The organism is Novosphingobium huizhouense, from assembly GCF_020179475.1.
Classification (GTDB): Bacteria; Pseudomonadota; Alphaproteobacteria; order Sphingomonadales; family Sphingomonadaceae; genus Novosphingobium; species Novosphingobium huizhouense.
The window spans coordinates 671,855-729,525 of sequence record NZ_JAILXZ010000002.1 but is presented as its reverse complement, the minus strand read 5'-3'; the positions used below and the strand labels follow the sequence as shown (position 1 = coordinate 729,525).

The following is a 57,671-nucleotide window of genomic DNA, read 5'->3' as shown; positions in this document are numbered from 1 at the left end:
CGGTCTCGGCGGCGAATGGGGCGGGGCCTCGCTGCTCGCGGTGGAAAACGCGCCCAAGGGCTGGGAAGCGCGCTTCGGCTCGGCGCCGCAACTGGGCGCGCCGCTGGGTTTCCTGTTCGCCAACGGGCTGTTCCTGATCCTGAGCTACACGCTGGACGAGGCCGATTTCGTAGCCTGGGGCTGGCGCATTCCGTTTCTTGCGAGCGCCTTGCTGGTCGGCCTCGGGCTGTGGGTGCGGCTGAAGATCGGCGAGACCGCGGCGTTCAAGGAAGCGCTGGCGCACGAAGCGCCGCCCGCCGTGCCGATCGGCCGGCTGCTGCGCGAACATCCCGGCGCGGTCTTGGCCGGGATCGCGGGCGTGGTCGCGTGCTTTGCGATCTTCTACCTCGCCACGACCTTCGCGCTCTCCTTCGCGACGACCAAGCTGGGTTATGCCAAACAGCAATTCCTCGGCGTCCAGCTTGCCGCCAACACCTTCCTGGCCATCGGCATCCTGATTGCCGGGTACTGGGCGGACAGGACCAGCGCGAAGAACGTGCTGGGCAAAGGGGCGCTGCTGACGGCGGTGGTCGGGCTGCTGTTCGGCTCGGGCCTCGGTTCGGGCTCGCTGCCGGTGGTCTTCGCGACGCTTTCGCTGTCGCTGCTGGTGATGGGGCTGGTCTACGGGCCGCTCGGCGGCTGGCTGCCAACGCTCTATGCCGTGCCGGTGCGCTACACCGGGATCAGCCTTGCCTTCAACATGGGCGGCATCATCGGCGGGGCGCTGGCACCGTTTGCCGCCGCCTTGCTCGCCGCGAAGGGCGGCACGCCTTACGTTGGGCTGTTCCTGACGCTGGCCGGTGCGCTGACGCTCGCGGGCGTGGTCTTCGCCCCGAAAATCAGGACCTGATGTTCAGGACTTGAGGCGCAGCAGCGTCAGCCGCGCCTTGCCGACGGTGCGCTCGCTTTCGATCTCGAGCGACTTGATCTGCGGCACTTCCTTGGCTTCGGTCTCAAGGCTCACCCAGGTGCCTTCGCCGATCCAGCCCAGTCGCACCAGCTTGTCGATCGCCACCGCGCCCGCGCCGGTCTTGTAGGGCGGATCGAGCAGGATCACGTCGAGCGGCTCCTTGACCGGGCCGAGCGAGAGCACCGACGAAGCGCGCACGTCGCATTGCGGGGCGCAGCGCAAGGCGGCGATGTTGGCGCGGATCGCGCGGATCGCGGCCGGGTCCTGTTCGACGAACAGTGCATGCTCCGCTCCGCGCGACAGGGCTTCGAGGCCCAGTGCGCCGGACCCTGCAAACAGGTCGGCCACCTTCAGCCCCTCGAAGCTGCCGAGCCGGCTGGTCAGCATCGAAAACAGCGTTTCGCGGGTACGGTCGGCGGTGGGGCGGGTGGCGTCCCCTTCAGGCGCGGCCAACTTGCGACCGCGCCATTCGCCGGCGATGATCCGCAGCATCAGCCGGGCCTCCGCGGCCCGCGCGGCGGTTTTCCGGTGGGATGCCGCGTGCCGGGGCGGGCGGGCCGGGCCGGGCGCTCGCTGGTCGGTCGCTCGCTGCTCGGACGTTCGCTGGCAGGACGGGCGCTGGCGGGAGCGGAGCGGCGCTTGTCGGCCTGCCCCGTTTTCGTTTGGGCGGCTCTGCGCTCGGCGGTCTTGGCGCCCCAGCCGGTGCGCTGATTGGGCTTGCCGGGCTTGCGGGTATCGAGTTCCTCGCGGACCTCGCGCTGGCGGACCGGCTTTTTCTTCGGGAAAGCCTTGGTGCGCGGCGCTTGCTCGGGCCGGGCCGGTGCCGGTGCAGCTGATGCGACGGGTCTGGGACGGGGCGCGGCGCCGCGGCCGATGACCGGCTTGTCCAGCTTCATCGCCTTCATGAACCGTTCGACAATCGCGGGCGGCACTTCCTCGACCGAGCCGCGCTGAAGCGCGCCCAGATGGAAGGGGCCGTAGGACGTGCGCAGCAGACGCGAAACCTGAAGCCCCAAGTGTTCCAGCACGCGGCGGACTTCGCGGTTCTTGCCTTCGGTCAGGGTCAGTTCCACCCACTGGTTGCGCCCGGTGCGGCGCTCCATGTTGGCGTCGATCGAGCCGTAGCGGATGCCGTCGATCTCGAGCCCCTGGCTCAATTCCTCGAGCTGTTCCTGGCTGATGTCGCCGAAGGTGCGGGCGCGGTAGGTGCGGGGCACGCCGCTCGCCGGCAGTTCGAGTGCGCGCTTGAGCTCGCCGTCGTTGGTCAGCAGCAGCAAGCCCTCGGTGTTGAGGTCGAGCCGGCCGACCGGCATCACCCGGCCCGCGCCATCGGGCAGCGCATTGCGCAGCGCGGTGTAGATCGTCGGACGCCCGGCGGGATCGCGCTCGGCGGTGATCAGCCCGGACGGCTTGTGGAACATGAAGATGCGCGTGGCGGCGGCCGCGCCGACCGGCTTGCCGTCGACGGTGACCCCGGCGAGCGAGGTGAGCACGGTGGCGGGCGTGGCGATGGCGACGCCGTCGAGCTCGACGCGGCCGGCTTCGATCAGACGTTCCACTTCGCGGCGCGAGGCAATGCCGGCGCGCGCGAGCAACTTGGCGATGCGTTCGCCCTCCCTGGGAGCGGCGTCGTTTTCGGATGGGGACATCGCACGGCCCTTACGCGAGACGGGCTTGGACGTCACCCCTCTCGCGCGCTATCGCTGGAGCGAACCGAGGGGACCTTCGAGCAATGGATGCGACCAAACTCGCCGAGACACTGACCGCGCAGAGCCTGTTCGCCGATTGCGAGCCGGACGAGCTGGCCGATATCGTCGCTCGCGGGCAGGTGCGCCAGTTCAAGCCCGGGCAGCCGCTGCTGGCGCAAGGCGACAAGGGCGACACGCTCTACATCGTGCTCAAGGGCCTGGCGCGGGTGAGCATGGTTGCGGCGAACGGGCGCGAGATCGTGCTCGACTATGCCGAGCCGGGGCACGTGCTGGGCGAGATCGCGTTCCTCGACGGCGGCGAGCGCACGGCGAGCGTCGATGCGATCGAGCCGGTCGAGGCGCTGAGCCTGTCGCGCGCGGCGTTCGAGGACATCGTCGACCGGCACAAGGGCCTTGCGCTGCGGCTGCTCAAGGCCATGGCGCGCAGGTTGCGCCAGAACAACGCGGTGATCGAGGCGGACCGGGCCTATACCTCCGGGCCGCGGCTCGCGCGCTTTCTGCTGCGGCTGATGATGGGCGGCGGCGAGGATGTCGGCGGGGAGGCGCGGCTCAAGATCGCGCTGAGCCAGGGGGAGCTGGGCAACTTCGCCGGCATGTCGCGCGAACAGATCAATCGCCAGCTTTCGGCCTGGGCCGACAGCGGGATCGTGGCGCTGAAGACGGGCCGGGTGACGGTGCTCGACCGCGAGGCGCTGGTCGACATCGCCGAGGCGTGGTGAGCGCGGCGCCCGCCTGCTCGATGCGTATACGAATGCCGACTGGCGGCGACGAACCGCGCGGCTAGGGTCCGCGCAGACGCCCGCGACGGATGCGGGGGCTGGGGAGACGGACATGCGGCGGATCGGTATCTTGTCGGGCCTTGCGGCCCTGGCGGTCGGCACGCCGGCGCTCGGCGCGCCGCTGCTGCCGTCGACCGAGGGCGTTTCGCAGGTGCGCCACGTGCCTTGGGCGGCGCGCGCCAACATCTACGAAGTGAATATCCGCCAATACACCCCCGAAGGCACGTTCCGCGCCTTCGAGCAGCACTTGCCGCGGCTGCGCCGGATGGGTGTCGACGTGCTGTGGATCATGCCGGTCAACCCGATTGCGAAGAAGGAGCGCAAGGGCACGCTTGGCAGTTACTACGCGGTGAGCGACTACAAGGCGGTCAATCCCGAGTTCGGCGACATGGCCGACTTCCGCCACCTTGTCGACACGGCGCACGCGCAAGGGTTCAGGGTGATCCTCGACTGGGTCGCCAACCACACCGGCTGGGATCACGTCTGGGTGGAGCAGCACCCCGACTGGTACAAGCGCAACGCGCGCGGGGAGCTGGAAGGCTTCCACTATACCGACCTGTCCGATCATCACGAGGAAGTCTGGGCCGACGTGATCGGGCTGGACTACGGCAAGCAGGCGGTGCGCGACGGCATGATCGATGCGATGCGCTTCTGGCTGAAGGAAGCCGACATCGACGGCTTTCGCTGCGATGTCGCCTGGACGTTGCCGGTGGCGTTCTGGGAGCAGGCGCGGCGCGAACTCGACGCGGTGAAGCCGGTGTTCCTGCTCGCCGAGGCCGATACACCCGAGATGCAGGCACGCGCCTTCGACATGACCTACGACTGGAAGCTCTACCACCTGCTGGTCGACGTGGCGAAGGGCAAGGCGGACGCGCGCGACCTTGCGAGGCTCTACACCGACCCGCCGCGCAAGTACCCGAGCGGGGCCTATCGGATGACCTTCACCAGCAACCACGACGAGAATTCGTGGAACGGCACTGATCGCGAGCTCTACGGCGAGGGCGCCGACGCGATGGCGGTGCTGGCGGCGACGCTGCCGGGCATGCCGCTGGTCTACAGCGGGCAGGAAGACGGCCTCGACAAGCGGCTGAAATTCTTCGAGAAGGACCCGATCGCCTGGGGCGGGTTCGAGCGCGCGCCGCTCTACGCCGGTCTGCTGAGGTTGAAGCACGACCACCCCGCGCTCGAAAGCGGCATGGAGCCGGGCAACCTCCAGCTGATCGAGACGGGCAATCCGAAAGTCTTCGCGTTCCGTCGGGTCAAGGGCGCGGACCGGGTGACGGTCGCGGTAAACCTCGCCGCTGTGCCGGCCACGGTCGTGTTGCCCGGGATCGGCAGGCGGACGCTGAAGGGGTGGGGCTGGTCGATCACGCCCCGGCAGTAGGAGCCGCGGCTTAGTGCGAGGTGACCCAGTCCTTGAGCACCTGGTCGATGCGCGACTGCCAGCCCTTGCCGGTGGCGCGGAAGTGCGCGACGACCTCGGGCGAAAGGCGCAGCGTCGTGGGCACCTTGGTCGGCGCCTTCTGCGGCCCGCGCTTGCCGATGGTGGCGGCAAGGTGCGGGAAGACTTCGGCGAACGGCCGGGCGTTGCGGATGTCTTCCTCGGACAGCTCCGGGTTGTCGGAGACTTCGTCCCAATCGGCCTGGGTGTAGCCGACACGCGTTCCTTCGGTCATGCGAGCAGCCTCCTTTCCCTGCGGTTTGCCGGGCGCGCCGACACGATCGAAATGCCTTCCGTGCCGAGCGCCGCGAAGATCACCACGACGACGCCGCGCAACTCGCCGATCGCGAAGTCGCGGCCCTTCTTATCATCTTTTTGTAGGTACGATTTGCACGAACGTCAAGCCGCACGCAAAAAGGGCGGGCCCTTGCGGACCCGCCCCCGGCTTTCGCGCTCGGCGCAAGATCAGGCGGCGTTGGCGTCGCCCTCGATCACCGAGAGCTGCTTGGGCGCACCGATCAGCACCTTCTTCGGCTTCATCGCCTCGGGCACTTCGCGCAGCAGGTCGATGGTCAGCAGGCCATCGGCGAGGTCGGCGGCTTCGACGCGGACGAAGTCGGCCAGTTCGAAGCGGCGCTCGAAGCCACGGTTGGCGATGCCAACGTGGAGGAACTGCTGCTTGTCGTCGAGATCGGCCTTGCTGCCCTTGACCACCAGCAGGTTCTGCTGCGCGGTGATGTCGAGCTCGTCGGGCTTGAAGCCGGCGACCGCCAGCGTGATGCGATAGCTGTCATCGCCGCGGCGCTCGATGTTGAAGGGGGGATAGTTGTCGCCACCCTGCGCGCGGGCCTGGCGTTCGAGCAGGTCGAACAGGCGGTCGAAGCCGACGGTGGTGCGACGATAAGGGGTGAAATCGAAACGGTTCATGGCAATATCCTCTTGATGAGCAATCTGCGCTTTCCCGCTCCGGACCCATCTGGCATCCGTGCGGGTTTGATGTGACCGGCCCCGCTTGCGGCGACCGGCACGAAGCATCATGTGTGCTTGGGCAAACGGAAATCAAGAGGGTCGAAATGAGCGAGCCGAACACCACGCCGAAGGTCGAGATCTACACCAAGTGGGGCTGCCCCTATTGCGTGCGCGCCAAGGCGCTGCTCGACCAGAAGGCGGTCGCCTACGAGGAACACGACGTGACCATGGGCGGACCGAAGAAGGCCGAGATGATGAGCCGCGCGCCCGGACACAGCACGGTTCCTTCGATCTTCATCGACGGCATGCACATCGGTGGGTCAGACGATCTTGCCGCGCTCAATGCGCAGGGCAAGCTCGACATGTTGCTCGGCAAGGCCTGATCCCGATGCGCGAAGGGGGCGCAGCGGAGGCGGTGAGGGTCGCGCTGCTACAGATGACCAGCGGCATCGATCCCGCGGCCAATGCCGCGACGATGGTCGATGCCGTCGCCCGCGCGGGGAGCGAGGGCGCGGCAATGCTGTTCACGCCCGAGATGTCGGGCCTGATCGACCGCGAGCGCAAGCGTGGCGCCGCGCACGTCGTGCCCGAGGAGCAGAGCCCGGTGCTGGGCGCAGTGCGCGATGCGGCGGCCAGGGCGGGCCTGTGGGTCCACATCGGCTCGCTGGCGGTCAAGGTCGACGGCGACCTGTGGGCGAACCGCGCCTTCGTGATCGACCCCGCGGGCGCGATAGCGGCGCGCTATGACAAGATCCACATGTTCGACGTCGACCTCGCGACCGGCGAAAGCTGGCGCGAAAGCGCTGCCTATCGCCCCGGCGAGCAGGTGGTGACGGTCGATTGCCCGGTCGGCCGGCTGGGCCTTGCGATCTGCTACGACATCCGCTTTCCCGCGCTGTTCGAGGAACTGGGGCGGCAGCGCTGCGACGCGATCGCCATTCCTGCCGCGTTTACCGTTCCCACCGGCAGGGCGCACTGGCACCTGATGCAGCGCGCCCGCGCGGTCGAGGCGAGCGCCTACGTCGTCTCTGCGGCGCAAGTCGGCCGGCACGCGGACGGGCGCGAGACCTATGGCCACAGCCTGGTGATCGATCCCTGGGGCGAGGTCGTGCTCGACATGGGCGGAGAGCGCGCGGGGCTGGGATTTGCTGAGATCGAGCCCGGCCGCATCCGCGAGGTGCGCGGGCAGCTGCCGAGCCTTGCCAACAAGCGGGAAATCCCTAAGTCGCGCGCATCATGATCGTATTCGACCTCGAGTGCCAGGGCACCGGCCATCGCTTCGAAGGGTGGTTCGGTTCCTCCGAAGATTTCGCCGACCAGCAAGCGCGGGGCCTTGTCACCTGCCCGGTGTGCGGCTCGGCCGATGTCGCCAAGGCGGTGATGGCGCCGCGGCTGGCGCGCAAGGGCAACCAGTTGCCTGCTCCTGCGCCCCGGTCGGCGCCCGCGCCCGCAGCGGGGGCGAGCAAGCCGCAGCCGATGGCCCATGCGATGCCGCCCGAAGCCGTGGCGATGATGAAGGCGATCGCGGCAATGCAGGCCGAGGCGCTCAAGACCTCGACGTGGGTCGGCGACCGCTTCGCCGAAGACGCGCGGGCGATGCACTACGGCGAGAAGGACGCAGCCCCGATCCACGGCCAGGCGACCGTCGACGAAGCGCGCGAGCTGTTCGAGGAAGGGGTCGAGATCGCCCCGTTGCTGGTGCCCGTGGTGCCGCCGGGCGAGGCGAACTGAAGGTTTTGCGCTGATAGCCGTTGCCCACGCCGCGCGACGCCCCTAAAGCAGCCGGCGGCGCGCCCGTAGCTCAGCAGGATAGAGCACCAGATTCCTAATCTGGGGGCCATGGGTTCGAATCCCGTCGGGCGCACCAGGCCTTCCCCTCGCTGCCGAGGATCGGTGTAGCGGCGCGCGGACCGCTGGGGTCTTGCGCCAGGGCGCATGGAAAACGAGATCCGTGCGGCGGCGCGCACGATCTGTCGCGCCTCAGCGCAAGTCAGCGGCCTGGAAGCTGCCCGGGCAGGTCTCGCCATCGGCGTTCGAATGGCGGCGCGGATCGCGCCGGAACGTGCCGTCTTCGAGCCGGGTCCACTTGCCGGCCGTATGCTTGCCGCAGACGACGCAGACGGCCCAGCGTTCGGCCTGGGCCTGCATTTCGGTAGTCAGAAAGCGCGGCGTGTTCAAGGCGGCGGATTATCCCTGGAGTTGCGCGGCAACTCGTAGAAACCGGCCACTGGAGCGGCAAGTCGGCCAGAATTAATTGTCTACAAACGCGCTTAACCTCATCCAAAGAAATCTCTTTGGTTAGGTCGATATTAATCACCTTTGAAAATGCGGAAGTAAGGATAAACCCGCAGGCATTGCGTCATGGAGCTGTCACCACACGCAATCCGCACAGGCCGGCGCGCGCTTGTCACGAGCGCCGGGACGGCCTGCCTCGCCTTCTCCAACGCCGCCGCGGCAGCCGCTTCGATGGCCCTCTCCGGGTACGCGGGCAGGCCGGCGGGCGACCTGTCCTGGCCGCTCGCCGCGCTGGGCGGGGCGACGATCGCCACGGTCGCTGCGATCGGCCTGGTGTGCCTCGTCCGGCAACGGTCCGCGTTGCGGCGGGCACTGGCGGAAGCGCAGGCGCTCTATCGCCTGCTCGCGGCGAGCACCAGCGACGTGGTGCTGCGGGTGGGTGCCGACGGGTGCATCGCGTATGCGTCGCCCGCCGCTGCGCGCACCGGGCTGTGGCGCGAAGGCGAATTGCACGGCGCGGCGCTGGCGGCGCTCGCACGGCCCGAGCAGCGCGATGCGCTGGCCGGGCTGATCGAGACCGCGCTCGACGGCGAGGCCCCGCCGGTGTGGCACGAGGTCCATCTCGTCGGGGCAGGCGGCAAGAGCGCCTGGTTCGAGCTCCGTCTCGAGACGTTGGGCGACGATCGCGCCGTGCGGCGCGAGGCGGTCGCGATCCTGCGCTCGATCGCCGAGCGCAAGGCGCTCGAGGACCAGCTTGCCGAAGCCGGGCTGACCGACCCGATGACCGGCCTCAGCAATCGCCGCGCCTTCGTTGCGATGCTCGAGCATCACCTCGCCGAACAGGCGGGCGGGTGCATCGCGCTGTTCGACCTCGACCACTTTCGCGCGCTCAACGACCGCCACGGCCATGCGACCGGCGACAAGGTGCTGGTGATGTTCGCGCAGCTGCTGCGCTCGCTGGTGCGCGGCGGCGATACCGTGGCGCGGCTCGGCGGCGAAACGTTCGGCATCTTGCTGCCCGCCGCCAGCGTCGACCAGGCCGAGGCGGTGGTCCGGCGCGTGCTGACCGCGCTTTCGGGCACCACGCGCGCGGTCGACAGCGTGATCGTCCGCGTCTCGGCCAGTGCGGGTGTGGCGCGCCTCGACGGGTCTGCCGACGATGCGTTGCGCTCGGCCGATCTGGCGGTGCAGATGGCCAAGGCGAAGGGGCGCGACCGGCTCGAGCTGGCGCCGCGACTGCGCATCGAGCGCCATTCACGATGGTAGGAGTCGTATCTGCGACGAATCGCGAGGTTTCCCCGGGATTTCGCCGCAAACCTTGTTGAACCGGGCCAGGTTCTGTGATTCTGTAAAGGAGTGATGCCGCGCCGCCGCTCCCACCTTCGGCTCCCCCGCGAAAGCCTGACCCAGACCCTCGCGCTGGTCGCCTTGCTGCTGCTCGGCGCGGTCGGTATCGCCGGGCCGAGCGGGCTGCTCGCCTGGGGCGAGAATGCGCGACTGCTCGACCAGCGCCAGAAGGAGCTGGTGCAGCTGACGCTCGAGCGCGACCGGCTGAAGAACCGCATCGACCTGCTCGACCCGCGCCACGCCGATCCCGACCTGGTCGGCGAACTGCTGCGCTCCGACCTCAATGTCGCGCACCCCGACGAGCTGGTGATCCCGATCCGTTGACGCGCCGGGGGCGGGAACGCCTGGCCAGCAGCGCCGTTCTGCCCGCGACACGCGCAAGGGGGGCACTGCGATGACCGGAAAGCCATGGACCGGGGCTGGCGCATCCGCCGGCGCGATCGCATAAGCGGCGGCGTGGACAATCCCGGTGGACCCGAGGAGCAGGCGGCCAGCCCGTCGGTGTGGCGCTATGCTCGCGCGTCGCGCGCGCACGTCGTGGTCGATGCGGCGGACTACTTCCACCTGATGCGCGGCGCGATGCTGGCGGCGCGCCAGCGCATCCTGCTGATCGGCTGGGACTTCGATACGCGCATCCTGATCGGCGACGGCCGGCGCTGGTGGAACCTGCCACGCAAGCGCATTGCCCCGGCGCGACTCGGCGCCTTCGTCGTCTGGCTCGCCAACCGGCACAAGCGCGTCGAGATCAAGGTGCTGAAGTGGAACTTCGGCGCGATCAAGGCGGTGTTCCGCGGCTCGATGATCGTGGACCTGCTCCGCTGGTGGAAGCACCCGCGGATCGGCTTCAAGCTCGACAGTGCGCATCCGCTGGGGTGCAGCCACCACCAGAAGATCGTGGTGATCGACGATCGCTTCGCGGTGTGCGGCGGCATCGACATGGCCGGTGACCGCTGGGACACGAGCGAGCACCTCGAGAAGGACCCGCGCCGGCGGCGGCCGGGCGGCCGCACGCTCTACGGCCCCTGGCACGACTGCACCATGCTGCTCGAGGGCGAGGTCGCCCGGGTGCTCGGCGACTATGGCCGCACGCGCTGGGAGCAGGCCGGCGGCAAGCCGATGGCGGCCTGCGCGCCGCAGGACGAGACGCCATGGCCCGAAGGCATCGCGGCCGAGTTCCGCGATGTCGAGGTGGGCATCGCGCGGACCCGCTCGCAGTACGGCAACGCCGCCGAAGTGCGCGAAATCGAGGCGTTGTTCGTCGAGCAGATCGCGCGGGCGAAGCGCTTCATCTATGCCGAGAACCAGTATTTCGCCTCGCGCACCGTGGCCGAGGCGATGGCGCTGCGGCTGTCGCAGCCCGATCCGCCCGAGATCGTGCTGGTCATGCCCCAAAGCAGTGACGGCTGGCTGGAACAGGCGGCAATGGACGGCGCGCGCATCCGCCTGTTCCGCGCGGTGAAGGAAGCCGACAAGGCGGGGCGTTTCAGCATCTGGCACCCCTACAACGCCGCCGGAATGCCGATCTACGTGCATTCCAAGCTGACCATCATCGACGACGAGGTGCTGCGCGTCGGTTCGGCCAACATGAACAACCGCTCGATGGGCCTCGACAGTGAATGCGACGTGTTCATCGACTGCGCGCGGCCGAGCAACGGCCATTGCAGCGCGGCCATAGGGCGCCTGCGGCTGCGGCTGCTCGGCGAACATTGCGGAATGGCGCCAGAGGCGGTAGCGGACCTCGTTCGCGAGCGCGGATCGATGGCTGCGGCGATCGACGCTGCGCCCGCGACAGGCAAGCGCCTGCGCCGCTTCGTCCCGCGCGAGCTGAGCGATGCGGAAAAGGCGCTGGCCGACGCCGAGGTGCTCGATCCCGAGCGCCCCGAGGAAATGCTGGCGTTTTACCGGCGCGGCGGCCTGTTCAAGAGCCGCATCCTGCGCCGGCCGCGCTGAGCGAGCGAGAGGACATGCGAATGGCGCACGATCACCTGCACGACGACGATGACGAGGACCTCGCGCGGGGCAAGGCCCCGGTGCCCGAGGACGTGCAGGAGGCGATCCGCACCCTGATCCGCTGGTCGGGCGACGACCCGGCGCGCGAGGGCCTGCTCGACACGCCCAAGCGCGTGGCGCGCGCCTGGAAGGAATATTGCCAGGGCTATGGCGAGGATCCTTCCGCGCACCTGTCGCGCCAGTTCGAGGAGGTGGGCGGCTACAACGAGCTGGTCCTGCTCAAGGACATCCCGTTCCAGTCGCATTGCGAACACCACATGGCGCCGATCGTGGGCAAGGCGGCGATCGCCTACCTGCCGCGGCACAAGGTGGTCGGAATCTCCAAGCTCGCCCGCGTGCTGCACGCCTATGCCCGCCGCCTGCAGATCCAGGAGCGGCTGACCAGCGAAGTCGCGCAGTGCATCTGGGACGCGCTGAAGCCCCACGGCGTCGCGGTGGTGATCGAGGCGCAGCACGGCTGCATGACCGGGCGCGGCGTGCGCACGCCGGGCGTCGGCATGGTCACCAGCCGGCTGATCGGCACGTTCCTCGAGGACAATCGCAGCCGCAAGGAAGTGCTCAGCCTGATGGGCTATTGAGCGAATGGCCGCGCTTACGCCGGTGATGGAAGTCGAGGCGCTGCAGGCGTTCCTGCTCGGCGCCTTTCCGGCCGAAGTCCGCGATCGCATCGGCCGGGTGAGCGAAATCGCGTCGGGCCGCGTGCGCCTGCGGCTCGATCCGGGGCCGGACGCGCTGCGTCCGGGCAACCTGGTTTCGGGGCCGACGCAGATGGGGCTGGTCGATGTCGCTGCCTATGCCGTCGTGCTGGCGCATATCGGCCCGCAGCCGATGGCGGTGACCAGCAGCCTGACGATGAACTTCCTGCGCGGCGCGCGCCTTGCGCCGCTCTTCGCCGACGCGATGCTGCTCAAGCTCGGGCGCCGGCTGGCGACCGTCGATGTGCGGCTGTGGCAGGACGATGCCGGGACGTTGGTTGCGCAGGCCACCGCGATCTATGCCCTGCCCGCGTGAGCGCTTCTGCAATGAATTGATACGTATCAGGCATTTGCGAGACACTGCTGAGATCCATTCCCTGCTGCGCAGGAGCCGCGAAGACGGTTCCGCCAGCAGAGGAGCAGACGTGATGAAGGCACTTGTCGGGCGTGGCCTGGTCGTTCTTGTCGCAGGTCTCGCATGGCCCATGCCGGCGAGCGCGGCGGCGCGGCTCGCGCACAGCGAGGTAATCGAACATGGCTCGGGTCCGGTGCCGACGAACTGGACCGGAACGCCGCTCGTGACCGCGCGGCAGGTCGGAGCGCCGGGCGCGGCGGGGCGCCCGGCGAGCCTCAGGTGCCTGTGGCGGGTCGACCTCGCCATCCTACGCCGGGCGCAACTGGCCTCGGGCGCGCTGCTCACCGCAACGAGCCGCGAGGACCACGTCTTCGAGCTCGCGCGGCCTGGCTGGTGCGGCAGCGCGATGGCAGCCTTCGCCGGTCGGAAGGGCGAACGCGACAACGCGTTGCGCGCCCGCTTGCGCCTTCACGCCGCACACGACACCAAGGCGGTCATGGCGCAGGCCGATGCGATCGGAGCTGCGGACGCAACAGGATGACCCGATGAAACCGATTTCCCCCGCGATCCTTTTTCTTCTGCCGGTCGCTGCCGGCCTCGCCGCCCCGGCGCGCGCGCAAGTCGCGCTCGACGGCGGGATCGAGGCGGCGAGCGACGAGATCCGCCGCGGCATCGGCTGGAGCGATGGCGAGGTCACCGCCTCGGCCGACGGCAAGGCCGGGCTCAAGGGTTTCGAGGCGGCGGTGCGCGTCGCGGCGTTGCGCGGATCGCAGCGCCACGGGGGGGCCGACGCGGTGGGCGACCTCGAACTGGCCAAGAGCTTCGCCACCGGCGGCCTGACCTGGCGCGGCGCGGTGATCGGCCATGTCTTCACCGGCGCCGATCGCGCCATGGACTATGTCGAGCTGGGACTGGGCACGCGCTACGGCATCGGCCCGGTGGACCTTGGCGCAGGCGCGGTGTTCGCGCCGAGCCAGCGCGCGATCGGCGGGCAGAACCTCTACCTCCATGCCGATGCGCGCGCCGGGTTGCCGGCGTTTCCGGTCAGCCTTTCAGCCGGGGTCGGCTATACGACGGGGAGCGGCAGCTCGCCCCGGGCTGCGCGGTTGCGCCCCGGCGGGGACTATGCCGACTGGCGCGTCGGCCTGGAATTCACGCAGTTCCCGTTCACGCTCGGGGTCGACTACGTCGGCAACGACATCGACCGCGCGAAGGCGCGGAGCGAGCCGTCGCCCTACGCCGATGGCCGCCACGTGGGCGACAAGGTGGTCGCAAGAGTGCGCTTCGGCTTCTGATCGCGCCTGCCGCGCCCGCCCGGGAAAGTGGCCGGACCGGCTGCGAGGCGCGGGCGATCCGCGTCCTCGAGCCGGTCCGAAGTAGCATTGCGCCGGTTCAGCGGCGCGTTGTCGCATCGTACCAGGCGGCGACGTCGTCGTGCATGCGGGTCAGTTCGCGCGGGTTGAGATAGACCATGTGGCCGCTCTCGTAATAGCGGAAGCTGATGTTCTTTCTGAGCTCGGGCGCGAGGCCCATGTGCGCGACGTCGTACTCGGTCGAATAGAACGGCGTCGCTGCATCGAAGTAGCCGTTGAGGAACAGCACCTTGAGATCGGGATCGACGCGCATCGTCGCGGCGAGGTCGACCGCGGTGTTGGGCGCGGGCTGGGGATAGCGATCGCCCGGCGCGCGGTGCTTCCAGTCCCAGTCGAACGAGCCGTCGCGGGCCGAAAGCTTGTAGGGCATATCCGGCTTGTAGCCCAGGACTTGCGCGGCATAGTTGCGAAAGCCTGCGAAGTAGGCGCCGGTGATCGCGGTGCTTGCCGGATCGTCGTCGGGGCTGTCTGCGTTGGCATCGGCGACGTTGAGCAGATAGCGCGTATCGAGCCGCCCGGTGGCGACGCCGCGATCGCGCAGCAGCTCGGTCTGGAAGTGGCCGAGGCTGATCCTCAGATTCGACCTGAGGATGTAGTCTTCCGACAGGCCGGTATAGGCCGCCATCTGCCGGGCGACGGCGCGCTTCTCCTCGTCGGGCACGGCATCGCCCTTGGCCAGCGCCGCGGCGTAGGGACCGGCGACGAAGGCGCGCACTTCGGCGAGGAACGGCTCGAGCGCGGCCGGGCGGTTGGGCACGCGATTGTGATACCATGCGGTAGCGGCATAGGTCGGGAACAGGATCTGGTAGTTCTGGTCGTAGCCCGGCTGGCGCACGCCATAGTTGAGGATGGTCGAGAGCAGAACGATCCCGTCGACGCTCATCCCCCGCTCCTCAAGCAGCGCGGCGACCGCGCCCGAGCGCAGCGTTCCGTAGCTTTCGCCGAACAGGACCTTGGGGCTGCCCCAGCGGTTGGTCTTGTCGACATAGCGCATGATGGCGCGGGCGAAGGCGTCGGCGTCCTGGTCGACGCCCCAGAAGTCCTTGCCGGTCTTGTCGCCCAGGGGGCGCGACCAGCCCGCGCCGATCGCGTCGATGAACACGAGGTCGGTCTTGTCGATCAGCGAATCCGGATTGGGGCGCACGGCATAGTCGCGGGGCGCGACGTAGACGGGATCGTTGGTCGCGACGCGCACCGGGGCGAAGCTGCCCATGTGCAGCCACACCGTCGGCGAGCCCGGGCCACCGTTATAGAAGAAAGTCACCGGTCGGTTGCCACCGCCATCGCGGGTATAGGCGGTGTAGAACATCGACGCGGTCGGCTTGCCGTCGTCGTCGCGGATGGTGAACGTGCCGGCGGTGGCGGTGTAGGGGATCTTCGCGCCGCGCACGGTGACGCTGCCCTTGCTGGTGCTCGCCTGCTCCTCGACCGGCGGGCGGACCCAGGCTTTCTCCACGTCGGCCTTCATCGCCTCGGCGTGGGTCTTGGGTTCGGCCTTGATTTCGGATGGCTTCTCCTGCGCCGCAGCAGGGGTAAGCGAAGTGGCGGCGAGAGCTGCCGCAAGAAACAGAGATCGCATCACAAGCCCTTGATACCATGACATAAAAAGATCGACGCCGGGCGCCGGTCGGCCTTGATGCTTGCGGCTATCGGGTTTCGTTTGCAACCGCCTTGTCACAATGCGGCGACGGTCGGGCGACGGGAACCGGACCGCGCCGGTCCCCGCCACGCCGCGCAAATCAGAGCTGCTCGAGCATGTGCTCGGCCGAGGAGACCTTGAAGTCGCCCGGGGCTTCGACGTTGAGCTGCTCGACCACGCCGTCGTTGACGACCATCGAGAAGCGCTGGCCGCGGGTGCCCAAGCCAAAGCCCGAGCCGTCCATGGTGAGGCCGACCGCCTTGGCGAAATCGCCGTTGCCATCGGCGAGCATGGTGACGTCGGCCGAGCCCGAGGCGGCGCCCCAGGCCTTCATCACGAAGGGATCGTTGACCGCGGTGCAGGCGATCTCGTCGATGCCCTTGGCCTTGAGCTCGGCGGCCTTTTCGACGAAGCCGGGCAGGTGCTTGGCCGAGCAGGTGGGGGTGAAGGCGCCGGGCACCGAGAACAGCGCGACGCGCTTGCCGGCGAAGTAGTCGGTGCTCTGCACCGCTTCAGGGCCTTCCTGCGTTGCCTTGACCAGCTTCACGTCGGGCAGCTTGTCTCCAACCGAAATCGTCATCCCCAGTTTCCTTTCCTTGTTTGGTCACGCGAATGCGAACACGCGCGTGGATATAGGCCGGGCGTGTGACAGCGCAACTGCGTGGGCTCCGGCAAGAAGATATAAAGCTTCCTTTATATGGCCCATTGCGTGGCGTCGCCCGAACCGGTAAGGCGCAGGTCCATGAGGCCTGTCCGAGCGGACGGGCGCGCAACGGATTGCTTCAGGAGACAGCGGCATGGCTACCCTCGCCGAAAAGGATTACGTTATCGCCGACCTCGGCCTGGCCGACTTCGGCCGCGCCGAGATCGCCATCGCCGAAACCGAGATGCCCGGCCTGATGGCCCTGCGCGCCGAATACGGCGCGGCCCAGCCGCTCAAGGGCGCGCGGATCACGGGCAGCCTGCACATGACGATCCAGACCGCGGTGCTGATCGAGACGCTGGTCGCGTTAGGCGCCGAGGTGCGCTGGGCGACCTGCAACATCTTCTCGACCCAGGACCACGCCGCCGCCGCGATCGCCGCGCGCGGCATCCCGGTCTTCGCGGTCAAGGGCGAGAGCCTTGCCGACTACTGGGACTATGTCGGTCGCATCTTCGACTGGGATGACGGCACCGGCCAGACCGCCAACATGATCCTCGACGATGGCGGCGACGCCACGATGTTCGCGCTGTGGGGCGCGCGCGTTGAAGCGGGCGAGGCGCTGTTCGAGCCCTCGAACGCCGAGGAAATCGAGTTCGTCCGTGCGCTCAAGGAATTCCTCAAGCGCAAGCCCGGCTACCTCTCGGCCTCGGTCGCGCACATCAAGGGCGTGTCGGAAGAGACCACCACCGGCGTCCACCGCCTCTACCAGATCGCCAAGGACGGCAAGCTGCCGTTCCCCGCGATCAACGTGAACGACAGCGTGACCAAGTCTAAGTTCGACAACCTTTATGGCTGCAAGGAATCGCTGGTCGACGCGATCCGCCGTGCGACCGACGTGATGCTCGCCGGCAAGGTCGCCTGCGTCGCCGGCTTCGGCGACGTCGGCAAGGGCAGCGCCGCTTCGCTGCGCAACGGCGGCGCGCGCGTGATGGTCACCGAAATCGACCCGATCTGCGCGCTGCAGGCGGCGATGGAAGGCTATGAAGTCGTCACGATGGAGGAAGCGGTGACCCGCGCCGACATCTTCGTCACCGCCACCGGCAACGAGGACGTGATCACTGCCGAGCACATGAAGGCGATGAAGCCGATGAGCATCGTGTGCAACATCGGCCACTTCGACAGCGAGATCCAGATTTCGGCGCTGAACAACTACAAGTGGACCGAAGTGAAGCCGGGCACCGACCTCGTCGAGTTTCCTGACGGCAAGCAGATCATCGTGCTCGCCAAGGGCCGCCTGGTGAACCTCGGCTGCGCCACCGGCCACCCGAGCTTCGTGATGAGCGCGAGCTTCACCAACCAGACGCTCGCCCAGATCGAGCTGTTCACCAAGAACGACCAGTACGAGAACCGCGTCTATGTGCTGCCCAAGCACCTCGACGAAAAGGTCGCCGCGCTGCATCTGGAAAAGCTCGGCGTGAAGCTGACGACGCTGTCGGACAAGCAGGCGGCCTATATCGGCGTGACCGCGCAGGGGCCGTTCAAGCCGGATCACTACCGGTACTGATCGACGTTAACGCGCTGGCTGGCGCGGGTTGGATCGGGAAGAGGCCTCGCAGTGATGCGGGGCCTTTTTCTTGTTCGGCCGAGCGGTCCAGTGCGCACAGGCGCTGCGCAGAGGGCTGTATCGCGAGCCAAGCTCGAGCCGCCCCACCACGGCGAGCCCGACAGCATGCGATAGCCCTTGTGTTCGGCGGCAGTTCCAAAACATACTCTGCACGGGCAGCCGAGAGGATGACGCATGGCGATTTCGGAAATCCTGTTGGCTGCAGCGGCGGCGCTCGCCCAACCGCCGGCTCCGGCGCACGAGGTCAACCCGCCGACGCCCGTCGCACGAGCGGTCTGGTTGGCGGATGCCGCCGTGCGCGAGCCCAAGACCGAAGTTCTGGTTCTGGGCACACCGCACCTCAGCATGCTTCCCCCCGACTTCGACCGCGCGCTGCTCGAGCCGCTGCTGGTGCGCTTGCAAGCCTGGCGCCCACGGATGATCATGGTCGAGGCCGTGGGTGGCGCGCAGTGCGACTACTTGCGCACTTTCGCTGCATTCTATCCCGGAACCGCCGAGGATTATTGCCCGGATGCCGGCGCCGCCCGGACCGCGCTCAAGCTCGACCAGGCAGGTGCGGAAGCGGAGATCGCCCGGTTGCTGGAGGATGGTCGCGCAGACCGCCCGGCAGCCGAGCGGCGCCGGCTGGCCGCGCTGTTCCTTGCCGCGGGCGACCCGGCGTCAGCCCGGGTGCAATGGTTGCGCTTGCCGGCATCGGAGCGGATCGCTTCCGATGGCCTGACCGACGCGTTGCTGGGCGTGATCGCCGCGGTGGGCAAGCGACCGAACGAAAACCGTGAGGTGGCAGCCGAGCTGGCGGCGCGCCTGGGTCTGGAGCGGGTCTGGCCGGTGGACGATCACACGGGAGACCGCGCGGCTGGACCGAGCAGCGCCGAGCAGGAAGCGACGATCCAGGCGCTGTGGAACAACGTCTGGTCCAGCGAGCACAAGGCGGTCCTGGACAAGGTGCCGGCGCAACTGCGCGAAGGCGCGGTGCTGTCGGTCTACCGCGACCAGAACAGCCCTGCTGCGGCCCGCTACGCCGTGGCCTCCGACTTCGCCGCAACCGCGGCCGACAGCTCGCCCGAGCGCCATGGACGTCGCTACTTGGCCTACTGGGAGACGCGCAACCTGCGGATGGTTGCGAACATGCGCGAAGCCATGGGGCCGACGCCCGGCACCCGGGTGCTCGCCATCGTCGGCTCGTCGCACAAGCCCTACTACGAGCGCTATCTCGGAGTGCTTAGCGAAATCCACGTTGCGAGCACTGACGAGGTGCTGGCGGAGAAGGCCCGCTAGCAGGACGCGGGGGGCGATCGGCCGAAGCCGTGACCACGGGAGATCGGCGAAACCCGCTCGCGCCCGGCAACGGGCCATCGTCGATCTTCCGCAATTTCCGCAAGGGTCCCGGATTGCATTGATACAGGCCGCCGCCTAGCGATGGGGAGATGCTGTTCAACCATACCGCGCTGGTGGTGATCGCCCTCTTGCTGGCGGCGTGGACGCTGGCGGCGCTCTGGACGGTGCTCACCGCACGGCTGCGCATCCGTCGGGCCGATGCCGCTCAGCGCCTTGCCCGGCGGCTGTCGCGGATGGTCGAGGAATCGCCTGCGCTGCCCTTGCTGGTGCGCGCCGACGGGCGGATCGAGGGGCCTTCGCGGCTCGCGGGTTGGTTCGGGCTCGACGCGATGCCGCAGTACTTGAGCGAACTCGACGGCGAGGATCGCGGGTTCGACGAGGTGCAGTTGTCGAAGCTCGGCGATGCGGTGCGGCGCGCGCAGAAGACCGGAGCCCCGTTCCGCCTGGCGTTGCGGCCGCGCGGCAGCGGCAGGAGCCTTGGCGCAACCGGGCACCTCGCCGATGCGCAGATCGCGCCCGGCGGCGCGGCGCTGGTTTGGTTCTTCGACTTTTCCGACAGCGAGGAGGAACTCGCCCGGCTGCGCGCCGAGACGCAGGCGGCGCGCGCGGACTTCGCCGGGCTGTCCGGGCTGATCGAGGCGGCGCCGCTGCCGATGTGGTTCCGCGATGCCGCGATGCGGCTGCGGCTGGTCAACAGCGCCTACGTCAAGGCGGTCGGCGCCCGCTCGGCCGAGGAGGCGGTGGCGCAGGGGGTCGAACTGGTCGAGCCCACCGAGGGCCTGACCGCGGCGCAAGTGGCGCGCCAGGTCCATGCGCGCAAGCAGGCGGTGACGCGGATCGTCTCGGCCACGATCGACGGGCAGCGCCGTTCGTTGCGCGTGTCCGACTTGCCGCTGGGCGACGAGGGCGTTGCCGGGTACGCCGTCGACATCGAGGAAATGGAGGAGCTGACCCGCCAGTTCCGCCGCTTCCGCGATGCCCAGCGCCAGATGCTCGACACGCTTTCGGCCGGGATCGCGCAGTTCGACGAGAAGCGGAACCTGGTCTTCGCCAACCAGCCGTTCCTGCGCATCTTCGCGATCCCGCAGGCGTGGGTTGTCGATACCCCGCCGTTCGACCGGGTGCTCGACCGGATGCGCGATGCCGGCCGCCTGCCCGAAGTGCGCGACTTTCCCGAATGGCGGCGCGAGCGGCAGGGCTGGTTCCTGTCGAGCGCGCCGCGCGAGGAGCCCTGGCACCTCTCCGACGGGACGCATCTGCGCGTGGTCGGCCAGCCGATGCCCGACGGCGGCCTGCTGATGATCTTCGAGGACCGGACCGAGCAGCTCCAGCTTTCGGCAACGCGCGACACGCTGCTTCGCACGCGGACGGCGACGTTCGACAACCTGTTCGAATCGCTCGCGGTGTTCGGCCCCGACGGCAAGTTGCAACTGTGGAACCGGCGCTTCGCCGCCGACTGGGGGCTCGAGGAGGAATTCCTCGCCACCCACCCGCGCGCCGACGTGCTGTTGAGCCGCGTGTCCGACCAGCTCAAGCGTGCGGCGCAGGTGAGCGTGCTGGCCGAGGTGATCCAGGCCGCGACGCTCGAGCGCAAGGGCAAGAACGGGCGCATCGCGCTTGCCGACGGGCGGCAGCTGGAGTTCGCTGGCGTGCCGCTGCCCGACGGCAACGGGTTGCTGACCGTGCTTGACATCACCGATTCGCAGAAGGCCGAGGCGGCCTTGCGCGAACGCAATGCCGCGCTGATCGAGGCGGACGCGGTCAAGACGCGCTTCATCGCCAACATGAGCTACGAATTCCGCACGCCGCTGACCTCGATCGGCGGCTTTGCCGAATTGCTCGCGGCGGGGATCGCGGGCGAGCTGACGCCGCAGGCGCAGGAATATGTCACCGCGATCCTGACGTCGGTCGAGCGGCTCGGCCAGCAGATCGAGAACGTGCTCGACCTGTCGCAAAGCGAAGCGGGCACGCTGCCGCTCGCCGAGGAACAGGTGCCGATCTTCGCGCTGCTGACCGAAGTCGTCCAGCAACGCGCGGGCAGGATCGAAGCGGCCGGGCTGACGCTCGACTTGCGCGGGAGCGATGCGGCGGGTTCGGTGACGGGCGACGCGCGGCGGCTGCGCCGCGCGTTCGGAGAACTTATCGACAACGCGATTGCCGCAACCGGCGCGGGCGGCTGGATCCAGATCGAGTGCGCGCGCCGCGCTGGCCGCATCCAGGTGGTGGTTTCGGACAACGGCAGCGGCATGGAGCCGGCCAAGCTCGCGCGCGCGCTCGAGGGGCTCAAGATCAGTGCCGACGGGCGCATGGTCGAGCGCCGCAACGGGCTGGGCCTGCCGCTGGTGCGCCAGCTGGTCGAGGCGCATGGCGGCTCGCTCGAACTGCTGTCCGAGCCGGGCGAGGGCACCAGCGCGATCGTGACGCTGCCATGAGCGGGGCCATGAGCGATGGCATTGGCGGGGCCATGAGCGGGCCGATCGTCCTGCCGCTTGACGATCTCGTTGCCGGCGAACGTCTCGCCGCCACGATCGCCGGGCGGCTCCGGGCGGGCGACGTGGTCGCGCTCGAAGGGACGCTGGGGGCAGGGAAGACCACGCTCGCCCGCGCGATCGTCGCCGCGCTCGGCTATGTCGGCGAAGTGCCGAGCCCGAGCTTCGCGATCATCGAGGTCTACGATCCGCCGGCGGTGCGGCTGCCGCTGGTCCACGCCGACTTCTATCGGCTGGAAGACCCGGCGGAGGCGGCGGAGATCGGGCTCGACGACTATCGCGAGGGCGCCGCGCTGCTCGCCGAGTGGCCCGAACACGCCGGCGGCTTCGCGCATGAGCCCAACTGCCTGACGATCCGGCTGGAAATGCGGGAAAAGGGACGGACGGCCATTGTCGAGCCGGGGCGCGGTTGGCTAGAGCGGGGGCCATGGACCTGAGCATTCCCGCAGGCGTCGAACCGTTCCTGGCCTCTGCCGGGTGGACGGGCGCGATCGTCGAACCGCTGCCCGGCGACGCGTCGTTCCGCCGCTACTTCCGCGTGCGTCGTTCGACCGGAAGCGCGATTTTGATGCACGCGCCGCCCCCGCACGAGGACCCCGAGCCTTTCGTGCGCGCGGCCCGGTGGCTCGACGCCAACGGCATGAACGCGCCCCGGATCCTCGCCGAGGACCCGCGCGAGGGTCTGGTGCTGCTGCAGGACTTCGGCGAAGTGCGGATGCGCGAATACCTCGACGCCTGGCCGCAGGACGAGGAGGAGGTCTACCGCTACGCGGTCGACGCCCTGCTCCAGTTGCATCGCCTGCCGCCGGGGCCGTTCAACGACTACACGCTCGCCGAGTACCAGCGCGAGGCGAAGCTGTTTATCGACTGGTTCTGCCCGGCGCGCGCGCTCTATGTCGACAGCCGCGCCTATGCCCAGGCGTGGGAGGACGTGCTGCTGCCGTTGCTGCCGCACCAGCGCCCCGGGGTGAGCGTGCTGCGCGACTATCACGCCGAGAACATCATGCTCGACGGCGGGCTGCACCGGCAGGGGCTGCTCGATTTCCAGGACGCGCTGACCGGCCATCCCGCGTACGACCTCGTCTCGCTGTTGCAGGACGCGCGGCGTGACGTCTCGCCCGAGATCGAGGCAAAGATGTTCGACCATTACGTCGCCAGCGCGCAGCCCGATTACGATTTCCTTGCCGACTATGCGCGGCTGGGAGCGCAGCGGAACATCAAGATCGTGGGCATCTTCGTGCGGCTGTGGAAGCGCGACGGCAAGCCGCGCTACCTCGATTACATTCCGCGCGTCTGGGCGCTGCTCGAGCGCGATCTGGCGCATCCGGCGCTGGCGCCGGTGGCGGCATGGTTCGACCAGTTTATTCCGGCGACCTTGCGCGATCCGGCGGGCGTGCTGGGGGGGAGGTTCGAGGCATGACCAGGCCGCTCGCCAGCGATGTCGCGATGGTTCTCGCCGCAGGGCTCGGCAAGCGGATGCGGCCGCTGACCGCCAGCCGGCCCAAGCCGCTCGTCCGCGTCGCGGGGCGCCCGCTGATCGACCACGCACTCGACAAGCTCGCCGAAGCGGGCGTGGCCCGTGCGGTGGTCAATGTCCACTACCTCGCCGACCAGATGCGCGCGCACCTGTCGCACCGCACGTCACCGCAGATCGCCATCTCGGACGAGACCGAGCAGTTGCTCGAAACCGGCGGCGGCACGGTCAAGGCGCTCGACCTGATCGAGGCCGACACGTTCTTCAGCCTCAATAGCGACAATGTCTGGCTGGATGGCCCGCGCAACGTGTTCGCCGCGCTGAGCGATGCCTGGGACGAGACGCGGATGGACGCGCTGCTGCTGGTGGTGAGCCATGCCCAGGCCTTCAATTACGACGGGGTGGGCGATTTCCACCTTGGCCCGCTGGGCGAGGTCACGCGGCGGCGGCAGGGGCGAGTGGCGCCCTACATCTTCGCCGGGATCCAGTTGCTGTCGAAGCGGCTGCTGCGCGACTGCCCGGACGGTCCGTTCTCGTTCAACCTGCCGTGGAACCGGGCGATCGAGGAAGGGCGCCTGTTCGCCCTGCCGCACACCGGCCTGTGGTACGAAGTCGGCGCGCCGGCGATGATCGCGCCCACCGAAGCCGCGCTGACCGGCGGCTGAGCGCCGGTGGCCGAGGCGAAAGCTCCCGCAGGCCGCGTCTCGGTCTATTCGATCGCCGCCCACCGCGGCTTTGCCGACGCGCTCGTCGCAGGGCTCATCCCGCGCTATCGCGAGGAGGGCTTCGGCCTTGCCCGGCTGACGCTGCTGCTGCCCAGCCGGCGCGCGATCCGCACCGTGACCGAAGCGTTCGTGCGGGCGAGCGGGGGCGGGCTGCTGCTGCCGCGGATGGCGGTGGTCGGCGACCTCGATCTCGAGGAGACGCTGGGGCCTTTGCTCGACCCGATCGGAGCGGGCGCGGATGTCCCGCAGGCGGTCGATCCGGTGGTGCGTCTGCTTGCGGTGGCGCAGATGCTGCGCGAGGAACTGGCCGAGCGGGCGCCGGGCGAGGCGGGGCTGATGCGCCAGGCGCGGGTCCTGGTGCAGAGCATGGACCGGCTGGCGGTCGAGGGTGTCTCGCCGGACAAACTTCTCGACCCCGAGGTGATCGGCCTCGTCGGCGACCTTTCCGAGCACTGGCAGGAGAACACGCGGCTGTTCGCGCGGGTGCTGGTGCGCTGGCAGGCCGCGCTCGAAGACATGGGGCGGATCGACGCGCCCGAGCGGCGCAACCGGTTGCTGGCGCATGCGGCGCAGCGTTGGCGGGAGACCCCGCCGGCGCATCCGGTGGTGGCGGCAGGCGTTACCTCTGCCTCGCCCGCGATCGCACGGCTGCTGCGTGTGGTCGCCGAATTGCCCGAAGGCGCGGTGATCCTGCCCGATCTCGACCTCGCGCTCGAGCCTGCGGTATGGGACGCGCTGGGCGTGGCCGGCGCGCCGGAGGAGCCGGGCGGGCCGCCGTTCGGGCGCGGCGACGTGACCACGCACCCGCAGTATCACCTCAAGCTGCTGCTCAATCGCATGAGCGTGGCGCGCGACGAAGTGCAGCCGTGGCACCGTGCCGGGCTTGCCGCCGCGCCGCCCGAGCGCAGCCGGGCGATCTCCAACCTGTTCCTGCCGCCCGAAGCGAGCGCCGCCTGGGTTTCGCTGCCTCCCGAACAGCGTCGGCTGTCGGGCGTGCGGATGATGGAGAGCGCCAATCCCGAAGAGGAGGCGCAGGCGATCGCGGTGCTGGTGCGCCGGGCGCTGGCCGTGCCCGAAAAGCGCGTGGCGGTGGTGACGCCGGACCGGGGCCTTGCCAACCGCGTGGTCGGCCACCTGCAGCGCTGGAACATCGGCGCCGACGATACGGCGGGGCGGCCCCTGCCGCAGACTCCGGCGGGGCGGCTGTTGCTCCAGCTCGCCGAATGCTGGGCCGAACGCGCCGCGCCGGTATCGCTGCTGGCGCTGCTCGGCCATCCGCTGGTGCGGCCCGAGGCGCGCGCGACCTGGCTCGATCGCGTGCGCGAGCTCGACCTCGTGCTGCGCGGCCCTCGTCCTGGACCCGGCGTCGAGGCGGTGCGCGAGGCGGTGCAGGGCAGGGCGAAGCGCTTTCCCCGCCTGCCGCGCTGGTGGGACGAGGTCGAGGCGCTGCTCGTGCCGATGCTGCTGGTGCATGAGCCGCTGCCGCTTTCGGCGGTGCTGGCGATGCTCTCCGAAACCGCCGAGGCGCTGTGCGGCGAAGCGCTCTGGGCCAATGCCGACGGTCGCAGCCTTGCCGCCTTCGTCGCCCAGTGGCGCGACGCCGCGGCGCGGGCGGACCTGCTGGTCGACCCGCGCGAAGTCCCGGCCCTGCTGCGCGACGCGCTCGACGAAGTGGCGGTTCGCCCGGCCTATGGCGGGCATCCGCGCCTTGCGATCTACGGGTTGCTCGAGGCGCGGATGAGCCGCGCCGACCTGGTGATCTGCGCCGGCCTGACCGAGGGCACCTGGCCCGCCGCGCCCGCGCCCGATCCGTTGCTGGCGCCGCCGGTGCTGCGCGCACTGGGCATTCCGGGCACGGATTTCCGCATCGGGCTGTCCGCGCACGACCTCGCCGCCGCGCTGGGCGCGCCCGAAGTCGTGCTGAGCCACGCCCTGCGCGACGCCGCAGGCCCGGTGATCCCTTCGCGCTTCCTGTTGCGCATCCGGGCGATGCTCGGCCGCCAGCTGGTAAGCGAGGACGAGGCGGTGCGGCAGGCCCGCGCGCTCGACCGGCCGGACAAGGTGGAAGGCGCGAAGCGGCCAGAGCCCATGCCCTCCGCCGAGCAGCGCCGGGTGGAGATCGCCGTCACCGCGCTCGACCGGCTGCGCGGCGATCCCTACCAGTTCTACGCGCAGGCGATCCTGGGCTTGCGCGCTCTCGACCCGATCGATGCCGATCCGACGCCGGCATGGCGCGGCACGGCAGTGCACGAAATCCTCGAGCTGTGGCACAGGGCGGGCGGCGTGCCGGGACAGCTGATCCCGCTCGCCGAGCAGAAGCTCGCCGAGATGAGCGCGCACCCGTTCATGCGCGCGCTGTGGCAGCCGCGGCTGCTGGCGGCGTTGTGCTGGATCGAGCACGAGCAGGACAGGCTGCTGGGCGAGGGGCGCGAAGTGCTCGCGGTCGAGGCGAAGGGCGCGATCCATGTCGATGGCGTCCGCATCCATGGCCGGGCCGACCGGATCGACCGGCTTCCCGACGGAACGCTGGCGGTGATCGACTACAAGACTGGCAAGCCGCCTTCGCCGAAGATGGTGGAGGAAGGCTTCGCCCTGCAGCTGGGCCTGATCGGGCTGATCGCGCAAGGGGGCGGGTTCGACGACGTGAGCGGGACCCCCAATGCGTTCGAATACTGGTCGCTTTCGGCCAACAAGCAGCGCGGCTTCGGATTTCGCGAGGAGCCGATCCCCGGAGGTCGCCGCAAGCGGGGCATCCCGCGCGAGGATTTCCTGTCCGAGACCGAACGCTACCTCAAGGAGGCCATTGCCCGCTGGATCCTGGGCGCCGAGCCGTTCACCGCGCGGCTCAATCCCGACCTGCCCGGATATTCGGACTACGACCAGCTGATGCGGCTGGACGAATGGCAGGGCCGCGATCTCAAGGGCGGGGACGCCGAATGAGCAAGGTGTATCCGTTGCAGGGCAACCAGCGGCATGCCGTCGCGCCCGACCGCACGGTGTGGCTCTCGGCCTCGGCCGGCACCGGCAAGACCCAGGTGCTCTCGGCGCGGGTGCTGCGTCTTCTGTTGCAGCGCGAGGTCGAGCCCGAGAACCTGCTGTGCCTGACCTTCACCAAGGCGGGCGCTGCCGAAATGGCGACGCGCGTCAACGAAGTGCTGGCGAGCTGGGTGCGCCTGCCCGAGACCGAGCTTGCGATCCAGCTCAAGGCGATCGGCGCGGCGATAGACCAGGACACGCTGGCGCGCGCGCGAAGCCGCTTTGCCGCAGTGCTCGATTGCCCGGGCGGGGGTCTCAGGATCGAGACGATCCACGCCTTCTCGCAATGGCTGCTCTCGGCCTTCCCGGTCGAGGCGGGACTGATGCCGGGCACGCGCGCGATGGAGGATCGCGACCGCGACCTGCTGGTGCGGCAGGTGCTCGCCGACCTGCTGGTAACGGCGCAGGAGCAGGGTGACGAGACGCTGCTCGAGGCGCTGTCCGACCTGTCGTTGCGGATGACGCAGGACCAGATCGAGGCCTTCCTGCTGCGCTGCGCGAGCGCACGCGACTTGTGGATCGGCGCGGGCGCGTGGGCTCCGCCGCTGCGCCCGCGGATCAATCGGCTGCTGGGGCTCGAGGCGGACGAGGATGGATCGGGCCTTGCCGCGATGTGCGCCGACGATGCGTTCGATTGCGCTTCGGTGCGCCGGTGCATGGAGGCAAACGCAGCCTGGGCGACCGCGACCGGCGCCACGGCCGCGAACGTGCTCGGCGACTGGCTGGCCGGGGACCACGCGCAGCGCCACGATGCGCTCGACGCGCTTGCCGAGGTGTTCCTGACCAAGGACGGCAAGGTGCGATCCTTCGCCAACATCGCCAAGAAGCATCCCGATTACGAAGGCTACGCGCTGCGGGTGATCGGTTGCATCGAAACCGTGCGCGAGCGCAAGGCGCGGATCGCGCTCGCCCGCACGCTCGAGCCTGCGCTGCTGCTCGGCCGCCGCTTCGCGCTCGCCTGGGACGAGGCCAAGGCGCGCGAGGGGTTCATCGACTTCGACGACCAGATCCGCACCGCCGCCGCGCTGCTGACCGAAAAGGCGAGCGCGGAATGGATCCGCTACAAGCTCGACCGGCGCTTTGACCACATCCTCGTCGACGAGGCGCAGGATACCAACGCGGCGCAGTGGAAGATCGTGCTCGACGGGCTGGTGCAGGACTTCTTCACCGGCGAGGGCCAGCACGCCGAGCGGATGCGCACGCTGTTCGTGGTCGGCGATTACAAGCAGGCGATCTTCCGCTTCCAGGGGACGAGCCCGGAAAACTTCGATGCCGCGAGAAAGCGAGTCGCGCGGCAACTGCGCGATCTGGCCGAGGTGCTCGGCGACGAGACGCGCGAACTGCTGGGGCTGGGGCTGGGCCAGTCCTACCGCACGGCGAACCCGATCCTCGCCTTCGTCGACCGGGCGATCCGGCTGATCGGCCCGGCGCGCTTCGGCCTGCCCGAGGAGCCCGAGCCGCACCTCGGCGAGGACCGGCCGGGACAAGTCGTGCTGTGGCAGCCGGTTGGGCTGGACTCTGGCGAGGATGCCGAGGACGAGGAGGGCGAGGGCAGCGAGGAAGGCGGCTGGCTGTCGCGGCCCGACCGCCAGATGGCCGACCGGCTGGCGCGCCAAATCCGCGCCTGGCTCGAGGATGGCTTCCCCCTGGCGAAGGGCACGCCGCGGTTGGCGACGCCGGGCGACATCATGGTGCTGGTGCGCAAGCGCAAGGACCTTGCCGGGCTGATCGTGGCGCGGCTCCATGCGCAAGGCGTGCCGGTGGCGGGCGTCGACCGGCTGCGGCTGGGCGCGCCGCTCGCGGTCAAGGACCTCGTCGCCGCGCTGCGCTTCGCCGCGCAGCCGCTCGACGACCTCAACCTTGCCGCGCTGCTGGTCTCGCCGCTGATCGGCTGGAGCCAGGAGGACCTGCTTGCGCACGGCTATCGCGCGCAGGGCGTCCGGTTGTGGCATCACTTGCGCGAGCGCGAGGGGCCTGCGACTTTCGCGACGATGGAGCGGCTGCGCAGTCTGCTGGCGCGCGCCGATTACCAGCCGCCGCACGACCTGCTGCACTGGCTGCTGGTCGGCCCGTGGGAGGCGCGCAAGGCGCTCGTCGCGCGGCTGGGCAGCGAGGCCAACGATCCGATCGACGAACTGCTCAACGCCGCGATGGCCTATGCCGCGGCGAACGTGCCGAGCCTCGTCGGCTTCCTGCAATGGTTCGACGCGGGCGAGGGCGAACTGAAGCGCGAGGCGGGCAAGCCCGAGAACCTCGTGCGGGTGATGACGGTGCACGGTTCGAAGGGGCTGCAGGCGCCGATCGTGATCCTCGCCGATGCCGCCGACGATCCCGACCAGGCGATGCAGCGTGGCGGGTCGATCGAGGAAGTCGTGCTCGACGCACGGCGCGAGGTCCCGTTGCCGGCGCTGCGCAAGGAAGAGCGCGTCGGGCCGGTGCGCGAGGCCGAGGAAAAGGTCGCGCTGGAGGAGCGGCAGGAGCACTGGCGACTGCTCTACGTGGCCATGACCCGCGCCGAGGAAGCGCTGTTCGTGGGCGGGGGGATGGGCCGGCGCCGCAAGGAGCTGCCGCAGGACAGCTGGTACGCGCAGCTCGAACCGCTGTTCGGCACCGACGGCTGGATCGCGGACCCGCTGTGGGGCGGGCGCAAGCAGGTCGGCAGCCTGCCGCCGCGCCCGGCAGGCGTGGCCGAGACTGTGCTGACCGCGCCCTCGGTGGTTCTGCCTGAGGAACTGGTGCGGCCATTAGGGCCCGAGCCGAGGCCGCCGCGGCCGCTCGCGCCCTCGTCGCTGGTCGAGGACGAGGCGCCCGACCCGCCGCCGCCGCCCGGTCCCGGGATGCTCCGCGCGGCGCAGCGCGGCACGCTGATCCACAAGCTGATCGAGCGGCTGCCCGAACTTGCGCCGAGCGAGTGGCGCGGCGCGGCGCTTGCCTGGCTGGGGCGCGCCGCGGTCGAGTTCGATCCCGACGAGCGGGCGAGCATGGCCGACGCAGCGATCCGGGTGCTGTCGCATCCCGGCTGGCAGGACGTGTTCGGCCCGGGCTCGCTCGCCGAAGTGCCGGTGGCGGCGCTGGTCGGCACGCGGATCGTCAGCGGCACGATCGACCGGCTGCTGATCGGCCCGAAGAAGGTGCGCATCGTCGACTTCAAGACCGGACGTCGCCCGCCGCTTCGGATCGAGGACATTCCGGGCGCCTATCTCCGGCAGATGGCCGCCTACGTTGCGGCGCTGCGCGTGATCCACCCGGGCAAGGCGGTGGAGGCGGCGCTGCTCTACACCCACGCCCCGGCGCTGTTCGTCCTGCCCGAGGCGTTGATCGCCGCGCAGAAGCTTGAGCTCGACCAGAAGCTGGAGCTTAGCGGCGAGCAGGAAAGCTTTGCCGGATGATCGGTTGAACTGCGACCGCAGCGGATTAGATTGCACACAAACGAAACAGGAGTTCCCGCGATGTCCACCAAAGCCGTGACCGACGCCACCTTCGCCGCCGAAGTGCTGGGCTCGGACAAGCCCGTCCTCGTCGATTTCTGGGCGGACTGGTGCGGGCCGTGCAAGATGATCGCCCCGGCGCTCGAGGAGATCTCCGAGGAACTGGCCGACAAGGTGACCATCGCCAAGATGGACATCATGGAAAACACCGGCGTGCCCGGCGAAATCGGCGTGCAGTCGATCCCGCTGCTGGTGCTGTTCAAGGACGGCAAGCCGGTGGCGCAGAAGCTCGGCGCCGCGCCCAAGAGCCAGCTCAAGGGCTGGATCGAAAGCGTTCTGTAAGAGGCAGTTGGCAAGGGCGATGAGGGGTGCGACAACGCGGCTCCCCTCATCGGAGCCAGACTTGATGCCCAACCGTGTTGTCCGCCGCCTCGCCACCTTTGCGGCGGTCCTGCTTGCTTCTGCCGCCCCCGTCACCAGCGCCGTGGCCGCGCCCGATGCCGCGTCCGGCAAGGACGCTGTGGCGCTCGCCCGGATCATCGACGAGGGCATGAACCGCAGCCAGGCGATGGTCACCGCATCGGCGCTGATGGACCGGATTGGCCCGCGGCTGACCAATTCCGAGAATCACCGCAAGGCCGAACGCTGGGCCATAGATCTGATGCGGGCGCAGGGCGTGCCCAACGTGCGCGTCGAACCCTTCGATTTCGGCGTGGGCTGGAACCTCGACAGCTATGCGGTCACGATGGTCAGCCCGCGCGCGCTGCCGCTGACCGCGATCCCGGTCGCCTGGTCGCCGCCGACGTCGGGAACGATCCAGGCGGGCGTGGTGATCGCGCCGATGGCCCGCGAGGAACACTTCGCCGAGTGGAAGGGCAAGCTCGCCGGCAAGATCGTGCTGGTGTCGCTGCCGGGACAGACCAGCGAAAGCAAGGACCCGGTGTTCGAGCGCTATACCGATGCGCAGATCGCCGAGCTCGACAGCTATACCAAGCCGGTGTTCGATCCCGATGCGGCCGCGCTCCAGGTGCGCAACCGCCGCTTCCAGGGCAAGCTCGCCGCCTTCCTAAAGGAAGAGGGCGCGCTGGCGATGGTCAAGATGAGCTATCGCGACGGCAAGCTGGTCCACGGCGAGGGCTACGACTTCCAGCCCGGCCAGACGCTTGCGCTGCCGGCGGTCGAACTTGCGCAGGAGGACTACCGCCGGCTGGTGCGGCTGGCGAAGACCGGCGCGGCGCCCGAGATCGCGATCAACGTCGCCGCCCGCTACGACGAGAGCGACCTGCGCGCCGAGAACGTCGTCGCGGAGATTCCCGGCAGCGATCCCAAGGCGGGGTACGTGATGGCCGGCGCCCACTTCGACAGCTGGATCGCGGGCGACGGCGCGAACGACAACGGCGCGGGGAGCGTCACCGTGATCGAGGCGGCGCGGCTCATCGCCAAGCTCGGCATCAAGCCCCGGCGCACGATCCGCTTCGTGCTGTGGAGCGGCGAGGAGCAGGGCCTGCTCGGCAGCCGCGCCTACATCGAGCAGCACCTCGCCTCGCGTCCGGTCGATCCGGCGCTCAAGGGGTATGAATCGTACATCGCCTGGCGCAACGCCTTCCCGATCACGCCCAAGCCGGAATACGGCCAGCTCAAGGCCTATTTCAACATGGACAATGGCTCGGGCCGGTTCCGCGGCATCTACAGCGAAGGCAACCTGGGCGCCGAAAAGCTGCTCAAGCAGTGGCTGGCGCCGTTCGACATGCTGGGCGCGGGCAAGCTGGTGGTGAGCAAGACCGGCGGCACCGACCACGTGTTCCTGCAGGCGATCGGGTTGCCCGGCTACCAGTTCATCCAGGACCCGCTCGACTACGACAGCCGCGTCCACCACTCCAACCTCGACACCGTCGACCACATGCGCGCCGACGACATGCGCCAGGCGGCCGTGATCATGGCGGGCATGTTGTGGCAGGCGGCGAACAGTGCTGAGGAACTGCCGCGCGCGGTCCTGCCGACGCAGCCTGCGCCGACCGATCCGTTCAAGGTCCGCGACCCGGCGCAGTGACCGCCGGCGCAGCAGCGTCGTCTCAGTCGGCGGCGCTGCTGCGCTTCAGGAATTCGTCGAACAGCGCAGGTGAAGAGGCTGCGAACAGGCCTTTTTGCCCGTACTGGTCGGTGCGGTAGGCGCTCCCGTCGGGGCGCAGGGCGCGGCCGCCCGCTTCGTTGACGAACAGCACCCCTGCAGCATGGTCCCAGGGCAGGGTGCGCTCGAACACCGAGATGTCGTTCACCCCGAGGACGAGCCGGGGATACTGCTCGGCGGCGCAGCGCGGGATGTCGACGAGGGTGTAGTGCGGCGCGATCTTCGTTTTCATCGCTTCCCGCTCGGCCTGGTCGAGGAACATCAGCGAAATCGCGGCGACCGGGGGCTCCTGCCCCGTGGTGCGCGCGGTGACGCGTTCGCCACCGACCATGGCGCCCTGGCCCTTGTGCGCGGTGCAGAGGCGATCGGACAGCGGATCGTAGATCCAGCCGGAGAGGATTTCGCCTTTGTCGGCCAGCGCGAGCAGTATGCCGAACGGCGGCTTGCCCACGGCGAAGTTGTTGGTGCCGTCGAGCGGGTCGATCACCCAGCACAGGCGGTCGGCCAGGCGATCGAGCACCGCCGGGTCGGCATGGGCGGCTTCCTCGCCGACGATCGCCGCTTCGGGCAGGATCTGCGCCAGTCCCTCGGCCAGCATCGCCTCGCTTTCGGTGTCGGCGATGGTCACCATGTCGTCCGCTGCCTTGGCCGTGACCTGGTCGGCGGTAAGCTGCCGGTAGCGCGCCAGCAGCGTGGCGCGCGCGGTTCGGCGCAGCAGGTCGGCGACGGCGGTATCGAGTGCTTGGGTCATCGCGTCCTCAGGTCAGCGGGATCATCACTTGGCCGGAATAGCCGGGCCGGGCCTTCAGCTTCGCATACCAGGCGGCAAGATGCGGCAGCGCCGGCCGCTCGACCGGCAGCGAGAAGTAGGTGTGGGCATAGACGCCCATGGGCACGTCCGCGATGCCGAAGCGATCGCCCGAGAGCCACGGGCGACGCGCAAGTTCGACATCGAGCAGCGTCATCATCGCCGCGGCCTTCGCCGCCGAGGCTGCCACGCCGGGATCGCCGCCATCCTTGCCCTGCCGCACGCAGCCGAGAAAAGCCTCGCGCTGGGCGTCGGCGAACTGGAACTGCCAGTCCATCCACTTGTCACCGGCCGCGCGGACGGCCGGATCGTCGCTGCGGAAGGCAGGGGCATGGGCATCGGCGAGATAACGCAGGATCGCGTTCGATTCCCACAGCACCAGGCCGCCGTCCTCGATCGTCGGCACCAGGCGGTTGGGGTTCATCGCGAGATATTCGGCGGTGTAGCCGAACGGGCCGCCGATATCGTGCCGCACGAAGGGCAGGTCCATCTCGACGAGCGCCCAGGCGACCTTCTTGACGTTATGCGAGTTGAGCCGGCCCCACAGGACGATCGGGGACGCCGTCACGAGCGGTAGTCGGCGTTGATCGAGATGTAGCCGTGCGTCAGGTCGCAGGTCCACACCGTGGCGCGACCCTGACCGAGGCCGATGTCGACCTCGATCGAGATTTCCCGGCCCTTGAGGTGCGCGGCGACCGGGGCTTCGTCGTAGTCGGCCAGCGGCTGGCCGTCGCGCGCGGCCCAGGTGCCGCCGAACCCGATCGACAGGCGGTCGCGGTCGGCCGGCTCGCCTGCCTTGCCCACGGCCATGACCACGCGGCCCCAGTTGGCGTCCTCACCGGCGATCGCCGTCTTGACCAGCGGCGAGTTGGCGATGGCAAGGCCGATGCGGCGCGCGCTCTCGTCGCTGACCGCGCCCGAGACCGAGACCGCAATGAACTTCTGCGCGCCTTCGCCATCCTTGACCACGAGGTGGGCAAGCTGGCGGCAGACATCGTACAGCGCGGCGGCGAAAGCGTCCGCGCCGGGGCTGTTCTCGTCGACCAGCGGCGCGTTGCCGGCCAGGCCGGTCGCGAAGGCAAGGACGGTATCGCTGGTCGAGGTGTCGCTGTCGACGGTGATGCACGAGAACGTGCGCAGGTTCGCGGTCGAGAGGCACTGCTGCAGGAAGGCGGGCGAAACCGCGGCGTCGGTAAAGACGTAGCCGAGCATCGTCGCCATGTCGGGCGCGATCATGCCGCTGCCCTTGATGATCGCGCTGAACGTCACCTTGGTGTCGCCGATCATCGCGGTGGCAGTCGCGCCCTTGGCGAAGGTGTCGGTCGTGCCGATGGTGCGCGCGGCATCCTCCCAGCCGCAGGGCTGGGCGAGCAGCGCCGCCTCGATTCCCGCGCGCGCCTTGTCCTTGGGCAGGGGAACGCCGATCACGCCGGTCGAGGAGACGAACACCTGCTCCTTGGCGCAGCCGAGATGCTCCGCCACTTGGTCCATGATCGCTTCGACCGCCTCGCGTCCGCGATAGCCGGTGAAGGCGTTGGAGTTGCCCGCATTGACGACCAGCGCGCGCGCCTTGCCCAGCGCAGCGTTCTGCCGCCCGAGTTCGACCTCCGAGGAGCAGCACAAGTTCTTCGTGAACACGCCGGCAACCGCCGTTCCTTCGGCCAGCTCGACATAGGTGAGGTCGCAGCGGCCCCAGTCCTTGTAGCCGGCGCGCGCGATGCGCGGCGTCACCCCGGCAATGGCGGGCAGCGCGGGGAAGGGCGAGGCGAGCGGAGAGACGGCGTCGGACATGAAGCGCGATTACCTGCGCTTGTCCGGTGCATCAAGGTCCGTGGGCGGCCGATGTGCCTCGTTGTGGGCGTCGCTGGATTGCGCATGGTTTGAGCTTTTCGATCGGGGCACGCCGTCCATTGTGACCCGTCGCGGTGGGCCTTTGTCCGAGCCGTCCCGGTCATCGCGGTGCGGGCGCGAACCCTCGCGTGCGGCGTGGAGCACCGGTCGGGCGAATGCCGCGCGCGAGCGGGGTCCTGCTGAAGACGTCGGCCAGCGCAACGACCACCAGCACGCTCGCGATCCACAGAGCCAGGTCGAAAGTAGCGGGCACGCGCGCTTCGATCAGCGCGGCCATCGAAAGGACAGGGTAGTGCACGGCATAGAGCGGGTAGGAGATCTTTCCGAGCCAAGTGCTGCCCGGCCGAAGAAGGGGCGGGACATCGGAGCTGGACGCAATGGCAACGATGGGCACGAAGAGGAGGACAACGTAGGCATCGGTCTTCCCCGCGGGCCAGGCGCACAAGGTCGGGACGAGCAGGCATGCAACGAGCAGCAGCGGCGCGGCGATCCATCCTGCCGGGACCGCGGCCCGACTTTGCCAGAGGTCTCGGGTCCTCGCCAGGATCACCCCGGCCGTGTAGCCGAAAAGCACGCGTGACAGGCCGAGGAAGCATGTCGTTCCCTGATGCCCGACGTTCAGCGTCTCCTGAACCGCGCTGATCAGCACCTCGAGCATCCATCCTGTCGACGCGATCGCGATCAGCGCGGTCGTGGGAAGGCGGCGCAGCACGAGCGCATGGACAATGTTGGCGAGCAGCTCGGACAGCAACGACCATTGCGGGCCATTGAGGGGAAAGATCTCGCCGACTCCCGTGGTCACCGGGACGAACAGCAATCCGGTAACGAGCAGGGCAAGAGGGGGAACCGTCCCGTCCCGCATCATCATCCAGCACAGACCGAACGCCGATCCACAGGCCATCATCGGCCAGAGGCGCCCGATCCGGTTCAAGATCAACGACCGCGCAGCAGCGGTCGCGCCGACGCCGCTTTCGAACACCGCGGCAAGGACGAAGCCGCTGATGATGTAGAAGAGATCGACCGCGAGGTAGACCCGGTCGAATATCGCGGGACCGTGGCGGAGAACGCTGATGTGGAAAAACAGCACGATCACCGCCGCAAATCCACGCATTGCGTCGAGCAATACAAACCTCTGGCGCGGGCCTGGAGGCGGTGTCGGGGGTGGAGTCGTCATCGCTGTGTCCCTGACACAATCCGGTTAATAGTCATTCAAGGCCCGGAGCGCGGGCCGATGTCCGATGCGCAACCCGTCGCCCGATCGCCGATTGGCCATGGACGGCGGCGGCAAATGTTCCTACGTGCACGCACGATGCGCCTGTTGCTCGTTCTCCTGGCCATGCTCACCGGCCTCTCGCTGCCCCAGGCGGCGGCGGTGGCGGCTGCGCAGTCGGAGGTCGCGGGCGCTGAACTCGCCAAAGCGGCGAGCGCAATGGCCCCCGATGCACGCAAGTCCTGCCCGTTGCGCGCGCGCCAGGCCGTGCCGCAGCGCCGCTTCGCGCCGGCGCAGCGCAGGCCGATCTGGCTGCCGGTGGCAGCGCTACTCTCCGGCTGCGGCTTCGAACCGTCGGACCGCTCGCGCCAGTAAGCGCGCCGCCTCCGGGCACCTTTCACCGTATCGACCGTTTGCGCGCACGCCCGATGACCGGCGCCGTGCGCCCCCCTAGAGACAGCAGGAATTCCACCATGTTCGGCGCACTCGCCAAGTCCCTGTTCGGTTCGTCCAACGACCGCTACGTCAAGTCGCTCGACAAGCTTGTCCGCCAGATCGCCGCCTTCGAGCCGCAGATCCAGGCTCTTTCGGACGCAGAGCTCGCCGCCCAGACGATCAAGTTCCGCGAGCAGCTGGCAGGCGGCGCGACGCTTGACCAGATCCTGCCCGAAGCCTTCGCCACGGTGCGTGAAGCCTCGGTGCGGACCATGGGCATGCGCCACTTCGACGTGCAGATGATCGGCGGCATCGTGCTCCACCGCGGCGAGATCGCGGAAATGCGCACCGGCGAGGGCAAGACGCTGGTGGCGACGCTGGCGGTCTATCTCAACGCGCTCGAGGGCAAGGGCGTCCACGTCGTCACCGTCAATGACTACCTCGCGCGCCGCGACGCCGAGACGATGGGCGTGCTCTACAAGTTCCTCGGGCTGACCGTGGGCGTGATCGTGCCGAGCCTCAACGAAGAGCAGCGGCGCGAGGCGTACAATTCGGACATCACCTACGCCACCAACAACGAGCTCGGCTTCGACTACCTGCGCGACAACATGAAGCACGAGCGCGGGCAGATGGTGCACCGCCCGTTCAACTTCGCGATCGTCGACGAGGTGGACTCGATCCTGATCGACGAGGCGCGCACCCCGCTGATCATCTCGGGGCCGACCGACGACAAGAGCGACCTCTACGTCGCGGTCGATGCCGTGGTGAAGACGATCGACCCGGCGCTCTACGAAGCCGACGAGAAGACCAAGAACATCTCGCTGACCGAAGACGGCGTCGAATGGGTCGAGCGCGCGCTGGAAAGCGCCGGGCTGCTGGTCGGCTCGAACCTCTACGACGTCGAGAACACGATGGTGGTCCACCACCTCGACCAGGCGCTCAAGGCCAACGTGATGTTCAAGCGCGACATCGACTACATCGTCAAGGACGGCAAGATCGTCATCATCGACGAGTTCACCGGCCGCATGATGGACGGGCGCCGCTGGTCGAACGGCCTGCACCAGGCGGTCGAGGCCAAGGAAGGCGTGCGGATCGAGCCCGAGAACCAGACGATGGCCTCGATCACCTTCCAGAACTATTTCCGCATGTATCCCAAGCTCGCGGGCATGACCGGCACCGCCGCGACCGAGGCGCCCGAATTCTTCGACATCTACAAGATGAACGTCGTCAGCATCCCGACCAACGTGCCGGTGCGCCGCGTCGACGAGGAAGACGAGTTCTACAAGAACACCACCGACAAGTTCCAGGCGATCGCGCGGCTCATCCGCGAGAAGAACGAGATCGGCCAGCCGGTGCTGGTCGGCACCGTCTCGATCGAGAAGTCGGAACTGCTGTCGGAGTACCTCAACAAGGAAGGCGTGAAGCACAACGTGCTCAACGCCCGCTTCCACGAGATGGAGGCGCACATCGTGGCGCAGGCGGGCCGACTGGGCGCGGTGACGATCGCGACCAACATGGCCGGCCGCGGCACCGACATCCAGCTGGGCGGCAACATCGAGTTCCGCATCGCCGACGAACTGGCCGACGTCGCCGATCCGGCAGCGCGCGAGGCCGGCGAGGCGCGCATCCGTGCCGAAGTGCAGGCCGAGAAGGCCAAGGTGCTCGAGGCCGGCGGCCTCTGCGTGATCGGCACCGAGCGCCACGAAAGCCGTCGCATCGACAACCAGCTGCGCGGCCGTTCGGGCCGCCAGGGCGACCCCGGCCTTTCGAAGTTCTACCTCTGCCTCGAGGACGACCTGCTGCGCATCTTCGGGCCCGACACGCTGTTCGCGCGGATGATGAACAGCAATCTGGCAGACGGCGAAGCCATCGGCTCGAAGTGGCTGTCGAAGGCGATCGAGACCGCGCAGAAGAAGGTTGAGGCGCGCAACTACGACATCCGCAAGCAGGTCGTCGAATACGACGACGTGATGAACGACCAGCGCAAGGTGATCTACGAGCAGCGCGCCGACATCATGGATGCCGATGCGGTCGGCGACGTGGTGACCGACATGCGCAACGATACGGTCAATTCGCTGGTCGGCGACGCCTGCCCGCCGGGTTCTTATCCCGAGCAGTGGAACATCGAAGGTCTGCGTGCGCGCATCCAGGACGTGCTCGGCATCGACGCGCCGTTCGAGGCGTGGCTCGAGGAAGACGGCGTCGAGCCCGAGGTGATCGAGGAGCGGATCGCCGCGCTCGCCGAAGCCAGGATGGCCGAGAAGCTCGCCGACATGGACCCCGAGGCCTGGAAGGGGCTGGAAAAGTCGATCCTGCTTGAGCGGCTCGACCACCACTGGAAGGAGCACCTCGCGACGCTCGACGCGCTGCGCCAGGTGGTGTTCCTGCGCGCCTATGCCCAGAAGACCCCGATCAACGAATACAAGCAGGAAGCCTTCGGCCTGTTCGAGCGCATGCTCGATGCGATCCGCGAGGACGTGACGCGCATCCTGATGACCGCCGAGTTCCGCATGCGCACGCCCGAGGAGTTCCAGCTGCCCGAGCTGCCCGATTTCCTGACCAGCCACATCGATCCGTTCACCGGCGAAAACGATGCGGGGGCTGTTCCGGGCGCGGCAGCGATGCTCGGCGCGATGGCGGCGCAGGGGCCCGGGCAGGCGGCGACGCCGGGACAGGCGGGGGACAACCCCTATGCCGGGCTCGACATCAGCCGCAATTCGCCGTGCCCGTGCGGATCGGGGCAGAAGTACAAGCATTGCCACGGCGCGCTCGCCTGAGCGCGCCGCTGCGGCGGCGCAATTCGTCCGATTTTAACCGTTGCCACTCCCCGGAATGGCGCGAAAACCGGGCATAACCGGGCCAGTTGCCGTTTGACTCTTGTTACTGTGCGTTGCTAACGACCGGAAAATAAAACAATTTCGGGCCGCGTCGAAACAGGCGACGACGGGGGCGGCAATGGCCGGCAAGGTGAAGAGTTCCGATTGGCTGAAGCGCGCTTCGGCCGGCGGCCTGGGCATTGGCGTTGCAGCCGTTTTCGGCGTCGCGGCCCCGCACGCGGTGCTGGCGCAGAGCCTGCCGGCGACCGGCGGAATTCCCACGCGAGACCAGCTTCAGGGCGTCACCGGCGAGACCGCGCCTGCGCCTGCGCCGCGCCTGTCGATCGCCGGCGGGATCGAACATTCGCCCTGTCCCCTGGCCGACCCGCAATACGCCGACATCAAGGTCACCATCGGCCACGTGACGTTCAACGGGCTCAAGGGGGCGAGCGCGGAGGAACTGGAATCGGCGTGGAAGCCGTTCGCGGGCACGCCGCAGCCGATCGCCACGCTGTGCGAGATCCGTGACGCCGCAGGCACGATCCTGCGCAACAAGGGCTACCTTGCCGCCGTGCAGGTGCCGACGCAGCGCATCGAGAACGGCGAAGTGCGGATGGAGGTGCTCTATGCGCGCGTCACCGCGATCAGCGCGCGCGGCGAAACCCGCGGCGCCGAGCGCAAGCTGCAGGAATACCTCGGCCAGCTGACCAGGAACGAGATCTTCGACCGCAACAAGGCCGAACGGTATCTGCTGCTGGCGCGCGACCTGCCGGGCTACAACGTCCAGCTCACGCTGCGTCCCGCAGGATCTGCGCCGGGCGAGCTGGTCGGCGAGGTCACCGTGCTGCGGGTGCCGCTGGTCGCCGACCTGTCGATCCAGAACCTCGCGTCGCGGGCCACCGGGCGCTGGGGCGGCCAGCTGCGCGCGCAGGCGTTCGGCCTGACCGGGCTCGGCGACGCGACGACGCTGTCGTATTATGCCACCGCCGACTTCACCGAGCAGCACATTCTCCAGGCGAGCCACGAGTTCCGCCCGGGAAGCGAGGGCCTGGTTGTCGGCGGACAGTTCACCTACGCCTGGACGAAGCCCGACATCGGTCCGCTGCCGGGCGGGCTCGAGCTCGAGGCGAGGACGCTGTTCGCAAGCCTCTATGCGCGCTATCCGCTGGTCCGTTCGCAGCGGGCCAACCTGTGGCTCTCGGCCGGGCTCGACCTCGCCAACCAGGATGTCGACCTGATCGGCCCGCTGACGCGAGACCGGCTGCGGGTGCTGTGGACCCGGCTCGATGCCGATGCGGTCGACACGTCGCGCGCGTCGCCGGCATGGCGGGCCTCGGGCGCGCTCGAGCTGCGCCAGGGCCTCGACATCCTCGATGCCTCGCATGGCTGCGTCGGCGCCGGTTGCGTCGGCCACACCCCGCTCAGCCGCGCCGATGGCCGACCCGACGCCACGGTCGTGCGTGCGCAGGGCGAGTTCGAACGGGTCGTCGGCAAGGTCTCGTTCGCTCTGCTGCCGCGCGGTCAGTACGCCTTTACCCCGCTGCTCGGCTTCGAGGAGTTTTCGGGCGGCAACTATACCGTCGGACGCGGCTACGATCCGGGCCAGATCGCGGGTGACGATGCCGTGGGCGTCTCGCTCGAAGTGCGCGGCCCGCGCTATGCGGTGGGTCACGGCGACATTCGCGTTCAGCCCTATGTGTTCGGCGATGTGGCCTGGGCGTGGAACAAGGACGTGGATGGCTCCGACCGGCTGGTGTCGGTCGGCGGCGGGGTGCGCAGCGAATTGGGCGAACGGTTCCGGCTCGATGCGACGCTGGCCGTCCCGCTCGAAGGCACGCGCCTTGCCCCGGCGCGCCCCGATCCGCGCTTTCTGGTGACCCTGACGACCCGTCTCCTGCCGTGGAGGACCAACTGATGCCCCGCACCCGCAGCCGTGGCGAACTCGTCGCCGTATCGTCGCTCGCCGTGGCGACCGCGCTGGCCAGCGGCGTGATCGTCGCCCACGCCCAATCGTTCCAGGGGAACGGCGAAGTCGTCGCCGGGTCGGCCTCGATCTTTGCCACCGGCAGCACGACGACCGTCACGGTGAACAGCGCCAACGCGGTCATCAACTGGAACCCTTACGACGACGCCAGCGGCGGCGGGCCGATCGCGTTCCAGCCCCAGGGCACGACCACCACGTTCACCAACAACTTCGATACGACCGCCGACTTCGCGGTGCTCAACCGCATCCTGCCGGCCGATCCGTCGCGCCAGGTCCAGTTCGACGGTACGGTGATCTCGCAGTTGCAGACCGCATCGGGCACGACGCGCGGCGGCACCGTGTTCTTCTACAGCCCGGGGGGAATCCTGATCGGCTCGAACGCGGTGTTCGATGTCGGCAACCTCGGCCTGAGCGCGTCCGACATTCCGTTCGACCAGTCGACCGGCGCGTTCTCGACCAATGGCGTGGTCACCTTCCAGCAGGCCGACGCCGGGGCGACGATCGAGATCGCCAGCGGCGCGCAGATCAGCGTCGGCGCACCCGGGCCCGATACCAATTCCTACCTCGCGATCGTCGCGCCGAAGATCACCCAGAGCGGAACGATCGACGTCAACGGATCGGCGGCGCTGGTCGCGGCGGACGCCGCGACGATCGAGTTCTCGCCCAGCAGCCTGTTCAGCATCCGCGTCGACCAGGGCACCAGTGCGACCGGCACGGTCCTCCAGCACAACGGCTCGATCGGCGGTGCAGCGGGCAGTTCGACCGCTTTCATCCACCGCATCTACATGGTCGCGGTGCCGCGCAACGATGCGATCACGATGGCGATTGCGGGCGGCAGCTCGCTGGGGTTCGACGTGGCCGGCGCGGCCGACGTCGTGGGCAACACGGTGGTGCTTTCGGCCGGCTACGACGTCGTCGGCGGCAGCGCCAGCTTCGAGCGGTCGGCGGGCGGCGGGACCGGCGCTTCGGAGATCACGATCGGCGCCATCGCCGCAAGCTCGGCGGTGGACGCCAAGTCGACCGGGGCCACGACGCTGTCGATTGCGGGCGGCGCAACGGGCGCCTTCGCTTCGGACGTCACGTTGCGCGGCGCGGCTCTTCCCGGCGCCGACCCGGGCTTCGGGGCACAGGTCGTGGTCGATGGAGCGGACTCGTCGCTCGACGTGCAGGGCAACCTCTCGCTGGTCTCGCTCGATTCCGCGGTCGTCGGCCTTGGCGGCGTCAACGATACCAGCCTGGCTGCGGTGACCGTGTCCGCGGGCAGCCTCACCGTCGGCCAGCGCCTGTCGATCCGCGCCGATCGCACCGGTGCGGTCGACACCGCGCTCACCACCGGCGGCACCGCCTCCCTGACCGCCAGCGACGGCGCGTTCGTCGGCGTGGGCGAGGGCATCGACCTCGGCGCGAGCGGTCTTGGCGGAAGCGCCAGTTCGGCCGCCACGGCAGGCAGCGGCAAGGGCGGCGTGGCGCAGATCGTTTACGGCACCGGCGCCCAGATCGAGGCGCAATACATTGACGTCTTCGCCGAAGGCATCGGCGGCAATGTCTCGGGCGGCTACGGCGGCGGCGGCGGGCAGGGCGGATTTGCCTCGATCATCGCCGGCGAGGGCGGCGGATCGCTCACCGTTTCGGACCATGTCAGCATCGGCGCCAGTGGAACCGGCACCTATGGCGAGGGCTGCGCCACCTGCACCATCGAAGGCGGCACCGGGATCGGCGGCAACGCTGGCTTCGTGTTGAGCGGCAGCGCCGCCCACACCGTAAACATCGCCGGCGACCTGACGATCACCGCCAATGGCTTCGGCGGCAACAGCTATTCGGGCGTGGCGGGCAATGCGACCGGGGGCGTCGCCGGCCTGACGGCGACGGGTGCGCACACCGTCGGCATCGCCGGCACCACTTTCGTCAACGCCGACGCCTCGGGCGGGTCCCAGTCGTTCGTCTCGCGGTCCGGCAGCGCGCTTGGAGGCGTTGCGCAGGTCAAGGTCGATGGCGCGACGCTGACGCTCGGCGATCTCGACGTGAGCGCCACCGCCGAGGGCGGCGCCGATTACCTCGGCGGGCAGGGCGGCGCCGCGACCGGGGGGACGGCGCTGGTGCAGGTCCTCTCAAGTGGCAGCAGCCTGACCGCGGACGACGTCCGCGTCGCGACGTATGCCGAAGGCGGCGGTTCCGGCGAAGGCCAGGCCGGCGCAGGGGGCGACGGGCTTGGCGGCACCTCGTCCGTCGATGCCTTCGCCGGACAGATTTCCATGGCGTCACTGCGCGCCGAAGCGGGCGGTTACGGCGGCAATGGCGCAACCAGCGGGGGCAGCGGCACGGGCGGGTTCGCCGCCTTGCGCACCAGCGGCGGGGCGATCAGCATCAGCGGCTTGGCTTCGGTGCTCGCCGACGGCAGCGGCAGCATCGCAGAGTATGGCGGCAGTGGCACCGGCGGCCATGCGCTGATCTCGGCGACTGGCGGTTCCCTCGACTTCAGTCCGGATGGCGGCGAGGTGACGGTCCGCGCGCGAGGCCAGGGCGGTACGGGGTATTTCAAGGCGGGCAGCGGCACCGGCGGCCTTGCCGAAGCGATCGCGAGCAACGGCACGATCCGCTTCGACGGCGGGCTGGCGCTGGAGGCCGAAGGCCTTGGCGGCAGGGGCTCGATCGACTCCGACGGCAGCGGTGGCGGCGGCGGCGCGGGCAAGGGCGGGTCGGTCACGCTCGATGCCCGGTCGGACCTAGGCGGCGCTTCGACGATCACCGGGACCGATTTCAGGTTGAGCGCCTACGGGCGCGGCGGGGATGGCAGCGACGGGGAGGGCGTCAGCGTGCCCTCGGGCATTCTTACGCCCGGCAACGGCGGCCTCGGCGCAGACGGCACGGGCGGTTCGGTCCGCGTCAATGCGGGCGCAGGCAACGGCAACCTCACGCCGCGTTCGCTGACCATTGACGCCTCGGGCGAGGGTGGTCTCGGCGGAAGCGGCGGCGACAACGATTCCTCGACCGGCCCGGCCGGCGGCGCCGGCGGCACCGGCGGCGCGGGCTTCGGCGGGACGGTGCTGCTCGATACCGAAGGCGCGCTTGCGGGTGTCGCCTCGACCGGCTCGCTGGCGGCCGGATCGCTGGTCGTCAATGCCACCGGCACCGGCGGCCAGGGCGGATCCGGCGGCTTCGGCCCGACGCGCGGTCCGGCAGCGGCCGGCGGCGCCGGCACCGGCGGCGCGATCACGGTGCGGGCCGATCGCGGCGGATCGGTGATCCGCGTCGATGGCGAGACCAACCTGTTGGTGACCGGCTTTGGCGCGCAGGGCGTGGGATGCGCCAGCTGCTCGCATGACGGCGGTATGGGATTGGGCGGCACCATCCTCTTCACCGCCGACGGCACCACCACCGGCAACCGGCTCATGTTCGCCTCGGTGTTCACCGATGCCGGCGGCGTCGGCGGCGCATCGCTGACGACATCCGGCGGCAACGGGCGTGGCGGTTCGGTGCGGATCGAGGCGGGCTCGGGCCTCGACATCTTCGCCGATCTGCTCACGCTACGTGCTCCTGGCTTCGGCGGAACCGCGCAGGGCACCAATGTGGGCGGCGCCGGGAACGGCGGCACGGTCAACGTGGCGGTCCACGCCGGGGCGACGCTCAACGGCAACATGTCGATCGACGTCGGCGCTACTGGCGGCAACAACACCGACCAGGGCGGCATCGGCGGTTTCGCGCTGGGCGGCCAGGCCTATCTGCGCTCGATCGGCGGAGCGATCACGCTGGGCGACGTGGTGGTCGGCGCCACTGCCTTCGGCGGCGCGGGCGACCAGTCGGGCGGTACCGGCATCGGCGGCAGCGCGGAGGGCGGCTTCGCCTCGCTGACCGCAGGCAACGATGACGAGCTTGGCAACGGCGGCAGCATCGTCGCTCTCGGCCAGGCCACGGTCACCACTTATGCGTCCGGCGGCGAAGGCACCAACGGTGGCTCCGCAACGTCGGGCACCGCGGGGATCTATGCCCGCAACGGGTCGGTCGACCTCGCTTCGGTAACGGTGGACTCGCGTGCGCTGGGCGGTGCGGGGCGCGACGGCGGCGTGGGCGGAAGCGCCACCGCCGGGGCGGCGATCATCTCGTCGCAGAGCGATCTCGCCGGCAGCGCCAAGATCACGATCGGATCGGCAACCGTGCTGGCGCAGAGCTTCGGCGGCACCGGCGGCACCGCGCGCAACGGCACGGGCGTCGACGGCATCGGCGGGCGCGGCGGCGACGGGCTCGGCGGCAGCGTCGCGGTGCTCGGCAGCGCCGGGAACGGCGCGCTGATCATCGATACCGCGGTCCTCAGCGCGCAAGGCGCTGGCGGTGTCGGCGGCAACGGCGGCGACAACGACAGCACGGCCGGGGGCCTGGGCGGGCGCGGCGGCGACGGCCTGGGCGGCACCATCCAGGTCGGCACGCAGAGCGGGAACGATACCGGTGCGCTCAACCAGGGCTACGCGCGGTTCGGCACGATTTCGGCCTATGCGCTCGGCGCCGCAGGAAATGGCGGCAGCGGCGGCATCGGCGGGCTTGGCGACGGCGCGGGCGGCAATGGCGGCAATGGCGTCGGCGGCGGTGCGACCCTGCTGGTGCGCGGCGCGAACGTCTCGCTCAGCGGCGCAGGCTATTTCGACGCAAGCGCGGTGGGCGGCAGCGGTGGCCTCGGCAGCACCCAGGGCAACGGCGGCGACGCCACCGTCGGCGTCCCGGCCGATTCCCCCAACGGAGCGGATACCGCCGATGGCGCGCACCTGCTGGTGACCAGCCGCTATCTGCTCGATGCGCAGCGCGGTTCGCTCGATGCACAGGACCTGACCTTCGCCGCCACCGCGACGCAGGGCTTCGGCACGGTCAACGGCGTCGCCACCGCGCTCGGCGAACCGGTCGAGCTGACCGTGCGCAACAGCGACGTGTCTGCGCGCTCGCTGCAATTCTACGCGAGCGGCACCGTGCAGCCCGGCAACTTCGCGGCGCCGATCAGCGTGCAGAACGGCACGGTTACGGTAGCCTCCGGCTTCCAGTTCGATACCCCGGGCGACCTCACCGTGGTGGTCGACAGCGGGCGGCTGACGGCGGATCATGCCGAGATCCACGCGGGCAACTGGGTGTCTTCCGGCCTGACCGTGACGGCGCCCGGCTTGATCGAGGTGGCCAACAACCTTTCCGTCACCAGCGACCGCGACATCATCGGCGACGTCTCGTTCAAGGCCGGCACGGGCACGAGCATCACGGCCAGCGGCGCAGTGCGGCTGTTCGACGTTTCGGCCTCGGGCGATCTGCTGATCGGCGCGGGCGACACGATCAGCCTCGGCAACCTCGGCGCCACTGGGCTGGTCTCGGTGGTCGGCAGCGGCGACGTGGCGCTCGGCGCCATCGCGGCGGGCAATGCCGTTACCGTGAGCGCGGGCGGCCAGCTCGCCATCGGCGGCACGGTCGATGCCGTCGACCGCGCATCGCTGAGCGCGGCGGGGACGCTGACCGGCCAGGACGTCCACGTTGCGTCCTCGGGCAGCGCCGGTTCGACGCGCGAGCTTGCAGTGCTGAGCGACACCTCGATCACGCTCGGCAACCTCGATGCCCGCGCGACCCGGCTGTTCACCGCCGGTACGCTCGACCTCGGCCAGGTCAACGCGGTTGACGGGGCGCTGCTTGCCGGGGGGGACATTTCCCTCGCCGGAGCGGATGCGACCGGGCGCCTGCTGATTGCCGATTACGCGATGGCTGCGGCCGGCGGCTCGCCGCGCGGCTCGACCTACGACTACGATGCGCTGTTCGCCGCAAGCACGGTCCGTGCGACCGGCGCGATCGGGGCGACGGGTATGATCGCGGCGGCATCGCTGACCGCAGCAACCGCGCAGACGCTTTCGCTGCAGTCGCTCGACGTGACGGGTGCGGTGGTGCTCGATTCCGCCGGGACGCTTACGCTGGGTGGCGCGGTCGATGCCGGCGCCGCGGTGTTCACTGCTGCGGGCGGCATCAGCGGCGGCGATGTCACCGCAACCTCGCTCGACATCACCTCGCCCGGCGCGATCGCGCTCGGTTCGGTGCGGACGACGGGCGCGGTGTCGCTCGACAGCGCGAGCACGCTGAGCCTCGTCGACATCGCCAGCGGCGGCGACGTCACGCTGCGCGCGGTGGGCGACATCGCAATCCCGGGCGGCGCCCTGACCAGCCCGGCGGTCCAGGCCGAGGGCAGCTTCTCCGCAACCAGCTCCACCGGTGCGATCGCGCTCGGCGCGGTGCGGACGACGGGCGCGGTGACGCTCGACAGTGCGAGCACGCTGAGCCTCGTCGACATCGCCAGCGGCGGCGACATCATCTTGCGCGCGGTGGGCGACATCGCAATCCCGGGCGGCGCCCTGACCAGCCCGGCGGTCCAGGCGGCGGGCGGCGTTTCGGCGACCAGCACGGCCGGCACGATCGGCCTCGGCAATGTCGAAGCTCTCGGCGGCGCGATCGATCTCGACGGGCATGGGACGGTCACGACCGGTTCCCTCGCCGCGGGCGGGGCGCTCACGGTGCTCTCGCGCACGGATCGGGTCGTCACCGAAGACCTTTCCGGGAGCACGGTGACGGTGGGCGCGGCGGGGCCGCTCCTGCTCGGCAGCGTGACCAGCGGCGGCGCGCTCTCGCTGACCGCGACCGGCGGCGTGCTGACGCGTGGGCTCACCGCGGGCGCCGATCTGACGATTGCCGCCGGCGGCGATGTCAGCACCGCGCGTGAATCGGTTCTCGGCCCGGTTCCCCCGGGGCCGGGACCCGTAGGCGGGGTCCAGGCGGGCGCGGTCCGGGCCGGCGGGGCGATTGCGATCACAACCACCAGCGGCGGCATCGAGCTCGGGCAGGTAACCGCAACCGGCGGCGGGCTCGACCTGACGGCGCCCGGCGCCATCGTGGCGGGGACCATCGCCACGCAGGACGACATCGCCATTCGCGCGCAGGGCGGCAGCCTGTCGCTGTCCGACCTCGCCTCGTCGATCGGCTCGATCGGCCTGTTCGCCACGGGGGCGATCACCGCCGCCACGATGACCGCCGATACCGACGTCACCGTCGAGAGCACCGCGGGCGCGGTCCAGCTGGGCGCGCTGACCGCAGGGGGGGCGATCGACCTGCGCTCGGGCGGTTCGCTGCTCACCGCCGACCTCCTGGCGCAGGCCGGGGTGAGCGCGAACGCGGCGACCACCGCGACGCTCGGCGCGGTGACGGCATCGACCGGCGATATCACCCTCGATGCCGGCGGCGCGCTGGGCGGGCTCGGCCTGTTCGCGGCCGACGGGGCGATCACGCTGCGCTCGGGCGGCAATGCCGGGTTCCAGGCGGTGACCGCCTACGGCCCGGTGACCGCCAACGTCGCGGGCAACGCCACGTTCTCGAGCCTGTTCAGCCAGGCGGACGGCATCCAGGTCCGTTCGCTCGGGGATCTGACGGCGGGGCTGGTCGCGGCGAAGACCGATATCGCGCTGGTCGCGCAAGGCGGGCTGTCGCTTGGCCAGGTCATCGGGCGCGACATGGCCCTGCTCGCCGGCGGCAACGTGGTGGCGAGCGAGCTTGTCTCCGGGCAGATCGATCCCGAGACCGGCGCGATCGTCGCCGGACAGGGGCGCATCCTGGTCGGCGGATCGGCAACGGTCATCAACACGGTCGAGGCCGGCGCCTACGACGTCGCCGCGCTGGCTTCGGCGCCGTCGCCCGTGCGCACCGGTGGAACGATCCAGATCACCCAAGCTTCGGGTGGACGGTTCGCCTCGGCCTCGGCCGGCGGCGCCACGCTCGGCCAGATCGACGCGAGCCAGTCGATCATGGTCGACAGCGGCGGTCTTGCGCTCGTCAACGCGCGCTGGGCGGCGCCTTCGATCACCGTCGCGTCGACCGCGATCGCGATCAACACCGCTTCGCTCGACGGCGAGCCGCTCGGGCTCGATGCGGGCGCCAGCGGCACGATCCTGCTGCGCTCGTTGAGCCAGAACGGCGTCACCCTGGGCGATGGCTTCGGTTACACCGAGTGGAACCTCAGCGCACCCGAATGGGCGCTGATCCGCAGTGGCTCGCTCACCGTGCGCGCGCTCGATGGCGCGGGCGCTGCCGATATCCGCATCGGCAATCTCGCCATCACCGGGCCGCAGTCCGGGAGCACGATCGACGATCCCAACGGCAGCGTCCGGTTCGAGACGGTCAACGACGCAGGGCAGATCTCGGGCGGCATCCGCATCCTCGGCAATGTCGCCGCGCGGGGCTTCCTTGCCACCAACGCGCTCGAGTTCGCCACCGGCCGCTTCGAGCTGGACGCTGCGACCGGCTCGCTCGCGATCACCGGCAGCGGTCAGGCGCTCTCGGGCACCCTGCGGATCACCGCCGCGGGCATCCATGTCGCCGAGGGGACGATCCTCGACAAGCTCGCGCAGGACATCGCCTATACCGGTCTCGTCGCCGATCTGGCGCGCCCGACGGCGGTCCAGCGGCCCGACGGGGTGCTCGCCGCGGGCGGGTTCGACTTCACCGTGGGGCGCAGCTTCTACGTCCAGAACACCGGCACCGTCGATGCGCCCGCGGGCTTCGTCACCGCCGCCGACGGCTTCCGCATCGTTCCGCTCGGCACCTTCCCGGTGCGGATGATCGTCAGCGGCAGCTTCCTCGACGGCAGCGGCAAGATCCTCGCCGGCAAGGATGCCTTCACCGCCTTCGGCCAGAACCACAGCCAGATCCAGTTCTTCGGCACCGACAGCCAGGTCAACGGTTGCCTGATCGCCGCAACCACTTGCGGCAAGGTGACGACGCCGGTCGAGGAGCCGGAGATTCCCGTCGAGATCGCGGGACCGACGATCTCCAACCAGATCGAGATCCTCGGCCAGAACGATCTCGGCAACACGCCCGGGTTCACTCCCACTCCCGATGCCGATGGCGAGCAGCCCTCGGATGAGCAGAAGGACGCGGCGAACGATGCGGCCGGGCCGCCGATCGTCCCGCCCACCCCGCTGATCGACATGCGCCCGCTCAACCCGCCCGGCCGCATCGAGGAACCCGTCGCGGGCAGCGGCAACCCGGCGCTGATGGGCTCGCCGGTCAACGAGAACACCGCCGAGGGAGGACAGTGATGCGCGCGCGACTGATCGGGGCGAGCCTTGCCGCGCTCGCGCTCACCCTGCCGGGGATCACCGAGGCCAAGGCGCCGCCGCTGTCGATCCGCAACTCGTTCCGCATCGGCTCGTCGGGGGTGATGTGCACCGCGCAGAACGCTCCGGTCGATGCGCGCCTCGGCGGCATGTTCGATCGCTCCTACCGGCTCACCTGCCGCGACGCGGCGGGCGCGGTCGGCTCGCTGATCGCGGTGCGGCGCGACGTCGTGCCGGCAACCGAACCCAGCGCGCTGCCGGGCGTCACGCTTGAGTGCGCCGAGCCGGGCGCGGCGACGCTCGACGGGTTGGGGGCGGTGCAAAGCCTTGCCTGCAAGGACCCGCGCTCGCGGGTCGACTATCGCCGCTACCTCGTCAGGCGCGGCGGGGTAAGCTACTTCGTCGAAGGGCTCGCCGGCTACGACCCGGCGCTGCGGCTCGCGCTGGCGAGCGTCGCGACCGACCGCCCGGTGCCGGGCGAGATCCGCGTCGCCAGCACCGAAGTGTCCGACCCTGCCGCCTTCGCCCGCGTCCAGGCGGGGCAACTCGACCAGTCGGGCGCGCGCGATGAAGGCTACCTGCGCAACAATGGCGGCAGCTTCGCCGAATCCGCCGAGTTCTTCGAAGCGCTCGCCAGCCGCGACCGCGCCGCCGATCCGCAGGACCTTTCCGAAGCGCTGGCAAACCAGGGCCTGCAGCAGTCGAACCTCGGCAACTTCGCCGCGGCGCAGCGCCTGTTCGAGCAATCGCAGGCCACGCTCGGCGCTGGCGACGGAGTGACCCAGCGGCGGCTGCGCAACTACCGCGCGATCGACCTGCTCAACCAGAAGAAGCCCGATGCGGCGCTGGCGCAGCTCGCCAAGCCGGTGCCGCCGGTAAGCGTCACCTTCGACCGCGACAAGCTGGCGATGGGCGAAATCAACCTGCCGCTCGCCGAGCAGATCAACCGCGAGAACGATACCCTGCTGCGGCTGGGCGGCGCAGATCCGGGGCTCACCCCGGCCGAACGCGCCGAGATCCTCGATGCGCAGGGCGTGGCGCTGTCGGGCACGGCCGAGCGGCTCAAGGGCCGCTATGCCGAAGCTCTCGCCAAGCTTGCCGAAGCCGATCGCCGGCTCGCCGCGGTGCGCGGCGGGCGCGTCGATTCGACCGGGTGGATGCGCTCGGAAATCCAGATCGAGCAGGCGCTGCTCAACGAGGCGCAAGGCCGCAAGGGCGAAGCCGGGGTCGACTTCGATCGCGCCATCGCCACGCTTGCCGCAGCGTTCCCGCAATCGCCCGCGCTGCTCGCGGCGCAGGCGCGCAAGGCGGCGTTCCTTGGCCGCAGCGGCGATGCCGCGGGGGCCAAGGCGCTCTACGCCAGCGTGATCGAGCAGAGCGCGCTGGTCAGCGACAGCGGGACGATCCTGCGCGAGATGCTCTCGCCCTACTTCGGCCTGCTGGCCCGTGACGGCGATGCGGCCAGCGCCGCCGCGATGTTCACCGCTGCGCAAGTCCTCCAGCGCCCCGGCGTCGCGCAGACCCAGGCGGTGCTGGCGCGCGAACTGTCCGAAGGCAACGACGATGCCGCCGCGCTGTTTCGCCTGTCGGTGACCCGCAGCCGCGACATCGCGCGCACCGATGCCGAGGTGACGCGGCTGGCCGCCTTGCCCGCGCCGACCCCGCAGGAACAAACCGCCCTGTCCGCGGCACGGGAGACGCTGGCGTCGCTCCAGCGCGACCAGACCGAACTGGTCAGCAAGCTTGCCGCCTATCCGCGCTACAACGTGCTCGCCCCGCAGCGGGTCACGCTGGGCGAATTGCAGCAGGCGCTGCGCCCGGGCGAGGCCTACTACAAGCTGATCGCGGCGGGCGACAGCCTCTACGCGCTGTTCGCGAAGCCCGATGGCGCGCAGACCTTCCGCCTCGACCTCGACCGCAACAAGCTTGCCGACGAGGTTCAGGCGATCCGCGATTCGATCGTCAAGGTCGAGAACGGCAAGCAGGTGAACTATCCGTTCGACCTCGACCGCTCGCGCGCGCTCTATCGCACGCTGTTCGGGGCGATCGACGCGCAGTTGCCGGCGGTGAAGCACCTCGTGTTCGAACCCGACGCCGCGATGCTGCAATTGCCGCCCTCGGTGCTGGTCACCGACGACAAGGGCATCGCCGCCTACAAGAAGCGCACCAGGTCGTCCGATGCCGATGCCTTCGACTTCACCGGCATCGCCTGGCTGGCGCGCGGTCGCGAAATTTCGATCGCGGTTTCCCCGCGCGGTTTCCTCGATTTGCGCAAGCTCTCGCCTTCGCACGCGCCGCGGCCCTACCTCGGGCTCGGCCACAATGCGGTCCCGGCATTCCGTCCGGTCGCGGCCGTGGCGGACGAGTGCGACTGGCCGCTGGTCACCTGGCAACGTCCGATCGCGGCCGACGAACTGGTCTTCGCGCGCCAGACGATCGGCGGAGCGAGCGACGTGCGCACCGACGCCACGTTCAGCGATTCGGCGCTGCTCTCGGACAAGACGCTCGACCAGTACCGGGTGCTGCACTTCGCGACGCACGGCCTCGTCACCGCGCCGCGCGCCGATTGCCCGGCGCGGCCCGCGCTGGTCACCAGCTTCGGCGACCAGGGCTCGGATGGCTTGCTCAGCTTCCGCGAGATATTCGACCTCAAGCTCGATGCCGACCTCGTCATCCTGTCGGCCTGCGACACCGCCGGCATGGCGACCGTGGCGGCCAGCCGGGAGGCGGGCGTCACCACCGGCGGCAACTATGCGCTCGATGGCCTGGTCCGCGCCTTCGTCGGCGCGGGCGCGCGCTCGGTGATCGCCAGCCATTGGCCCGTGCCCGACGACTTCGACGCGACCAAGCGCCTGATCGGCGGTGTCGTCGGTGCAAGGCCGGGCGAACCGTTGGCGCAGGCGCTCGAGGAAGCGCAGGGCAAGCTGATGGACGATGCCAACACCTCGCACCCGTTCTACTGGGCCGCGTTCATCATTCTGGGCGACGGCGCGAAGCCGCTGCTTCAAGGCGCACAGCCTTCGCCCACCCAGGCGTCGCGCTGACAGGAGAAAAAGCTTGCGAGCGTTCGGAGGCCGATTTTTCCTTTAAAAGGAATTATCTACCCGCTGATAGACATGGCAAGCCCCCCGTGACACTGAGGTCGCACGATTCGAGAATTCGGATCGAAAAGGGGGGTTCTTTATGAAGTATTTTGTTGCGCTGGCGCTTGCTGTTCTGCCGTCGGCTGCTTTTGCGCAAGATCCGCAGGCCACGCTGCGCGAAGTCGTGCTTGCGCCCAATGCGGAAGTGGTGGTCACGCCCAACGACACGCTGACCTCCAAGGGCAAGAAGCTGAAGGAGGGCGCGAAGTTCCGTCTTTCGACGATGTTCGACGTGATGCAGGACGGCTATGTCCTCATTCCCAAGGGCACCTCGGGCGAAGGGACGGTGACGTTCCTCACCAACAAGGGGGCGTTCGGCAAGTCGGGCAAGATGGAAGTGTCGTTCGATTACCTCGATTTCGCCGGGCGCCGCATCCCCTTGACCGGATCCTACCGCCAGGAGGGTGAGGGCAATACCGGCGCGACCGTTGGCGCCGCTGTCGCCGTGGGGGTGTTCTCGGCGTTCGTCACCGGCCGTTCGGCAACGATCGTCAACGGCGAACAGTTGCGCGCGCACACGGTCGAACCGCTCCACTTCACGGTCCCGGGCGATGCGCCCCGACTCGTCACGGGGTCGCTGGTCGACAAGGCCGCGGCCGTTCCGGCGGCGGAAAGTGTCGCCGCGCCCGCGGCAGTGGCCCCGGCGGCAAGCGCGAAGAACTGAACTTGCGGCAAAGCTTTGCCGAATGAACAACGCCGGCGTTGTTGCATCGATTGCAGCAACGCCGGCTCCAGCAACTTGGCGGTTTTCGGGCGGCCGCCGCGCGTTGTGGGACGATCGGGGCGCAAGTCGGAAGCGAACCGGCAATCGGTCGTGCAATAGTGGATTGATACTAATGCCCCAAGGGGCAATGGTTAAAATCCTCATGCGAAACCATGGGCTCAACCTCGGAAAAGGCCGAGCCCATGAACGTCACCACGACTGCCAACGGTTCTTCGCGTCAGATCCTCTGCCCGCTCGATGAAGCCAATTACCGGCATTACGGCCCGATCAAGGTGATGGTCGGCCGCTACGCGAGGGGTGCTCTCGACAATCTCTACCGCGCGATCTCGATGGATCGCGAGGCGCTGGCCTTGCTGCCGACGCAGGAAATCCGCGATCGCGCCTCGTCGGCGCAGTATCGCCACTGGCAGGACCTGTTTTCAGGGCCGTTCGACAGCAACAGCCAGGCGCGCTCGCAAAAGATCGGGCGGATCCACGCCGACGTCGGGCTCAAGCCCAGCTTCTACATCAGCTCCTACGCCTACGTCATCGAGCAGGTCATCATCGGCATGCTGTCGCGCCGCGTCGTCACGCCGCTCAACGGCAAGTCGGTGGGCAAGATGATCGGGACGTTCGTCAAGACTGCGCTGCACGACATGGAGGCCGCGCTCGGCGCCTATTTCGATGCCGAAAGCCACGCGCGCGAAAAGGTCATCGGGGAAATGAGCCGCGCGCTCGGCGAGGTGGCGAAGGGCGACCTGCGGGCGCAGCTCGACGAGCTTCCGCCCGCCTATACCGAGCTTGCCGAGCACTTCCACAAGATGCGCTACAACATCAGCAAGCTGGTGACCAAGATGACCGATTCGGCGAGCAACGTCCGCGTCGGCGCCGAGGAGATCAGCTCGGCCGCCAGCGACCTTGCCGACCGCACCGAAGTCCAGGCCGCCACGACCAGCCGCATCGCCCAAGTAATGCGCAACGCGACGCAGTCGGTGGTGCAGACCGCAAACCTCGCGCAGGAGGTCGACACCAGCCTGTCGGACCTGTCCAAGCACGCCGAGCAGGGCGGCAACGTGATGACCCAGGCGGTCACCGCGATGGACAAGATCCAGGCCTCGTCCTCCGAAATCGCCAAGATCATCGAGGTGATCGACGCCATCGCCTTCCAGACCAACCTCCTCGCGCTCAACGCCGGCGTCGAGGCGGCGCGGGCGGGCGATGCGGGCAAGGGCTTCGCGGTGGTCGCCTCCGAAGTGCGCGCGCTGGCGCAGCGGACCACCGAATCGGCGAGCATGATCAAGCAGCTCGTCGTCAACTCGGCCGAGGACGTGCGGGTCGGCGTCGATCTGGTCGGCGATACGCGCCATTCGCTCGGCGCGATCATCTCCGGGCTCGAGACCGCCGCGACCAAGGCGGCCGAGATTTCCGCGTTCTCGCAGAACCAGGCCGCCGACATCCAGTCGCTCAACAGCGACCTCGAGCAGATCGACCGCAACTCGCAGCACAACGCGGCGATGGTGGAGGAGTCCAACGCGGCCGCCCGCAGCCTGTCGGAAGAGGCGCGCTCGATGGCCGCGATCATCGGCACCTTCCGCTTCGAGCGGCGCGAAACGCTGCGCCCCAAGGATGCCGAAGTCTGGGACCGCCGCCCCTCGCGCGCAGCCTGAGCGGCCGGCGGGTGCGAACGGTGTCACGATGTGGAGAAAATGGCTCCCTGAGTAGGATTCGAACCTACGGCCGCTCGATTAACAGTCGAGAGCTCTACCGCTGAGCTATCAGGGAGCAGCCCCGGTTGCCCGGGGCAGGTGCGCGCTAATAACAGGCGTTTCCGGTTTGGCAAGCGCCTGATGCGATGTTTTTCTCAGACCATGAACTGTTCGGCGAAGATGCGTTCCTCGAGGCTCTGGCCGCGGTCGAACAGCAGGGTCAGGCGGTTGTCCGGCGCGGCGACGACGCGCACCTCGCTGACGTCGCGCACTTCGCGCTGGTCGGCGACGACGAGCACCGGGCGCTTCACGGATTCGCGCGCGCGGAACACGATCTCGTAGGTCTCGGGCAGGATCGCGCCGCGCCAGCGACGCGGGCGGAACGGGCTGATCGGGGTCAGCGCCAGCATGTTCGAACCCAGCGGCAGGATCGGCCCGTTCGCCGACAGATTGTACGCCGTCGATCCCGCCGGGGTCGCCACCAGCACGCCGTCGCAGGCAAGCTCGGGGATGCGGACCTTGCCGTTGACCGAGACCTCGAGCTTGGCGGTCTGGCGCGTTTCGCGCAGCAGCGAGACTTCGTTGATCGCCCAGGACGTGGCGGTCTCGCCGTTGTTGGTGGTCGCCTCCATCCTCAGCGGCGCCACCGCGATGCCGCGCGCCTTGGCCACGCGCTCGGCGATCGTCCGGCTCGACTTGTGCTTGTTCATCAGGAAACCGACGGTGCCGAGGTTGAGCCCGAACACCGGCAGGTTGGGCCCTTGTTCGAGCATCTGGTGCAGCACCTGCAGCAGGAAGCCGTCGCCGCCCAGCGCCACCACCGTGTCGGCTTCCTCTACCGGCACCCAGTCATGGGTCCGGCGCAGCGCCTCGAGCGCTTCCTGCGCGCGGTCGGTGGGCGAGGCGAGCAACGCAAGGCGCTGGCTTTCGGGCATCTGTCGGTATTCCCTGTCTGCAGTCGGCGCCGGTTGCACTCTCCGCGCGGGTGATATGGAGCGCGCCAAACTGGTGCAATGCCAAAACAGCGAGGTGGTGATTTCGCGACGCGCTTGGCCTATGCGTGGACATGATGAAACGGGCTCTCGCTGAATCCGAGCGCGATGTGCTGACCGGCCTCGTCAGCACCGCGGGTGCGCGCGCCTGGCTCGATGCGGCCGGGCGGGACGGTTTCGTGCAAGCCATGCTGGTGAGCTTGCAGCGTCTGCAGACGGTCAACCTCGCCTATGGCAAGACCGGCGGCGACCTCGCGCTCGTCGAAGTCGCTCAGCGCCTTTCGGACTTCGCCTGGGAGGAGCTCGGACCCGACGCGCTCGTCGCCCGCACCGGCGGCGCCGACTTCATCCTCGCCTCGGCCGCGCCGCTTCCGCGCGCGCGCTGGCACTGGCTGGCCGAAGCGCTGGGCCGCGCCATCAGCCGCCCGATGCTCGTCGAGGGCGAGGCCATCCGCCTGCAACCGCGCACCGCGCTGATCCGCGGCCTGTCGGGAGAGCCCGGCGCCGACCTGCTCGACCGGCTC

Annotated in this window: 43 protein-coding genes and 2 tRNA genes (2 of these 45 running past the window's edge); 32 read left to right on the top strand and 13 right to left on the bottom strand. The window is 69.3% G+C overall.

Annotated features, from left to right (window positions below):
- Positions 1-889, top strand: partial view of an MFS transporter gene (locus tag K3A85_RS11725; protein ID WP_225206684.1) — the 3' portion only. The gene continues 371 nt to the left of window position 1, outside the view; only the last 889 of its 1,260 coding nucleotides appear in the window; its start codon lies beyond the left edge, outside the window; the stop codon is at positions 887-889.
- Positions 890-892: 3 nt separating this feature from the next.
- Here K3A85_RS11725 and rsmD read toward each other — a convergent pair whose 3' ends face one another.
- Both rsmD and K3A85_RS11715 read right to left on the bottom strand, forming a co-directional pair.
- Complete coding sequence (gene rsmD / locus K3A85_RS11720; RefSeq protein ID WP_225206683.1) at positions 893-1,441, bottom strand: 16S rRNA (guanine(966)-N(2))-methyltransferase RsmD; 549 nt, start codon at positions 1,439-1,441, stop codon at positions 893-895.
- Positions 1,441-2,598 carry a pseudouridine synthase gene (locus K3A85_RS11715; protein ID WP_225206682.1) on the bottom strand — a complete coding sequence of 386 codons (1,158 nt, stop codon included), beginning with the start codon at positions 2,596-2,598 and terminating at the stop codon, positions 1,441-1,443. Before K3A85_RS11715 ends, rsmD begins: the two co-directional genes overlap by 1 nt.
- Before the next feature lie 83 nt (positions 2,599-2,681).
- On the opposite strand from K3A85_RS11715, the gene K3A85_RS11710 reads away from it, so the two are divergent.
- Positions 2,682-3,377 carry a Crp/Fnr family transcriptional regulator gene (locus K3A85_RS11710; RefSeq protein WP_225206681.1) on the top strand — a complete coding sequence of 232 codons (696 nt, stop codon included), beginning with the start codon at positions 2,682-2,684 and terminating at the stop codon, positions 3,375-3,377.
- Positions 3,378-3,489: 112 nt separating this feature from the next.
- Positions 3,490-4,821: an alpha-amylase family glycosyl hydrolase gene (locus K3A85_RS11705; RefSeq protein WP_225206680.1), complete on the top strand. Its 1,332-nt coding sequence runs from the start codon at positions 3,490-3,492 to the stop codon at positions 4,819-4,821.
- A 10-nt stretch (positions 4,822-4,831) separates the two neighbouring features.
- On the opposite strand, the gene K3A85_RS11700 is transcribed toward K3A85_RS11705, so the two are convergent.
- Together K3A85_RS11700 and K3A85_RS11695 are read right to left on the bottom strand one after the other, a co-directional pair.
- Complete coding sequence (locus K3A85_RS11700) at positions 4,832-5,113, bottom strand: BrnA antitoxin family protein (RefSeq protein ID WP_225206679.1); 282 nt, start codon at positions 5,111-5,113, stop codon at positions 4,832-4,834.
- A 230-nt stretch (positions 5,114-5,343) separates the two neighbouring features.
- Positions 5,344-5,805 (bottom strand): Hsp20 family protein, encoded by a 462-nt coding sequence (locus K3A85_RS11695; RefSeq protein ID WP_225206678.1) that lies wholly within the window; start codon positions 5,803-5,805, stop codon positions 5,344-5,346.
- A 146-nt stretch (positions 5,806-5,951) separates the two neighbouring features.
- On the opposite strand from K3A85_RS11695, the gene grxC reads away from it, so the two are divergent.
- The 4 genes from grxC (at position 5,952) to K3A85_RS11675 (ending at position 7,714) form a co-directional block, all read left to right on the top strand.
- Positions 5,952-6,230 carry a glutaredoxin 3 gene (grxC, locus tag K3A85_RS11690; protein WP_225206677.1) on the top strand — a complete coding sequence of 93 codons (279 nt, stop codon included), beginning with the start codon at positions 5,952-5,954 and terminating at the stop codon, positions 6,228-6,230.
- A gap of 5 nt (positions 6,231-6,235) precedes the next feature.
- The gene (locus K3A85_RS11685) at positions 6,236-7,087 is read left to right on the top strand and encodes a carbon-nitrogen hydrolase family protein (protein WP_225206676.1); all 852 of its coding nucleotides are present in this window, start codon (positions 6,236-6,238) and stop codon (positions 7,085-7,087) included.
- Positions 7,084-7,578: a DUF1178 family protein gene (locus tag K3A85_RS11680; RefSeq protein WP_225206675.1), complete on the top strand. Its 495-nt coding sequence runs from the start codon at positions 7,084-7,086 to the stop codon at positions 7,576-7,578. Before K3A85_RS11685 ends, K3A85_RS11680 begins: the two co-directional genes overlap by 4 nt.
- 59 nt (positions 7,579-7,637) lie before the next feature.
- Positions 7,638-7,714 (top strand) — tRNA-Arg (locus K3A85_RS11675).
- A 113-nt stretch (positions 7,715-7,827) separates the two neighbouring features.
- Here K3A85_RS11675 and K3A85_RS11670 read toward each other — a convergent pair.
- Positions 7,828-8,025: a hypothetical protein gene (locus K3A85_RS11670; RefSeq protein ID WP_225206674.1), complete on the bottom strand. Its 198-nt coding sequence runs from the start codon at positions 8,023-8,025 to the stop codon at positions 7,828-7,830.
- 288 nt (positions 8,026-8,313) lie between these two features.
- On the opposite strand from K3A85_RS11670, the gene K3A85_RS11665 reads away from it, so the two are divergent.
- The 7 genes from K3A85_RS11665 to K3A85_RS11635 all read left to right on the top strand — a co-directional run bounded on the left by K3A85_RS11665 (position 8,314) and on the right by K3A85_RS11635 (position 13,784).
- Entirely contained in the window at positions 8,314-9,348 is a 1,035-nt protein-coding gene (locus K3A85_RS11665; RefSeq protein WP_225206673.1) for a GGDEF domain-containing protein, read from the top strand.
- 93 nt (positions 9,349-9,441) lie between these two features.
- Positions 9,442-9,753 carry an FtsB family cell division protein gene (locus tag K3A85_RS11660; protein ID WP_225206672.1) on the top strand — a complete coding sequence of 104 codons (312 nt, stop codon included), beginning with the start codon at positions 9,442-9,444 and terminating at the stop codon, positions 9,751-9,753.
- Between the two features lie 132 nt (positions 9,754-9,885).
- A complete protein-coding gene (locus tag K3A85_RS11655) occupies positions 9,886-11,379 on the top strand; it encodes a phospholipase D-like domain-containing protein (RefSeq protein WP_225206671.1) in 1,494 nt (497 codons plus the stop codon).
- Between the two features lie 20 nt (positions 11,380-11,399).
- Positions 11,400-12,017 carry a GTP cyclohydrolase I FolE gene (folE, locus tag K3A85_RS11650; RefSeq protein WP_225206670.1) on the top strand — a complete coding sequence of 206 codons (618 nt, stop codon included), beginning with the start codon at positions 11,400-11,402 and terminating at the stop codon, positions 12,015-12,017.
- A 4-nt stretch (positions 12,018-12,021) separates the two neighbouring features.
- Positions 12,022-12,450: a PaaI family thioesterase gene (locus K3A85_RS11645; RefSeq protein ID WP_225206669.1), complete on the top strand. Its 429-nt coding sequence runs from the start codon at positions 12,022-12,024 to the stop codon at positions 12,448-12,450.
- A 112-nt stretch (positions 12,451-12,562) separates the two neighbouring features.
- Positions 12,563-13,030: a hypothetical protein gene (locus K3A85_RS11640; RefSeq protein ID WP_225206668.1), complete on the top strand. Its 468-nt coding sequence runs from the start codon at positions 12,563-12,565 to the stop codon at positions 13,028-13,030.
- A 4-nt stretch (positions 13,031-13,034) separates the two neighbouring features.
- On the top strand, positions 13,035-13,784 hold the full coding sequence (locus tag K3A85_RS11635; protein ID WP_225206667.1) for a TorF family putative porin: 750 nt from the start codon (positions 13,035-13,037) through the stop codon (positions 13,782-13,784).
- Positions 13,785-13,881: 97 nt separating this feature from the next.
- Here K3A85_RS11635 and K3A85_RS11630 read toward each other — a convergent pair whose 3' ends face one another.
- Positions 13,882-15,441 carry a S10 family peptidase gene (locus K3A85_RS11630; protein ID WP_225206666.1) on the bottom strand — a complete coding sequence of 520 codons (1,560 nt, stop codon included), beginning with the start codon at positions 15,439-15,441 and terminating at the stop codon, positions 13,882-13,884.
- Positions 15,442-15,601: 160 nt separating this feature from the next.
- Entirely contained in the window at positions 15,602-16,081 is a 480-nt protein-coding gene (locus K3A85_RS11625; RefSeq protein WP_225206665.1) for a peroxiredoxin, read from the bottom strand.
- 217 nt (positions 16,082-16,298) lie between these two features.
- On the opposite strand from K3A85_RS11625, the gene ahcY reads away from it, so the two are divergent.
- From ahcY to K3A85_RS11575, 10 genes are all read left to right on the top strand, one after another.
- The gene (gene ahcY / locus K3A85_RS11620) at positions 16,299-17,708 is read left to right on the top strand and encodes an adenosylhomocysteinase (RefSeq protein ID WP_225206664.1); all 1,410 of its coding nucleotides are present in this window, start codon (positions 16,299-16,301) and stop codon (positions 17,706-17,708) included.
- 234 nt (positions 17,709-17,942) lie between these two features.
- Positions 17,943-19,046 carry a DUF5694 domain-containing protein gene (locus K3A85_RS11615; protein ID WP_225206663.1) on the top strand — a complete coding sequence of 368 codons (1,104 nt, stop codon included), beginning with the start codon at positions 17,943-17,945 and terminating at the stop codon, positions 19,044-19,046.
- 149 nt (positions 19,047-19,195) lie between these two features.
- Complete coding sequence (locus K3A85_RS11610; RefSeq protein ID WP_225206662.1) at positions 19,196-21,538, top strand: sensor histidine kinase; 2,343 nt, start codon at positions 19,196-19,198, stop codon at positions 21,536-21,538.
- An 8-nt stretch (positions 21,539-21,546) separates the two neighbouring features.
- Positions 21,547-22,032 (top strand): tRNA (adenosine(37)-N6)-threonylcarbamoyltransferase complex ATPase subunit type 1 TsaE, encoded by a 486-nt coding sequence (tsaE, locus tag K3A85_RS11605; RefSeq protein WP_225206661.1) that lies wholly within the window; start codon positions 21,547-21,549, stop codon positions 22,030-22,032.
- Entirely contained in the window at positions 22,023-23,015 is a 993-nt protein-coding gene (locus K3A85_RS11600; protein WP_225206660.1) for an aminoglycoside phosphotransferase family protein, read from the top strand. The genes tsaE and K3A85_RS11600 overlap by 10 nt, the downstream gene beginning before the upstream one ends.
- Positions 23,012-23,734, top strand: a complete 723-nt coding sequence (locus tag K3A85_RS11595; protein ID WP_225206659.1) for a nucleotidyltransferase family protein — start codon at positions 23,012-23,014, stop codon at positions 23,732-23,734. Before K3A85_RS11600 ends, K3A85_RS11595 begins: the two co-directional genes overlap by 4 nt.
- A 6-nt stretch (positions 23,735-23,740) precedes the next feature.
- On the top strand, positions 23,741-26,734 hold the full coding sequence (gene addB, locus K3A85_RS11590) for a double-strand break repair protein AddB (protein ID WP_225206658.1): 2,994 nt from the start codon (positions 23,741-23,743) through the stop codon (positions 26,732-26,734).
- Positions 26,731-30,219: a double-strand break repair helicase AddA gene (gene addA / locus K3A85_RS11585; RefSeq protein WP_225206657.1), complete on the top strand. Its 3,489-nt coding sequence runs from the start codon at positions 26,731-26,733 to the stop codon at positions 30,217-30,219. The genes addB and addA overlap by 4 nt, the downstream gene beginning before the upstream one ends.
- 60 nt (positions 30,220-30,279) lie before the next feature.
- Entirely contained in the window at positions 30,280-30,600 is a 321-nt protein-coding gene (gene trxA / locus K3A85_RS11580) for a thioredoxin (RefSeq protein WP_225206656.1), read from the top strand.
- A gap of 64 nt (positions 30,601-30,664) precedes the next feature.
- A complete protein-coding gene (locus K3A85_RS11575; protein ID WP_225206655.1) occupies positions 30,665-32,308 on the top strand; it encodes a M20/M25/M40 family metallo-hydrolase in 1,644 nt (547 codons plus the stop codon).
- Between the two features lie 22 nt (positions 32,309-32,330).
- Here the strand turns inward: K3A85_RS11575 and K3A85_RS11570 are convergent, their stop codons facing one another.
- The 4 genes from K3A85_RS11570 to K3A85_RS11555 all read right to left on the bottom strand — a co-directional run bounded on the left by K3A85_RS11570 (position 32,331) and on the right by K3A85_RS11555 (position 36,156).
- Complete coding sequence (locus K3A85_RS11570; RefSeq protein WP_225206654.1) at positions 32,331-33,137, bottom strand: inositol monophosphatase family protein; 807 nt, start codon at positions 33,135-33,137, stop codon at positions 32,331-32,333.
- Between the two features lie 7 nt (positions 33,138-33,144).
- On the bottom strand, positions 33,145-33,762 hold the full coding sequence (locus tag K3A85_RS11565) for a glutathione S-transferase family protein (RefSeq protein ID WP_225206653.1): 618 nt from the start codon (positions 33,760-33,762) through the stop codon (positions 33,145-33,147).
- Positions 33,759-34,985 (bottom strand): bifunctional glutamate N-acetyltransferase/amino-acid acetyltransferase ArgJ, encoded by a 1,227-nt coding sequence (gene argJ, locus K3A85_RS11560; RefSeq protein ID WP_225206652.1) that lies wholly within the window; start codon positions 34,983-34,985, stop codon positions 33,759-33,761. The genes K3A85_RS11565 and argJ overlap by 4 nt, the downstream gene beginning before the upstream one ends.
- A 160-nt stretch (positions 34,986-35,145) precedes the next feature.
- Complete coding sequence (locus K3A85_RS11555) at positions 35,146-36,156, bottom strand: acyltransferase family protein (RefSeq protein ID WP_225206651.1); 1,011 nt, start codon at positions 36,154-36,156, stop codon at positions 35,146-35,148.
- Between the two features lie 177 nt (positions 36,157-36,333).
- On the opposite strand from K3A85_RS11555, the gene K3A85_RS11550 reads away from it, so the two are divergent.
- The 7 genes from K3A85_RS11550 to K3A85_RS11520 all read left to right on the top strand — a co-directional run bounded on the left by K3A85_RS11550 (position 36,334) and on the right by K3A85_RS11520 (position 56,116).
- Positions 36,334-36,630, top strand: coding sequence for a hypothetical protein (locus K3A85_RS11550; RefSeq protein ID WP_225206650.1), 297 nt, complete (start codon positions 36,334-36,336; stop codon positions 36,628-36,630).
- Positions 36,631-36,728: 98 nt separating this feature from the next.
- Positions 36,729-39,467: a preprotein translocase subunit SecA gene (secA, locus tag K3A85_RS11545; protein WP_225206649.1), complete on the top strand. Its 2,739-nt coding sequence runs from the start codon at positions 36,729-36,731 to the stop codon at positions 39,465-39,467.
- A gap of 190 nt (positions 39,468-39,657) precedes the next feature.
- A complete protein-coding gene (locus K3A85_RS11540; protein ID WP_225206648.1) occupies positions 39,658-41,421 on the top strand; it encodes a ShlB/FhaC/HecB family hemolysin secretion/activation protein in 1,764 nt (587 codons plus the stop codon).
- The gene (locus tag K3A85_RS11535) at positions 41,421-50,585 is read left to right on the top strand and encodes a hypothetical protein (protein ID WP_225206647.1); all 9,165 of its coding nucleotides are present in this window, start codon (positions 41,421-41,423) and stop codon (positions 50,583-50,585) included. Before K3A85_RS11540 ends, K3A85_RS11535 begins: the two co-directional genes overlap by 1 nt.
- Positions 50,585-53,647, top strand: coding sequence for a CHAT domain-containing protein (locus K3A85_RS11530; protein WP_225206646.1), 3,063 nt, complete (start codon positions 50,585-50,587; stop codon positions 53,645-53,647). Before K3A85_RS11535 ends, K3A85_RS11530 begins: the two co-directional genes overlap by 1 nt.
- Before the next feature lie 139 nt (positions 53,648-53,786).
- The gene (locus tag K3A85_RS11525; protein ID WP_225206645.1) at positions 53,787-54,410 is read left to right on the top strand and encodes a hypothetical protein; all 624 of its coding nucleotides are present in this window, start codon (positions 53,787-53,789) and stop codon (positions 54,408-54,410) included.
- A 242-nt stretch (positions 54,411-54,652) separates the two neighbouring features.
- On the top strand, positions 54,653-56,116 hold the full coding sequence (locus tag K3A85_RS11520) for a globin-coupled sensor protein (protein WP_225206644.1): 1,464 nt from the start codon (positions 54,653-54,655) through the stop codon (positions 56,114-56,116).
- 40 nt (positions 56,117-56,156) lie between these two features.
- Here K3A85_RS11520 and K3A85_RS11515 read toward each other — a convergent pair.
- Positions 56,157-56,231 (bottom strand) — tRNA-Asn (locus tag K3A85_RS11515).
- A 79-nt stretch (positions 56,232-56,310) separates the two neighbouring features.
- Complete coding sequence (locus K3A85_RS11510) at positions 56,311-57,090, bottom strand: NAD kinase (protein WP_225206643.1); 780 nt, start codon at positions 57,088-57,090, stop codon at positions 56,311-56,313.
- A 131-nt stretch (positions 57,091-57,221) separates the two neighbouring features.
- On the opposite strand from K3A85_RS11510, the gene K3A85_RS11505 reads away from it, so the two are divergent.
- Positions 57,222-57,671: the start of a GGDEF domain-containing phosphodiesterase gene (locus tag K3A85_RS11505; RefSeq protein WP_225206642.1), read on the top strand. It continues 837 nt past the right edge of the window; the window shows 450 of its 1,287 coding nt (coding positions 1-450); the start codon lies at positions 57,222-57,224; its stop codon lies off the right edge, out of view.

Bases quoted from the DNA above. Each gene is read 5' to 3' on its own strand.
- rsmD (WP_225206683.1), bottom strand. From the start codon at position 1,441: ATGCTGCGGATCATCGCCGGCGAATGGCGCGGTCGCAAGTTGGCCGCG.
- K3A85_RS11715 (WP_225206682.1), bottom strand. From the start codon at position 2,598: ATGTCCCCATCCGAAAACGACGCCGCTCCCAGGGAGGGCGAACGCATC.
- K3A85_RS11710 (WP_225206681.1), top strand. From the start codon at position 2,682: ATGGATGCGACCAAACTCGCCGAGACACTGACCGCGCAGAGCCTGTTC.
- K3A85_RS11705 (WP_225206680.1), top strand. From the start codon at position 3,490: ATGCGGCGGATCGGTATCTTGTCGGGCCTTGCGGCCCTGGCGGTCGGC.
- K3A85_RS11700 (WP_225206679.1), bottom strand. From the start codon at position 5,113: ATGACCGAAGGAACGCGTGTCGGCTACACCCAGGCCGATTGGGACGAA.
- K3A85_RS11695 (WP_225206678.1), bottom strand. From the start codon at position 5,805: ATGAACCGTTTCGATTTCACCCCTTATCGTCGCACCACCGTCGGCTTC.
- grxC (WP_225206677.1), top strand. From the start codon at position 5,952: ATGAGCGAGCCGAACACCACGCCGAAGGTCGAGATCTACACCAAGTGG.
- K3A85_RS11685 (WP_225206676.1), top strand. From the start codon at position 6,236: ATGCGCGAAGGGGGCGCAGCGGAGGCGGTGAGGGTCGCGCTGCTACAG.
- K3A85_RS11680 (WP_225206675.1), top strand. From the start codon at position 7,084: ATGATCGTATTCGACCTCGAGTGCCAGGGCACCGGCCATCGCTTCGAA.
- K3A85_RS11665 (WP_225206673.1), top strand. From the start codon at position 8,314: ATGGCCCTCTCCGGGTACGCGGGCAGGCCGGCGGGCGACCTGTCCTGG.
- K3A85_RS11660 (WP_225206672.1), top strand. From the start codon at position 9,442: ATGCCGCGCCGCCGCTCCCACCTTCGGCTCCCCCGCGAAAGCCTGACC.
- folE (WP_225206670.1), top strand. From the start codon at position 11,400: ATGGCGCACGATCACCTGCACGACGACGATGACGAGGACCTCGCGCGG.
- K3A85_RS11645 (WP_225206669.1), top strand. From the start codon at position 12,022: ATGGCCGCGCTTACGCCGGTGATGGAAGTCGAGGCGCTGCAGGCGTTC.
- K3A85_RS11640 (WP_225206668.1), top strand. From the start codon at position 12,563: ATGAAGGCACTTGTCGGGCGTGGCCTGGTCGTTCTTGTCGCAGGTCTC.
- K3A85_RS11635 (WP_225206667.1), top strand. From the start codon at position 13,035: ATGAAACCGATTTCCCCCGCGATCCTTTTTCTTCTGCCGGTCGCTGCC.
- K3A85_RS11630 (WP_225206666.1), bottom strand. From the start codon at position 15,441: ATGCGATCTCTGTTTCTTGCGGCAGCTCTCGCCGCCACTTCGCTTACC.
- K3A85_RS11625 (WP_225206665.1), bottom strand. From the start codon at position 16,081: ATGACGATTTCGGTTGGAGACAAGCTGCCCGACGTGAAGCTGGTCAAG.
- ahcY (WP_225206664.1), top strand. From the start codon at position 16,299: ATGGCTACCCTCGCCGAAAAGGATTACGTTATCGCCGACCTCGGCCTG.
- K3A85_RS11615 (WP_225206663.1), top strand. From the start codon at position 17,943: ATGGCGATTTCGGAAATCCTGTTGGCTGCAGCGGCGGCGCTCGCCCAA.
- K3A85_RS11610 (WP_225206662.1), top strand. From the start codon at position 19,196: ATGCTGTTCAACCATACCGCGCTGGTGGTGATCGCCCTCTTGCTGGCG.
- tsaE (WP_225206661.1), top strand. From the start codon at position 21,547: ATGAGCGATGGCATTGGCGGGGCCATGAGCGGGCCGATCGTCCTGCCG.
- K3A85_RS11600 (WP_225206660.1), top strand. From the start codon at position 22,023: ATGGACCTGAGCATTCCCGCAGGCGTCGAACCGTTCCTGGCCTCTGCC.
- K3A85_RS11595 (WP_225206659.1), top strand. From the start codon at position 23,012: ATGACCAGGCCGCTCGCCAGCGATGTCGCGATGGTTCTCGCCGCAGGG.
- addA (WP_225206657.1), top strand. From the start codon at position 26,731: ATGAGCAAGGTGTATCCGTTGCAGGGCAACCAGCGGCATGCCGTCGCG.
- trxA (WP_225206656.1), top strand. From the start codon at position 30,280: ATGTCCACCAAAGCCGTGACCGACGCCACCTTCGCCGCCGAAGTGCTG.
- K3A85_RS11575 (WP_225206655.1), top strand. From the start codon at position 30,665: ATGCCCAACCGTGTTGTCCGCCGCCTCGCCACCTTTGCGGCGGTCCTG.
- K3A85_RS11570 (WP_225206654.1), bottom strand. From the start codon at position 33,137: ATGACCCAAGCACTCGATACCGCCGTCGCCGACCTGCTGCGCCGAACC.
- argJ (WP_225206652.1), bottom strand. From the start codon at position 34,985: ATGTCCGACGCCGTCTCTCCGCTCGCCTCGCCCTTCCCCGCGCTGCCC.
- K3A85_RS11555 (WP_225206651.1), bottom strand. From the start codon at position 36,156: ATGCGTGGATTTGCGGCGGTGATCGTGCTGTTTTTCCACATCAGCGTT.
- K3A85_RS11550 (WP_225206650.1), top strand. From the start codon at position 36,334: ATGTTCCTACGTGCACGCACGATGCGCCTGTTGCTCGTTCTCCTGGCC.
- secA (WP_225206649.1), top strand. From the start codon at position 36,729: ATGTTCGGCGCACTCGCCAAGTCCCTGTTCGGTTCGTCCAACGACCGC.
- K3A85_RS11535 (WP_225206647.1), top strand. From the start codon at position 41,421: ATGCCCCGCACCCGCAGCCGTGGCGAACTCGTCGCCGTATCGTCGCTC.
- K3A85_RS11530 (WP_225206646.1), top strand. From the start codon at position 50,585: ATGCGCGCGCGACTGATCGGGGCGAGCCTTGCCGCGCTCGCGCTCACC.
- K3A85_RS11525 (WP_225206645.1), top strand. From the start codon at position 53,787: ATGAAGTATTTTGTTGCGCTGGCGCTTGCTGTTCTGCCGTCGGCTGCT.
- K3A85_RS11520 (WP_225206644.1), top strand. From the start codon at position 54,653: ATGAACGTCACCACGACTGCCAACGGTTCTTCGCGTCAGATCCTCTGC.
- K3A85_RS11510 (WP_225206643.1), bottom strand. From the start codon at position 57,090: ATGCCCGAAAGCCAGCGCCTTGCGTTGCTCGCCTCGCCCACCGACCGC.